At 70.0% G+C, this 57671-nt stretch carries 42 protein-coding genes and 3 pseudogenes (2 of these 45 only partly in view); 20 read left to right on the top strand and 25 right to left on the bottom strand.

The window, feature by feature from the left end:
- Nucleotides 1-160 carry the 5' end (the start) of an acyl-CoA thioesterase gene (locus ACFU9P_RS23420; RefSeq protein WP_384083969.1) on the bottom strand. 725 nt of this gene lie to the left of the window's left edge, so only the first 160 of its 885 coding nucleotides appear in the window; it begins with the start codon at nt 158-160; its stop codon lies beyond the left edge, outside the window.
- Nucleotides 161-223: 63 nt separating this feature from the next.
- Nucleotides 224-2737 carry a DEAD/DEAH box helicase gene (locus tag ACFU9P_RS23415; RefSeq protein WP_376380402.1) on the bottom strand — a complete coding sequence of 838 codons (2514 nt, stop codon included), beginning with the start codon at nt 2735-2737 and terminating at the stop codon, nt 224-226.
- A gap of 150 nt (nt 2738-2887) precedes the next feature.
- Between ACFU9P_RS23415 and ACFU9P_RS23410 the strand changes: the two genes are divergently transcribed.
- The gene (locus ACFU9P_RS23410; protein WP_376380405.1) at nt 2888-3679 is read left to right on the top strand and encodes a metal-dependent hydrolase; all 792 of its coding nucleotides are present in this window, start codon (nt 2888-2890) and stop codon (nt 3677-3679) included.
- Nucleotides 3680-3759: 80 nt separating this feature from the next.
- On the opposite strand, the gene ACFU9P_RS23405 is transcribed toward ACFU9P_RS23410, so the two are convergent.
- The 3 genes from ACFU9P_RS23405 to ACFU9P_RS23395 all read right to left on the bottom strand — a co-directional run bounded on the left by ACFU9P_RS23405 (nt 3760) and on the right by ACFU9P_RS23395 (nt 8062).
- Nucleotides 3760-5541 (bottom strand): ABC transporter ATP-binding protein, encoded by a 1782-nt coding sequence (locus ACFU9P_RS23405; RefSeq protein ID WP_384083966.1) that lies wholly within the window; start codon nt 5539-5541, stop codon nt 3760-3762.
- Nucleotides 5538-7403 (bottom strand): ABC transporter transmembrane domain-containing protein, encoded by a 1866-nt coding sequence (locus ACFU9P_RS23400; protein WP_384083963.1) that lies wholly within the window; start codon nt 7401-7403, stop codon nt 5538-5540. Before ACFU9P_RS23400 ends, ACFU9P_RS23405 begins: the two co-directional genes overlap by 4 nt.
- 215 nt (nt 7404-7618) lie before the next feature.
- A complete protein-coding gene (locus tag ACFU9P_RS23395; protein WP_046494697.1) occupies nt 7619-8062 on the bottom strand; it encodes a MarR family winged helix-turn-helix transcriptional regulator in 444 nt (147 codons plus the stop codon).
- Between the two features lie 199 nt (nt 8063-8261).
- Between ACFU9P_RS23395 and ACFU9P_RS23390 the strand changes: the two genes are divergently transcribed.
- Nucleotides 8262-10112, top strand: a complete 1851-nt coding sequence (locus tag ACFU9P_RS23390; RefSeq protein WP_384083960.1) for an ABC transporter ATP-binding protein — start codon at nt 8262-8264, stop codon at nt 10110-10112.
- A 185-nt stretch (nt 10113-10297) separates the two neighbouring features.
- A complete protein-coding gene (mltG, locus tag ACFU9P_RS23385) occupies nt 10298-11173 on the top strand; it encodes an endolytic transglycosylase MltG (RefSeq protein ID WP_376380417.1) in 876 nt (291 codons plus the stop codon).
- A 28-nt stretch (nt 11174-11201) separates the two neighbouring features.
- On the opposite strand, the gene ACFU9P_RS23380 is transcribed toward mltG, so the two are convergent.
- The 6 genes from ACFU9P_RS23380 to ACFU9P_RS23355 all read right to left on the bottom strand — a co-directional run bounded on the left by ACFU9P_RS23380 (nt 11202) and on the right by ACFU9P_RS23355 (nt 16837).
- Complete coding sequence (locus ACFU9P_RS23380; RefSeq protein ID WP_384083957.1) at nt 11202-12305, bottom strand: NAD(P)-binding domain-containing protein; 1104 nt, start codon at nt 12303-12305, stop codon at nt 11202-11204.
- A 119-nt stretch (nt 12306-12424) separates the two neighbouring features.
- Entirely contained in the window at nt 12425-13633 is a 1209-nt protein-coding gene (locus tag ACFU9P_RS23375) for an LLM class flavin-dependent oxidoreductase (RefSeq protein WP_384083954.1), read from the bottom strand.
- Nucleotides 13630-14670 carry an ABC transporter substrate-binding protein gene (locus ACFU9P_RS23370; protein WP_384083952.1) on the bottom strand — a complete coding sequence of 347 codons (1041 nt, stop codon included), beginning with the start codon at nt 14668-14670 and terminating at the stop codon, nt 13630-13632. Before ACFU9P_RS23370 ends, ACFU9P_RS23375 begins: the two co-directional genes overlap by 4 nt.
- Nucleotides 14671-14849: 179 nt before the next feature.
- A complete protein-coding gene (locus ACFU9P_RS23365) occupies nt 14850-15665 on the bottom strand; it encodes an ABC transporter ATP-binding protein (RefSeq protein WP_376380428.1) in 816 nt (271 codons plus the stop codon).
- The gene (locus ACFU9P_RS23360) at nt 15638-16549 is read right to left on the bottom strand and encodes an ABC transporter permease (RefSeq protein ID WP_384083948.1); all 912 of its coding nucleotides are present in this window, start codon (nt 16547-16549) and stop codon (nt 15638-15640) included. The genes ACFU9P_RS23365 and ACFU9P_RS23360 overlap by 28 nt, the downstream gene beginning before the upstream one ends.
- 204 nt (nt 16550-16753) lie before the next feature.
- The gene (locus tag ACFU9P_RS23355) at nt 16754-16837 is read right to left on the bottom strand and encodes a putative leader peptide (RefSeq protein ID WP_329223698.1); all 84 of its coding nucleotides are present in this window, start codon (nt 16835-16837) and stop codon (nt 16754-16756) included.
- A gap of 92 nt (nt 16838-16929) precedes the next feature.
- On the opposite strand from ACFU9P_RS23355, the gene ACFU9P_RS23350 reads away from it, so the two are divergent.
- Nucleotides 16930-17352, top strand: coding sequence for a YjbQ family protein (locus tag ACFU9P_RS23350; protein WP_376380434.1), 423 nt, complete (start codon nt 16930-16932; stop codon nt 17350-17352).
- Here the strand turns inward: ACFU9P_RS23350 and ACFU9P_RS23345 are convergent.
- Complete coding sequence (locus ACFU9P_RS23345) at nt 17330-17713, bottom strand: hypothetical protein (protein WP_384083943.1); 384 nt, start codon at nt 17711-17713, stop codon at nt 17330-17332. The genes ACFU9P_RS23350 and ACFU9P_RS23345 overlap by 23 nt on opposite strands.
- A 63-nt stretch (nt 17714-17776) precedes the next feature.
- On the bottom strand, nt 17777-18043 hold the full coding sequence (locus ACFU9P_RS23340; RefSeq protein WP_384083941.1) for a DUF317 domain-containing protein: 267 nt from the start codon (nt 18041-18043) through the stop codon (nt 17777-17779).
- An 893-nt stretch (nt 18044-18936) separates the two neighbouring features.
- Between ACFU9P_RS23340 and ACFU9P_RS23335 the strand changes: the two genes are divergently transcribed.
- On the top strand, nt 18937-22323 hold the full coding sequence (locus tag ACFU9P_RS23335) for a hypothetical protein (protein WP_384083938.1): 3387 nt from the start codon (nt 18937-18939) through the stop codon (nt 22321-22323).
- On the top strand, nt 22320-23210 hold the full coding sequence (locus ACFU9P_RS23330) for a serine peptidase (RefSeq protein ID WP_384083934.1): 891 nt from the start codon (nt 22320-22322) through the stop codon (nt 23208-23210). The genes ACFU9P_RS23335 and ACFU9P_RS23330 overlap by 4 nt, the downstream gene beginning before the upstream one ends.
- An 891-nt stretch (nt 23211-24101) precedes the next feature.
- Here ACFU9P_RS23330 and ACFU9P_RS23325 read toward each other — a convergent pair.
- The 3 genes and pseudogenes from ACFU9P_RS23325 to ACFU9P_RS23315 form a co-directional block, all read right to left on the bottom strand.
- A complete protein-coding gene (locus ACFU9P_RS23325; protein ID WP_384084241.1) occupies nt 24102-24992 on the bottom strand; it encodes a DNA cytosine methyltransferase in 891 nt (296 codons plus the stop codon).
- Nucleotides 24993-25113: 121 nt separating this feature from the next.
- Nucleotides 25114-25296 (bottom strand): annotated as a pseudogene (locus ACFU9P_RS23320) (DNA methyltransferase); the annotation flags it as partial.
- Nucleotides 25297-25506: 210 nt separating this feature from the next.
- Complete coding sequence (locus ACFU9P_RS23315; RefSeq protein ID WP_384083932.1) at nt 25507-25767, bottom strand: hypothetical protein; 261 nt, start codon at nt 25765-25767, stop codon at nt 25507-25509.
- 606 nt (nt 25768-26373) lie between these two features.
- Between ACFU9P_RS23315 and ACFU9P_RS23310 the strand changes: the two genes are divergently transcribed.
- The 7 genes from ACFU9P_RS23310 to ACFU9P_RS23280 all read left to right on the top strand — a co-directional run bounded on the left by ACFU9P_RS23310 (nt 26374) and on the right by ACFU9P_RS23280 (nt 37012).
- Nucleotides 26374-27993 carry an Hsp70 family protein gene (locus tag ACFU9P_RS23310; RefSeq protein WP_384083929.1) on the top strand — a complete coding sequence of 540 codons (1620 nt, stop codon included), beginning with the start codon at nt 26374-26376 and terminating at the stop codon, nt 27991-27993.
- A 30-nt stretch (nt 27994-28023) separates the two neighbouring features.
- A complete protein-coding gene (locus ACFU9P_RS23305) occupies nt 28024-29154 on the top strand; it encodes a tetratricopeptide repeat protein (RefSeq protein ID WP_376380440.1) in 1131 nt (376 codons plus the stop codon).
- Nucleotides 29151-29729, top strand: coding sequence for a nucleotide exchange factor GrpE (locus ACFU9P_RS23300; RefSeq protein ID WP_376380443.1), 579 nt, complete (start codon nt 29151-29153; stop codon nt 29727-29729). The genes ACFU9P_RS23305 and ACFU9P_RS23300 overlap by 4 nt, the downstream gene beginning before the upstream one ends.
- An 11-nt stretch (nt 29730-29740) precedes the next feature.
- A complete protein-coding gene (locus ACFU9P_RS23295; protein ID WP_384083925.1) occupies nt 29741-31684 on the top strand; it encodes a caspase family protein in 1944 nt (647 codons plus the stop codon).
- Nucleotides 31685-31693: 9 nt separating this feature from the next.
- Nucleotides 31694-34636 (top strand): CHAT domain-containing protein, encoded by a 2943-nt coding sequence (locus tag ACFU9P_RS23290; RefSeq protein ID WP_384083922.1) that lies wholly within the window; start codon nt 31694-31696, stop codon nt 34634-34636.
- Between the two features lie 608 nt (nt 34637-35244).
- Nucleotides 35245-35697: a hypothetical protein gene (locus ACFU9P_RS23285; protein WP_384083919.1), complete on the top strand. Its 453-nt coding sequence runs from the start codon at nt 35245-35247 to the stop codon at nt 35695-35697.
- Nucleotides 35698-36178: 481 nt separating this feature from the next.
- Complete coding sequence (locus ACFU9P_RS23280; protein ID WP_384083915.1) at nt 36179-37012, top strand: hypothetical protein; 834 nt, start codon at nt 36179-36181, stop codon at nt 37010-37012.
- Nucleotides 37013-37376: 364 nt separating this feature from the next.
- Here ACFU9P_RS23280 and ACFU9P_RS23275 read toward each other — a convergent pair whose 3' ends face one another.
- Nucleotides 37377-37940 carry a dihydrofolate reductase family protein gene (locus tag ACFU9P_RS23275; protein WP_384083912.1) on the bottom strand — a complete coding sequence of 188 codons (564 nt, stop codon included), beginning with the start codon at nt 37938-37940 and terminating at the stop codon, nt 37377-37379.
- Nucleotides 37941-38206: 266 nt separating this feature from the next.
- On the opposite strand from ACFU9P_RS23275, the pseudogene ACFU9P_RS23270 reads away from it, so the two are divergent.
- The 5 genes and pseudogenes from ACFU9P_RS23270 to ACFU9P_RS23250 all read left to right on the top strand — a co-directional run.
- Nucleotides 38207-38305: pseudogene (locus ACFU9P_RS23270) on the top strand (site-specific DNA-methyltransferase); the annotation flags it as partial.
- A 125-nt stretch (nt 38306-38430) separates the two neighbouring features.
- A complete protein-coding gene (locus ACFU9P_RS23265; RefSeq protein ID WP_384083909.1) occupies nt 38431-39486 on the top strand; it encodes a pentapeptide repeat-containing protein in 1056 nt (351 codons plus the stop codon).
- 110 nt (nt 39487-39596) lie between these two features.
- Nucleotides 39597-40388, top strand: a pseudogene (locus ACFU9P_RS23260) (serine/threonine-protein kinase); the annotation flags it as partial.
- A gap of 30 nt (nt 40389-40418) precedes the next feature.
- Nucleotides 40419-40688 (top strand): hypothetical protein, encoded by a 270-nt coding sequence (locus tag ACFU9P_RS23255; protein WP_384084263.1) that lies wholly within the window; start codon nt 40419-40421, stop codon nt 40686-40688.
- Nucleotides 40689-40733: 45 nt separating this feature from the next.
- On the top strand, nt 40734-41156 hold the full coding sequence (locus ACFU9P_RS23250; RefSeq protein ID WP_384083906.1) for a hypothetical protein: 423 nt from the start codon (nt 40734-40736) through the stop codon (nt 41154-41156).
- A 159-nt stretch (nt 41157-41315) separates the two neighbouring features.
- On the opposite strand, the gene ACFU9P_RS23245 is transcribed toward ACFU9P_RS23250, so the two are convergent.
- The 6 genes from ACFU9P_RS23245 to ACFU9P_RS23220 all read right to left on the bottom strand — a co-directional run bounded on the left by ACFU9P_RS23245 (nt 41316) and on the right by ACFU9P_RS23220 (nt 50120).
- On the bottom strand, nt 41316-44435 hold the full coding sequence (locus ACFU9P_RS23245; protein WP_384083903.1) for a ThuA domain-containing protein: 3120 nt from the start codon (nt 44433-44435) through the stop codon (nt 41316-41318).
- 61 nt (nt 44436-44496) lie between these two features.
- On the bottom strand, nt 44497-45369 hold the full coding sequence (locus tag ACFU9P_RS23240; RefSeq protein WP_384083901.1) for a sugar phosphate isomerase/epimerase family protein: 873 nt from the start codon (nt 45367-45369) through the stop codon (nt 44497-44499).
- The gene (locus ACFU9P_RS23235; protein ID WP_384083898.1) at nt 45366-46610 is read right to left on the bottom strand and encodes an ABC transporter substrate-binding protein; all 1245 of its coding nucleotides are present in this window, start codon (nt 46608-46610) and stop codon (nt 45366-45368) included. Before ACFU9P_RS23235 ends, ACFU9P_RS23240 begins: the two co-directional genes overlap by 4 nt.
- Entirely contained in the window at nt 46607-47614 is a 1008-nt protein-coding gene (locus tag ACFU9P_RS23230) for an ABC transporter permease (RefSeq protein ID WP_384083895.1), read from the bottom strand. Before ACFU9P_RS23230 ends, ACFU9P_RS23235 begins: the two co-directional genes overlap by 4 nt.
- Complete coding sequence (locus ACFU9P_RS23225) at nt 47611-48648, bottom strand: ABC transporter permease (RefSeq protein WP_384083892.1); 1038 nt, start codon at nt 48646-48648, stop codon at nt 47611-47613. The genes ACFU9P_RS23230 and ACFU9P_RS23225 overlap by 4 nt, the downstream gene beginning before the upstream one ends.
- Nucleotides 48630-50120, bottom strand: coding sequence for a sugar ABC transporter ATP-binding protein (locus ACFU9P_RS23220; protein ID WP_384083889.1), 1491 nt, complete (start codon nt 50118-50120; stop codon nt 48630-48632). The genes ACFU9P_RS23225 and ACFU9P_RS23220 overlap by 19 nt, the downstream gene beginning before the upstream one ends.
- Nucleotides 50121-50285: 165 nt before the next feature.
- Between ACFU9P_RS23220 and ACFU9P_RS23215 the strand changes: the two genes are divergently transcribed.
- Nucleotides 50286-51485, top strand: coding sequence for an ROK family protein (locus tag ACFU9P_RS23215; protein WP_376380479.1), 1200 nt, complete (start codon nt 50286-50288; stop codon nt 51483-51485).
- Between the two features lie 87 nt (nt 51486-51572).
- Here the strand turns inward: ACFU9P_RS23215 and ACFU9P_RS23210 are convergent, their stop codons facing one another.
- Together ACFU9P_RS23210 and ACFU9P_RS23205 are read right to left on the bottom strand one after the other, a co-directional pair.
- On the bottom strand, nt 51573-54647 hold the full coding sequence (locus ACFU9P_RS23210; protein WP_384083886.1) for a family 16 glycoside hydrolase: 3075 nt from the start codon (nt 54645-54647) through the stop codon (nt 51573-51575).
- Nucleotides 54648-54976: 329 nt separating this feature from the next.
- The gene (locus ACFU9P_RS23205; RefSeq protein WP_376380486.1) at nt 54977-56074 is read right to left on the bottom strand and encodes a GntR family transcriptional regulator; all 1098 of its coding nucleotides are present in this window, start codon (nt 56072-56074) and stop codon (nt 54977-54979) included.
- Nucleotides 56075-56324: 250 nt separating this feature from the next.
- On the opposite strand from ACFU9P_RS23205, the gene ACFU9P_RS23200 reads away from it, so the two are divergent.
- Nucleotides 56325-57671, top strand: the 5' portion of a protein-coding gene (locus ACFU9P_RS23200; RefSeq protein WP_384083882.1) for a choice-of-anchor Q domain-containing protein. Its footprint extends 51 nt past the window's final position; only the first 1347 of its 1398 coding nucleotides appear in the window; its start codon is at nt 56325-56327; the stop codon falls past the right edge of the window.

The raw sequence follows: 57671 nt of genomic DNA, 5'->3' as shown, positions 1-57671 counted from the left end.
CCCCGTCGGTGGTACGGCCCGCCGCGACCAGCGCCTGGCCGGCCACCTGGCCGCCGAAGACCCGCTGCAGGGACTCCTGAGGGCTGCGCCCGCGGAAGATGTCGACCTCGATCCGCTCCAGATCGAGCAGATCGACCAGCCGCTCGGCGGGATTTGTCATGGTGCGCTGTACTCCCGTTCTCCTCTTGCCGCTCTCGTCCCCATTCTCAGTGCTGCACGCGTCTCAGAGCTGCCCGACGGCCGTGACACGCACCACTGCCAGGCCCTCCTCGTCGGAGGCCGCGAGATCGACCTCCGCGCTGATGCCCCAGTCGTGGTCGCCGTTGGGGTCGGCGAAGGTCTGGCGCACCCGCCACAGCCCGTGCGCCGGATCCTCCTCGATGGCCAGCAGCTTGGGCCCGCGGGCGTCGGGCCCGGTGCCCAGGTCCTCGTACTCGTCCCAGTACGCGTCCATCGCCTCGCCCCAGGCGTCCGCGTCCCACCCCGACTCGCCGTCCAGCTCGCCCAGTTCACCGATCCGGTCCAGGGCGGCCAGCTCGACCCGGCGGAACATCGCGTTGCGCACGAGCACCCGGAAGGCCCGGGCATTGGCCGTGACCGGCCTGACCTGGTCGGCCTTCTCCTGCGCCTGCTCGGCCGTCTCCACCTCGGGATTGGCGAGCTGCTCCCACTCGTCCAGCAGACTGGAGTCCACCTGCCGGACCATCTCGCCGAGCCACGCGGTGAGATCCTCCAGATCCTCCGACTTGAGATCGTCCGGAATGGTGTGTTCCAGCGCCTTGTACGCGCCCGCCAGATAGCGCAGCACAATGCCCTCGGTCCTGGCCAGCTCGTAGAACGAGGTGAACTCCGTGAAGGACAGCGCCCGTTCGTACATGTCCCGGATCACCGACTTGGGCGACACGGGATGGTCACCCACCCAGGGGTGGCTCTTGCGATAGGTGTTGTACGCGTGCACCAGCAGCTCTTCGAGCGGCTTGGGGTACGAGACCTCCTGGAGCCGCTCCATCCGCTCCTCGTACTCGACACCGTCCGACTTCATCGCGGCGACCGCCTCGCCGCGCGCCTTGTTCTGCTGCGCCGCGAGGATCTGCCGCGGATCGTCGAGCGTCGACTCGACGACGGAGACCATGTCCAGCGCGTACGAAGGGGATTCGGGGTCCAGCAGCTCGAACGAGGCCAGCGCGAAGGTCGACAGCGGCTGGTTCAGCGCGAAGTCCTGCTGGAGATCGACGGTCAGCCGGACGATACGGCCCTCCGCGTCCGGTGTCGCCAGTTGCTCCACCACCCCGCCGTCCAGCAGCGAACGGTAGATGGCGATGGCCCGCCGGATGTGCCGGAGCTGCTGCCTGCGCGGCTCGTGGTTGTCCTCCAGCAGCCGGCGCATCGCCTCGAAGGCATTGCCCGGCCGTGCGATCACCGACAGCAGCATGGTGTGAGTGACCCGGAAACGGGAGGTCAGCGGCTCGGGATCGGAGCCGATGAGCTTCTCGAAGGTCGTCTCCGACCAGGCCACAAAGCCTTCGGGCGCCTTCTTGCGCACCACCTTGCGGCGCTTCTTCGGATCGTCGCCCGCCTTGGCCAGCGCCTTCTCGTTCTCCACCACATGCTCCGGCGCCTGCGCGACGACCAGACCCGCCGTATCGAATCCGGCGCGCCCCGCCCGGCCCGCGATCTGGTGGAACTCCCGCGCGCGCAGCGTACGGACGCGATTGCCGTCGTACTTGGTGAGCGCGGTGAACAGCACCGTACGGATGGGGACATTGACGCCGACGCCGAGCGTGTCCGTACCGCAGATCACCTTCAGCAGACCGGCCTGCGCCAGCTTCTCCACCAGCCTGCGGTACTTGGGCAGCATCCCCGCGTGGTGCACACCGATGCCATGGCGCACGTACCGCGACAGATTCCGCCCGAACCGGGTGGTGAAGCGGAAGTTGCCGATCAGCTCGGCGATACGGTCCTTCTCCTCCCGCGAGCACATATTGATGCTCATCAGCGACTGCGCCCGCTCCACGGCCGCGGCCTGGGTGAAGTGCACGATGTAGACCGGCGCCTGCCGGGTCTCCAGCAGCTCCGTCAGCGTCTCGGTGATCGGGGTGAGACGGTACTCGTACGACAGCGGGACCGGCCGGGTCGCCGACCGTACGACGGAGGTCGGCCGGCCCGTACGCCGGGTCAGGTCCTCCTCGAAGCGCGAGACATCGCCGAGGGTCGCCGACATCAGGATGAACTGCGCCTGCGGCAGCTCCAGGATGGGGATCTGCCAGGCCCAGCCACGGTCCGGCTCCGCGTAGAAGTGGAACTCGTCCATCACGACCTGGCCGATGTCCGCGTACTTGCCGTCGCGCAGCGCGATCGAGGCCAGCACCTCGGCGGTGCAGCAGATCACCGGCGCGTCCGCGTTGACGGACGCGTCGCCGGTCAGCATGCCGACATTCTCCGTACCGAACAGCTTGCACAGGTCGAAGAACTTCTCCGAGACCAGTGCCTTGATCGGCGCGGTGTAGAAGGTGACCTTGTCCTGGGCCAGCGCCGTGAAGTGCGCACCCGCCGCGACCAGGCTCTTTCCCGAGCCGGTGGGGGTGGACAGGATGACATTGGCCCCGGACACCACCTCGATCAGCGCCTCCTCCTGAGCCGGGTAGAGCGTGATGCCCTGGCCCTCCGCCCAGGAGGAGAAGGCCTCGAACAGGGCATCGGGGTCGGCGTCCGGCGGGAGCTGATCGATAAGGGTCACGCCCCCATCTTGCCTGCCTTTCCCCCGGATCCGGGAACCGGCGGGGGAAGCGAAGATCGCGGACGGTACGCTGGCCTGTCAACTGAGCCCGGCCACGCGGGGTTTCTCCGTGCGGGGCTCCACCACAACTGCATTGGGGCGGGTACGAGCATGATGGGACCGGCACACTCCCTGTCAGGGGCGGCGGCCTGGCTGGGGGTGGGTGCCGCGGCGGCCGCCGCCGGGCACGGGATGCCCTGGCCGGTCCTGGTGGCCGGCGCGCTGATCTGCGCGGGCGCCGCGCTCGCGCCCGACCTGGACCACAAGGCCGCCACGATCTCCCGTGCGTTCGGACCGGTGTCCAAGGGGCTCTGCGAGATCGTCGACAAACTGTCGTACGCCGTCTACAAGGCGACCAGGAAGCCGGGCGACCCCCGCAGGAGCGGCGGCCACCGCACGCTGACCCACACCTGGCTCTGGGCGGTCCTGATCGGCGCGGGCGCCTCTGCCCTGGCATACGTCGGCGGGCGCTGGGCGGTGCTCGCGATCCTCTTCGTCCATGTCGTACTGGCCGTGGAGGGGCTGCTGTGGCGGGCCGCGCGGGTCTCCAGCGATGTGCTCGTCTGGCTGCTCGGCGCGGCCGGCGCCTGGATCCTGACGGGCGTGCTGGACGAGCCGGGCAATGGCGCGGACTGGCTGTTCACGGCCCCGGGGCAGGAGTACCTCTGGCTGGGCCTGCCGATCGTCCTGGGCGCGCTGGTGCATGACATCGGGGACGCGCTGACGGTGTCGGGCTGCCCGATCCTGTGGCCCATACCCCTGGGCCGCAAGCGCTGGTACCCGATAGGACCGCCGAAGGGCATGCGCTTCCGGGCCGGCAGCTGGGTGGAGCTGAAGGTGCTGATGCCGGCGTTCATGGTCCTGGGCGGAGTCGGCGGCGCGGCGGCACTGAACGTCATATAGGCGCTGAACGTCATATGGCGGCGGTACGGAGGGGCCGGGGCTCACCCGTCGTACGGGGTAGGCCCCGGCCCCTGCCGCGATCACCCGTGCCAGGACCGCCACAGTGCCGCGTACGCGCCGTCCGCCGCCACCAGTTCGTCATGGCTGCCCAGCTCGCTGATCCGGCCCTCCTCGACCACCGCGATCACATCCGCGTCATGCGCGGTGTGCAGCCGGTGCGCGATCGCCACGACCGTACGCCCGTCCAGCACCCGGGCCAGTGAGCGCTCCAGATGCCGGGCGGCCCGGGGGTCGAGCAGCGAGGTCGCCTCGTCGAGGACCAGGGTGTGCGGATCCGCCAGGACCAGCCTGGCCAGCGCGATCTGCTGGGCCTGCGCCGGCGTCAGGGCCGTACCGCCGGAGCCGACCCCGGTGTCCAGACCTTCCTCCAGCGCCCGCGCCCAGGTGTCCGCGTCGACCGCCCCCAGGGCCGCCCACAGCTCGGCGTCCGTCGCGCCCGTACGGGCCAGCAGCAGATTGTCGCGGAGCGAGCCCACGAACACGTGGTGTTCCTGGTTGACCAGCGCGACATGCTCCCGGACCCGCTCGGCGGGCATCCGGGACAGCTCCGCGCCACCCAGGGCGATACGGCCCTGCCGCGGCCCGTATATGCCCGCGAGCAGCCGGCCCAGGGTCGACTTCCCGGCGCCCGACGGGCCGACCAGCGCGAGCCGGGTGCCGGGGCTGACATCCAGGGTGACCTTGTGCAGTACGTCGACGCCCTCGCGGTAGCCGAAGTGCACCCGGTCCGCGCTGACATCCCGGCCGTCCGGCACGACCGAGGCGTCGCCTGCGTCCGGCTCGATGTCCCGTACCCCGACGAGCCGGGCGATGGACACCTGGGCGACCTGGAGTTCGTCGTACCAGCGCAGGATGAGCCCCACCGGCTCCACCAGCATCTGGGCGAACAGCGCACCCGTCGTGAGCTGGCCGACCGTGATCCAGCCCTGGAGGACGAAGGAACCGCCCAGCACCAGCACGGCCAGGAAGATCGTCGTATGGGTGAGGTTGATGGTCGGGAACAGCACCGACCGCAGCCACAGCGTGTACCGCTCCCAGGCGGTCCACTCCTTGATCCGCCGCTCCGACAGCGCCACCCGGCGCCCGCCGAGGCGGTGCGCCTCCACCGTCCGGCCGGCGTCGACCGTCTCGGCGAGCATGGCGGCCACCGCCGCGTACCCGGCGGCCTCCGAGCGGTACGCCGAGGGCGCGCGCCGGAAGTACCAGCGGCATCCGAGGACCAGCAGCGGCAGCGCCACCAGCACCGCCAGCGCCAGCGGCGGCGCGGTGACCGTCAGCGCGCCGATCAGCAGCGCCGCCCACACCACGCCGATGGCGAGCTGCGGCACGGCCTCGCGCATGGCGTTGGCCAGCCGGTCGATGTCGGTGGTGATACGGGAGAGCAGATCGCCGGTGCCCGCCCGCTCCAGCACACCGGGGGGCAGCGCCACGGACCGTACGAGGAAGTCCTCACGCAGATCCGCGAGCATCTCCTCGCCCAGCATCGCCCCACGCAGCCGTACCAGCCGTACGAATACGGTCTGGACGATCAGCGCGAGTGCGAAGACGGCCGCCGTGCGCGCCAGGGGCAGTTCGCGCGCCCCCTCGGAGAGGTCCTCGACGATGCCGCCGAGCAGATAGGGGCCCACCATCGAGGCGATCACCGAGACCGCGTTGACGGCGATCAGCAGGATGAACGCCGTGCGGTGCCGGCTGAGCAGTTCCTTCACATAGGACCGTACGGTCGCGGGGGTCCCGACCGGCAGGGTCGTCGCCGACTCCGGGGCCGCCGGGTCGTACGCCGGTGGCGCCACGCCGATCATGCTGATTCCTCGATCTCTTCCCGGGCCCGCGAGGCGGCGGGCTCCATGATGTGGTCCCGTTTCGCGCGCTGTTCCTGTTCCTGTTCCTGTTCCTGTCTCTGTGCCTGTTCTTGTTCGGCCTCGGTCTCGCGGGTGACGACCGCCCGGTAGCCGGGCTCGTCCCGCAGCAGCTCGCGGTGGGCACCCACGGCCGCGACCTCGCCCTCATGGACGAACACCACCCGGTCCGCGTGGTCCAGCAGCAACGGCGAGGAGGCGAACACCACGGTCGTACGGCCGGCCCGCAGCTCCTTCACACTCCGGGCGATCCGCGCCTCGGTGTGCGAGTCGACCGCGGAGGTCGGCTCGTCGAGCACCAGCACCTCCGGGTCGGTGACCAGCGAGCGGGCCAGGGCCAGCCGCTGGCGCTGGCCGCCGGAGAGCGAACGGCCGCGCTCGGTGATCCGTGACCGCATCGGATCGCCGCTGCCGTCCACCGACGCCTGGACGAGCGCGTCGAGCACATCCCCGCACTGGGCGGCGGCGAGCGCCTTCTCCGGGTCGACCGCGCCGGAGGCCGGGATGTCCAGCAGCTCCGTGAGGGTGCCGGACAGCAGCACCGGGTCCTTGTCCTGGACGAGGACGCTGGCGCGCGCCGCGTCCAGCGGCAGATCGTCCAGCGCCACCCCGCCGAGCAGCACGGAAGGGCTCTTCTCCTCCTCGGCCGCGTGGCCGCCCAGCCGCTCGGCGAGCCGCCCCGCCGCGTCCGGGTCGCCGCAGACCACGGCGGTCAGCAGTCCGGCGGGGGCGAGCAGTCCGGTCGCGGGGTCGTACAGGTCCCCGGTCGGCCGGGCGTCGTCGAGGCCGCCGCGCTCGTCCTCGTACGCGGTCCGCTCCAGCGACAGCACCCGCGCCGCGCGCCGCGCGGAGGGCCGGGAGAACGAGTACGCCATCGCGATCTCCTCGAAGTGGCGCAGCGGGAAGAGCATCAGGGTCACCGCGCTGTAGACGGTCACCAGCCCGCCGACCTCGATACGCCCGTCCAGGGCGAGGCGCGCCCCGTACGTGATGACGGCCAGCAGCAGGGTCCCCGGGAGCAGCACCTGGACCGCCGAGATCAGCGACCACATCCGGGCGCTGCGGACGGCGGCCTTGCGGACCTCCTGCGAGGCGGCGCGATAGCGCCCGAGGAACAGCTCCTCGCCGCCGATGCCGCGCAGTACCCGCAGTCCGGCGACGGTGTCCGAGGCCAGCTCGGTGGCCTTCCCGGCCTTCTCGCGCTGGATGTCGGCGCGCTGGGTGGCGCGGGGGAGCAGCGGCAGGACGGCCAGGGCGAGCACCGGCACCGAGAGGGCGACCAGAATGCCCAGCGCCGGCAGATAGATCACCAGACCCACGCAGACCACCACGATCGCGAGGGCGGCGGCCAGGAAGCGCGAGACCGCCTCCACGAACCAGCCGATCTTCTCGACATCGCCGGTGGAGACGGCGACGACCTCACCGGCGGCGACCCGGCGCGTCAGCGCCGAGCCCAGCTCGGCGGTCTTACGGGCGAGGAGCTGCTGGACGCGGGCGGCGGCGGTGATCCAGTTGGTGACGGCGGTGCGGTGCAGCATGGTGTCGCCGATCGCGATGGCGGCACCGAACAGCGCGATCAGCCCGCCGGCGAGCGCGAGCCGGCCGCCCGAGCGGTCGACCACGGCCTGGACGGCCAGCCCGGCGCCCAGCGAGAGCCCCCCGATACCGGTGAAGTGCAGGAGGCCCCAGGCGAGGGCCTTGAGCTGCCCGCCCAACTGGTTGCGTCCGAGCCACAGCAGGAACCGGGGGCCCGACCGGACGTCGGGGATCCCCGGATCGGGATACGGAAGGTCGCGAATCTGCATGATGTCCCATGACTCGTGGAGTGGACCGGGCGGAGTGGCTCAAACCGTGCAAGGTTCGCGTCATCCGGCAGCTCACGGCAATGGGTTTTCCGCGCGGAGAGCCAGATCGAGCCAGCGGACGCGGCGTGAAACGCCCGGTCGTACGGGGTCACGAGGGTCTGGTGCGACGGTACGGCGGGGTCCGGCGCGGCCGTACGGGCGGGCCCGGTGGCGGCTCAGCAGGGGCGGTGGTGGCCTCCGTCGACCAGCGTCGACAGCAGTCCGCCGAGCACTTCGCGCTGGTCGGGGGTGAGCGGCGCGAGTATGTCCTCCGCCGCGGCCCGCCGCGCGCCGCGCAGCGCCCGCAGGGTGGCCCGGCCGGTGTCCGTCAGCTCGACCCGGACAACCCGGCGATTGGTCCGATCGGGTGCTCTCCGCACCCAGCCGCTCGCCTCAAGACCGTCCACCAGGCTGGTCACGGCACGGGGCACGACTTCGAGCCGCTCGGCCAGATCGGCCATCCGCGGCGGCTGTTCGTAATACGCGAGCGTGCGCAGCAGCCGGGCCTGCGCGGGGGTGATCCCGATCGGCTCCATCTGGCGCTTCTGGATGCGCTGGAGCCGACGGGTCAGCCGCAGCAACTGCTCGGCCAGCATGCCGTCCGCGTCGGGAGTGCTCATGGCGGGAACAATATCAGGAGCCCGTTCATTGTGTACATAGGTAACAGTGAGCTAGGCTCTGAAAAGCCGAGCGCGGCCGAGCTGGGAAGGCCAAGCCCGGAAAGAGCCGAGCCCGACCGAGCGCGGTGGGACTCGCCTGTCCCGCCGCTTCCACCGTCCACCGCTTCCACCGAAGCCGTTCCGCCCGTCGAAGGAGCCCATGAAACCCGAGGAATCCACCTGGTCACCCCCGCCCCGCACCGACCGTCCGGGGCAGCCGGAGCCACCCGCACAGCTCCGGCGCATCTTCGGTCTCTTCCGTCCGTACCGCGGCCGGCTCGCGATCGTGGGACTGCTCGTCGGCGCCTCGTCGCTGGTCTCGGTCGCCTCGCCGTTCCTGCTCCGCGAGATCCTCGACACCGCGATCCCGCAGGGCCGTACCGGACTGCTCAGCCTGCTCGCCCTCGGCATGATCGCCACCTCGGTGGTCAACGGCGTCTTCGGCGTGCTCCAGACGCTGATCTCGACGACGGTCGGCCAGCGGGTCATGCACGACCTGCGCACCGGTGTCTACGCCCAGCTCCAGCGGATGCCGCTCGCCTTCTTCACCAGGACCAGGACCGGCGAGGTCCAGTCCCGTATCGCCAACGACATCGGCGGTATGCAGGCGACCGTCACCTCGACCGCGACGTCCCTGGTCTCCAACCTCACGGCCGTCGTGGCCTCGGTGGTCGCGATGGTCGCCCTGGACTGGCGGCTCACCGTCGTCTCGCTGCTCCTGCTGCCGCTGTTCGTCTGGATCAGCCGTCTCGTCGGCAACGAGCGCAAGAAGATCACCACGGACCGCCAGCGCCAGATGGCCACCATGGCCGCCACCGTCACCGAATCCCTCTCGGTGAGCGGTATCCTCCTCGGCCGCACGATGGGGCGGGCGGACTCGCTGACCAGGTCCTTCGCCGACGAGTCCGAGCGGCTGGTCGACCTGGAGGTACGGGCCAATCTGGCGGGCCGCTGGCGGATGTCCACGATCGGCATCGTCATGGCCGCCATGCCCGCCGTCATCTACTGGGCCGCAGGCATAGCACTGGGCGCCGGGGGCACCACCGTCTCCATCGGCACGCTCGTCGCCTTCGTCTCGCTTCAGCAGGGACTCTTCCGGCCCGCCGTGAGCCTGCTCTCCACCGGAGTGCAGATGCAGACCTCACTCGCCCTGTTCCAGCGCATCTTCGAGTATCTCGACCTGCCCGTCGACATCACCGAGGCCGAGCACCCGGTCGGGATCGAGAAGGTCCGCGGTGAAGTGCGGTTCGACGGAGTCGACTTCAGCTACGACGACAAGGGCGGGCAGCCGACACTGAAGGGGATCGAGCTGACCGTTCCGGCCGGCGGCAGCCTCGCTGTCGTCGGACCTACCGGCTCCGGCAAATCGACCCTGAGCTATCTCGTGCCCCGGCTGTACGACGTGACCGGCGGCCGGGTCCTGCTCGACGGGGTCGATGTGCGCGACCTGGACTTCGACACCCTGTCCCGGGCCGTCGGAGTGGTCTCCCAGGAGACCTATCTCTTCCATGCCTCCGTTGCCGAGAATCTCCGCTTCGCCAGACCCGAAGCCACCGACGAGGAGATAGAGAAGGCCGCCAGGGCGGCCCAGATCCACGACCACATCGCCTCGCTCCCCGACGGTTACGACACCCTGGTGGGCGAGCGGGGATACCGGTTCTCCGGAGGTGAGAAGCAGCGGCTCGCCATCGCCCGCACGATCCTGCGCGACCCGCCCGTGCTGATCCTCGACGAGGCGACCAGCGCGCTGGACACCCGTACCGAACACGCCGTACAGGAAGCCATCGACGCGCTCTCGCGGGGGCGCACCACGATCACCATCGCGCACCGGCTCTCCACCGTCAGGGACGCGGACCAGATCGTGGTCCTGGACGCGGGCCGGGTCGTGGAGCAGGGCACCCATGGCGAACTGCTCCAGCGGGACGGGCGCTATGCGGCCCTGGTCCGCAGGGACAGCCTGCCGGGCCACACCGATGAGGCCGACGAGGAACTGGCCCCGGTCGCCCCCTGAGTACGGCAGTGCCGCCGCTCCCCTGAACCAGGAACCGGCGGCACCGCATCCGGGGGCAGCCGCGTGTCCATGGCACGGTCGCCATGCGTACACGGACTGGCGGAATATCCGTCCGTATGTATACGAACCGTGTCGCCGCACCGCAGGTGCCGGGATCGGTGATCACTCCGGGTTACCGTGCCCATATGATGAACGAGCTTCCGGATGCGAGACCCGGTGGCAGGCCCCGTCTGACCCGCCGTGGCCGACTGGTCCTGCTGGTGGCCGCCACCCTTGCCGTCGGAGCGGCGGTGCTGCTGCCCGTACTTCTCATGACCGAGGAGAGCGGTGGCGAGAAGTCCTCGACGCTGGTCATCACGGAGGGGCGACGCGCCACCGATGTGTACGCCGCCGTCGACAAGGCCCTGGAACTGCCGACGGGCACCACCAGGAACGCGGCGGCCACGGCCCGGCTCAAGCTGCCGGAGGAGGCCAAGGGCAACCCCGAGGGCTATCTCTTCCCGGCCACCTATCCGATCGATTCCTCGACCACCGCGGCCGGTCTGCTGAGCTATATGGTCAACACCGCCAACAAGAAGTTCACCGGCGATCACATCACCGCCGGAGCCCAGCGCAATGGAATGACGACCTATGAGTCGGTCACCATCGCCAGCATCGTCGAGGCCGAAGCCGAGTCCGCGGCCGATATGCCCAAGGTCTCCAGGGTCGTGCACAACCGGCTCGCCCTGGGCATGCCGCTCCAGATGGACTCGACCCTCAACTACGCGCTCAACCGCAACACACTCGACACCACCCATGCCGACACGAGGATCGACAGCCCCTACAACACCTATCAGCACAAGGGTCTGACGCCGACACCGATCGGGAACCCGGGGGAGCAGGCGATGGACGCGGCGCTCAACCCGTCGCGCGGGGAGTGGCTGTACTTCGTCACCGTGGCGAAGGGGGACACCCGCTTCACCAACAACTACTCCGAACACCTGCAGAACGTCGAGGAGTTCAACGAGAACCGCGCCAAGGCAAAGGGCAGCGCGTCCGCCGACACGAATACCGAAGGCTGACAGTGGGCGACGGCTTCGCAAGCGCCGCTCAGGCCGCCGCCGCGGGCTCGCGTTCCAGCAGCCGCTTGATCTCCCGTACCGCGGCCCGCCCGGCACGGTTGGCGCCGATGGTGGAGGCGGACGGCCCGTACCCGACCAGATGGACGCGCTCGTCCCGTACCGCGCGCGTCCCCTCGACGCGGATGCCGCCGCCGCGCTCGCGCAGGCCCATCGGCGCGAGATGGTCGATGGCCGCGCGGAACCCGGTCGCCCAGAGGATCACATCGGCCCGCACCGTTCGCCCGTCGTCCCAGGCCACCCCGGACGGGGTGATCCGGTCGAACATCGGCAGCCGGTCCAGTACGCCTTCCTCCCGCGCCCGGACGATCGCCTCGTTCAGCGGAAGACCGGTCACCGAGACCACGCTCCCCGGCGGCAGGCCCTGGCGTACCCGTTCGTCGACGAGCGCGACGGCCGCCCGCCCCTGTTCCTCGCCGAACGGTCCCTCGCGGAAGACGGGCGGCCGGCGCGTCACCCAGGTGGTGTCCGCCGCGACCTTCGCGATCTCGATCAGATGCTGGGTCCCCGAGGCGCCGCCGCCCACCACGACCACCCGCAGTCCGGCGAACTCCTCCGGTCCCGGATAGTCCGCCGTGTGCAACTGGCGGCCACGGAAGGTCTCCTGGCCCGGATAGCGCGGCCAGAAGGGGCGGTCCCAGGTGCCGGTGGCGTTGATCAGCGCCCGCGCCGACCAGTTCCCCTCGGAGGTCTCCACCAGCAGCCGACCGCCGGTTCCCTCCCGTACCGCCTTCACATCGACCGGCCGGTGGACCCGCAGGCCGAAGCGCCGCTCGTACGCCGTGAAGTAGCCGCCGATCACTTCCGACGAGGGCCGGTCGTCATCGGCCGGCCCGGTGATCAGCTCCATACCGGGGAGCGCGTGCATGCCATGGACCTTGCCGTACGTCAGCGAGGGCCAGCGGAACTGCCAGGCGCCGCCGGGGTGCGGGGCGTGGTCCAGTACGACGAAGTCCTTGTCCGGTACGAGCCCGGACCGCCGCAGATGGTAAGCGCCGGACAGACCTGCCTGTCCGGCGCCCACGACGACCACATCGATGTCCCGTGCCCCGTCCCGTACCCCGAAGTCGTTCACGTTTCTACGAACAGCCCCGGAACCGGGAATCTTCCCGCTTCCCGCGCATGCGAAGGCGGCGTGCCCGAAGGCGATGCCCCCGAAGACGGTGCACCCGAAACGCAGGTATCTCGCTCAGCTCAGCGGCCCCCGGCGAACAGCAGCGGAGCGCCACCGGGCGCGGACGCCGGCCGCCCGTTGGCCGCGGGCACGCCCAGCAGCGGAGCGGGCGGCACCTGCGCCAGCAGCCCGCGCGCCGCCAGCTCGGGGGTCACGCCCTCGCCGAACCAGTACGCCTCCTCAAGGTGCGGATAGCCGGAGAGCACGAAGTGCTCGATGCCCAGCTCGTGGTACTCCTCGATCCGGTCGGCCACATCGGCGTGGCTGCCCACCAGCGCGGTGCCCGCGCCGCCGCGTACCAGACCCACCCCCGCCCAGAGGTTGGGCGAGATCTCCAGCCCCTCGCGCGAGCCGCCGTGCAGGGCGAGCATCCGCTGCTGCCCCACCGACTCGCTCCTGCCGAGCGCCTGCTGGGCCGCGGCGACCGTCTCGGGGTCGAGATCCTCCAGCAGCCGGTCCGCCGTGGCCCAGGCCTCCTTCGCGGAGTCCCGCGAGATGGTGTGCAGCCGGATGCCGAAGCGGACCGTACGGCCGCGCTCCTCCGCCAGACCGCGGATCCAGTCAATCTTCTCCTTCACCTGGGCCGGCGGCTCGCCCCAGGTCAGATAGACATCCACATGCTCGGCGGCGACCGGGCCCGCCGCCGCGGACGAGCCGCCGAAGAAGATCTCCGGCAGCGGGTCCGGCGGCAGCGCGGTGAGCCCGCCCTCCACCTGGAAGTGCTCCCCGTCGAAGTCATAGGGACGCCCGCCCCAGACCCCCCGGATCACCGACAGGAACTCCGCCGTCCGCGCATAGCGCCGGTCGTGGTCGAGATGGTCGCCGAAGCGCCGCTGCTCGGTCGAGTCGCCGCCGGTCACCACATTGAGCAGCAGCCGGCCCCGGGTGACACGCTGGTACGTGGCCGCCATCTGCGCGGCCAGCACCGGCGAGATCAGCCCCGGGCGGAAGGCCACCAGGAACTTCAGCCGCTCGGTCTGCTGCGCGAGCGCCACCGTCGTCAGCCAGGCGTCCTCGCACCAGGTGCCCGTCGGTGTCAGTACCGCTTCGAACCCGAGCTGCTCGGCCGCCTTGGCGATCTGTGCCAGATACTCGATGTCGGGCGCCCTGACCCCGCTCACCGGAGTGATCCTGGAGCGTTTGATCCCGCCGTCGGTGTACGCGTGGCGGTCCACGAGCGTCCGTCCGTCGCCCCCGGTCGGCAGGAACCAGTGCAGATGAATGCTCATCGGGAAGAGGCCTTTCCGAAGCTGCGTGCCGGGGAGGTCGACGGCGGCAGGTCCTTGTTGAAGCGGTCGTCCACGTAGTCGGCGATGTCGAACCGGCGCGGGATGAGTTCCAGATCGGCGAAGGTGTCGGCGATGGCCTGCTCGGAGTCGACGGCGGCCTGGTCGAGGGCGACCGGCACCCGGGTGCCGTGCGTCAGCTTCGCCGCGGCCAGGGCCACTTCGTACGGCAGTCCTGTGTCCTTCGCCCAGACCTTCGCCCACTCCTCGGGATGGTCGAAGACCCAGTCCTGGGCCCGGCGCAGCCGTTCGACATAGTCGCCGATGGCCTCGGCCTTCGCCTTGTCCGCGAGGGCGGAAGGCGCGGCGACCTGGAAGTTCAGACCGTTGACGACGCCCTCGCCGTCGGCCAGGACCCGCCCCTGTCCGGCCTGTAGCACCTGTGAGGTGTACGGGTCCCAGACCGCCCACGCGTCCACCTTGCCGCTGGTGAACGCGGCGAGTGCGTCTGCCGGCTGCAACAGCGTGACCTTGATGTCGTCCAGTGTGAGACCGGCCTCCTTGAGCGAGGCGATGAGCTGGTAGTGCGCCGAACTGCCCTGGGCGACGGCGACCGACTTCCCTCGGAGATCGGTGGTCCTGGTGAGCGGCGAGTCTTTGCGTACGAGAATGGCCTCGCCCCGGGAGGAGCCGTGGGTCGCGGCCACGATCGTGATCTTCGATCCGGCTCCGGCGGCGAAGACCGGTGGAGTGTTGCCGACGGAACCGACGTCCACGGCCTTGGCGTTGACGGCTTCGAGCATGGGTGGACCGGAGGTGAAGGTCGACCACTTGATCTTGTAGGGGAGATCGTCGAGTTCACCGGCGGCGCGCAGGACGGCCTCGGCACCGCCCTTCTGGTCACCGACGTTGAGAGTCACGGAACCTTTGCCGTCGGTGTTGCCGCCGGCGCCGCCCGAGTCGTCGGCGGAGGAGGCACCGGAGCAGGCGGTGAGCAGCAGGGTGAGGGGGAGGAGTACGGCGGGCAGGAAGCGTTTCATGGGGAAGAGGGCTTTCTGGGGAGGGGGCCGGGCTGGGGGCCGGTTCCGTACGGGCTGACCGGGGGCTCTCTACGGGGCGGTCGGGCGGCGGGGAAGCCCGCCGGGAGGGATGGCGGATGTGTGCGAGAGGGCTCAGGCGGCGGCGTACGACAGGTCTCAGGGACGGTGCACGAGAGGGCTCAGGCGGCGGCGTCCGCGGCCGGTTCGTCGACACCGAGTTCGGTGAGCAGCCGGGAGCGCAGCGCGGCGAAACCCGGATCGCCCACGGAGCGCGGACGGTCCAGCGCGACCTCCGTCTCGTACGCGATGACGCCGTCGCGCATCACCAGCGCCCGGTCCGCGAGCAGCAGCGCCTCCTCCACGTCATGCGTGACCAGCAGGACCGCGCAGCCGCGCCGCTGCCACAACTCGGCCACCAGACGCTGCGCGTTGAGCCGGGTCAGCGCGTCCAGCGCGCCGAACGGCTCGTCGAGCAGCAGCAGATCGGGTTCCCGTACGAGCGCCCGCGCGAGTGAGGCACGCTGGGCCTCGCCGCCCGAGAGCGTCTTGGGCCAGGCACCGGAGCGGTGGCTCAGCCCGACCTCCTCCAACGCGCTCTCGGCGACGGCCCGTTGGGGCTTGCCGTCCAGACCGAGCAGCACATTGCGCCAGACCCGTTTCCACGGCATCAGCCGGGGCGCCTGGAACGCGACCGCGCGCCGTTTCGGTACGAGCACCGTGCCCTCGATATCGCGGTCGAGGCCCGCGAGCACCCGCAGCAGGGTCGACTTGCCGCAGCCGCTGCGGCCGAGCAGGACCGTGAACTCCCCGGGCCGCAGCGTCAGATCGAGCTTGTCGATCACCGGACGTCCGTCGAAGGCCCTGGTCAGCCCTTCGACCCGTACCGCGGCTGCGTGTCCGCCGACTTTGCTGTCCTTGCCGTTTTTGCTGTCTTTGCTGCCGTCGCCGGAGGCGGCGGGGCGCGGGCTCACTGGCCCGTGAAGGTCGGTCGCCATTGCAGCAGCAGCCTTTCGAGAGTGCGGACGACGGCATCGGCGAGCAGCCCGAGAAAGGCGTAGACGACCAGGCAGACGACGATCACATCGGTACGGAAGAACTCCCGGGCCTGGTTCATCAGAAAGCCGATACCGGCGTCGGCGTTGATGGACTCGCCGAAGACCAGCGCGAGCCAGGCGGTGGCGAGCGAGTACCGCAGACCGGTCATCGCGCCGGGCAGCGCGCCCGGCAGCACGACATGCCGGATCAGCCCCCACCGGCCGAGTCCCAACGACTGCCCGGCCTCGATGAGTTGCTCGTCCACCCCGCGGATGCCCGCGTACACATTGAGATAGAGGTGAAAGGCGACACCGAGAGCGATGAGCGCGATCTTGGGCGCCTCGCCGATGCCCAGCCAGATGATGAAGAGCGGGATCAGCCCGACCCAGGGCACGGTGCGCAGCATCTGTACGGTCGCGTCGACCAGGTCCTCGCCGAGCCGGGAGAGCCCCGAGACCAGGGCGAGCGAGATACCGATGACCCCGCCGAGCAGCAGCCCGACCGCGACACGCTGGAGCGAGACACCCATGGCGGCGGGCAGGGTGCCGTCCGCGATCAGATCGCCGGCGGCGCGTGCGATGGTGCCGGGCGAGGCGAGGATGTCCTCGTGCAGCACCCCGGTCGCGCTGAGCACCTGCCAGGCGAGGAGAAGCAGCAACGGTCCCACGGTGCGGCGCAGCCACCGGGGTACGGAACGCCGCCGCGAGCCGGGTACGGAGGCGGGGGTGATCGGCTCCAGATCGGGCGTCGGACTCCTGGCCGTCGAGTCCTTGGATGTCGGGTCCTTGGACAGCGGATTCCTGGGCAAGGGGGAAATGTCCGGCGGGGCGTGGCCGAGGGTCATAACAGCTCCACGGGGGCGAAAGAGCGCGGAAACGAAGAAGGGCGCGCCTCGACGGCCGTGTGCGGCGGTGCTGTGACGTCACACGGTCAGGGGCTTACGGCACTCATCCGAGAAGGAAGCCGGGGCGCCACCGGCGGAAAGAACGGCGCGGACGCGCGGACGCGAGGACACGCGAACACGTGGACGCGCGGGCGCCGGAAAGGATCAGCGGCCGCGACAACACGCGGCGGACGCCACCCGCAGCAGGTCGATATGACCGCGCGTGGTGAGCAGAGCTGAACGCAACATGGCGCTGAACGTAGCGAGCGTTTCCGGATCCGGTCAATGGTGTCTCGGCACGCGGACGGGCGATCCCGAGGGCCGGGCGGGAGGATGTCCGTATGTCCGACGCGTTCACCACCAGAATCCTGAACATCACCACCGGCACGCATGAGGCCGTGACCGATCTGACCCACGCCTGCGAGGAATTCCTCCAGCAGACGGCCGCGGGCCGCGACGGCCTGCTCAACATCTTCGTCCCGCACGCCACCGCCGGCCTGGCCCTCATCGAAACCGGCGCGGGCAGCGACCACGACCTGCTCACCGCCCTCCAGTCCCTCCTCCCGCCCACCACCCCCTGGCAACACCGCCACGGCACCCCGGGCCACGGCAGAGACCACGTACTCCCGGCCCTGCTACCCCCACACGCCACACTCCCGGTCATCGGAGGCGGGCTGTCCCTGGGCACATGGCAGTCGGTATGCCTGGTGGACACGAACAGGGACAACCCGGACCGCCAGGTCAGACTGAGCTTTCTGGGCTGAGCAAGATCGGCCTGGGGTAGGACCGCATCGGGAGCGTTTCGTTCTCCGTCTCCAGCACCACCAGGCCGTCCTTGACCAGGTGGGTGAGAGATCTGCCGACTGCCCGGTCGCGCAGTTCCAGGGCGCGGGCTATCTGGCGCGTACGGGCACCAGGGGTCTTGGCGAGGTGGGCGACGATCCGTGCGTCGCGGCGCAGGGAGTCCTCCCGTACGTCGTCGAGGGTGAGGAGTCTGCCGCTGGCGGCGACCGCGAGGCCGAGCACGAAGGTGAGGGTGTTCGGCGCGGTGTTGACCGCGCTGATGAGGCCGAGGCCCGCGATGGCGGAACCGGGAAGCCTGTTGGGGTCGAACGCGAGCTTCACGGGATCCTTCCGGAAGGCGGTGAGGAACATCGGTCCGGCAGGGAGCCGGGCCGCTGGGGGATGTCAGCGAAGAGGCATGGCGACAAGGGCGGCGAGGAATCCAGCGACGGCCTCGGAAGGGGTGTCGGGGCCGAACTCCTGGACCCAGGGCTCTCCTTCGGCGGGGGTGACCCTGATCTGCCAGATGATGTCGCGCTTCCACGCGGCCGGGTCCTCGGGGAGCCAGCCGACGTAGACGCGCCGGTCCGGGCTGGTGCAGTGCACATCGGCCTCCGGGGTGTCGACAACGGCCCAGCCGAGCCCGCCGAGCATCAAGGACGGGGCCCGCACAGTGGTCGCCGGAGAGCCACGCGCGGTCCTCCACGGCAGGGCGGACGACGTCAGGCAGGAGGGTGCTGTAGGTGTTCACGGTGGGACGGTCCCTTCGTTGACCTGCGGGTTTTCCCGACGTCCGTACGTTGACATGCGATGCGCCGAAGTACGTAGTCGTTTCCTGGGGAAGGGTGTCTGCCGTGGGCGAACTGGCCGTCGAAGGGGTTGTTTGACAGGGACGGGGAACGGATCGGCGCCGCCGGTTGTCTTACGCGTGGCCGAGCTGAGCGGGCATCGGGACGGTGCAGGGCTGGAGCGCAAGGTCTGCGCGGTTGAGCAGCCGTGGATGCCGGGCGGCTGAGTGGTCGTGTTCCGAAGGGGGGCGTGATTTGGTGCTTTCTTCGTGGCTGGCGCGGCAACTCGGTTCAGCTTGTTGGCAAGGGGGCGCCGACCTGGGTTCGGCAAGGGGTGGCGCAGCTCCAGGGCGATCTGCCGGTCGGCGAGTGCATGCCGGTCCGGCGGGCCGTCGTCGGGCTGGGCGGCCCGACCATGGCGCGGCGGAGTTCCAGGCTCGCCTTAATTGTTGTTGCCTGGGCCGCCGGTGGGGTGGGGTATCAGATGATGGTCCGCATTTCAATGTCGGAGACGTGCCGACCGGGATGGTTCGGTACGCCTATCTTCAGTGCTTGGGCGTCGGGATGGGCCGGTGAAGGGGCGGGGCGATGCGGGGTTCAGCGGGGGATGTGCCGTCCTCGGGGAAAGTGAGCGGGGTGCGGTATGCGGTGTTGTCTTTGGGTATCGCGTTGGCGCCTACCGAGGATGGCGATTCGCCAAGGCTGGGCCTGGACCTTTTGGAGAGGGCTCCCGATCACGCCCGGAAGGTCGCGGAGACTCTGCGGCAGTTTCGGTACGTGCAGCAGCCGGTCGTGGTGCCGGACGGATCGGCTGACTACGGCGATGTGGTCGAGCGGGCGCTGGTCGCAGAGGACGTGGATGTGCTGGTGGTGCACATCGTCGGGCATGGTGAGGTGGCCGAGGGCAGCAGTGAGAAGTTGTATGTCCTGGACAGTAATGGGGAACGCCTGAGCCGGCCGGTGGGTTCGTGGATCGACCGGATCGAGGACCATCCGGAGCGGCATCGGCCGGTGACGCTGTTCGTTCTCGACGTCTGTTATGCCGGGGAGGTCGCTGTGACGTCCTGGCACGCGCGGATGGACGTCGCTGAGCGCAGGGCGTGGGTGCTGGCGGCCACCGGTCCCAAGGACCAGGCGTTCGGCTACCGGCTGAGCCGGGCCCTGGTGAGCGTCCTCGGGAAGTACCGGGACCGGGAAGTTCGCTTTGATCCCTCCGTGCGGTACATCCCGCCGAGCACCGTGTGGCAGGAGATCGAACGTACGGTCAATGATCTGACCGCGCAGGACGGAGGTCTGCCGCAGACGGTCCTCACCAGTCTTGTTCCCGGCCACGCGGACCTTTCCCATCTCCCGTTCTTCCCCAACCCCTGCTTTGATCCGGGCCACAGCGCGGGCGGCGGCGCGGTTGCTGGGCTGCCCGGCGAGATCGCCCGGCTGGCGGACTGGGCCGGGGACCCGCAGCACTTCATGCGGCGCGCCGGCGGTGCCGAGCCGGTGGACCGTGACTGGGACGAGGGCTACTTCTCCGGCCGCACCGAGGAACTGCGTGACCTGTCCAGTTGGCTCGACGACGAAGCAGCCGGACCGGGCTTGCGTGTCGTCACTGGTAAGCCCGGTGCTGGGAAGTCAGCCCTGCTGGGCATCCTCGTCTGCGCCGCACACCCGGCACTGCGCCAGCACACCAAGCATTTGTGGCGCGGGCTGGGCGATCGGGCTCCGGGGGAGAACGACCGGACCGTGGTGGTCCACGCGCGCCGTCTGGGAGTCGAGCAGATTGTTGCCTCGCTCGCCCGCCAGCTACGACACATTGATGATCCCCACAGCCGGTTGTCCGGGACTGACGAGGTGCGTGAAGCGTCCGTCACGAACCCGGTGGATCATCTGCTGGGTCTGCTGCCCGGTGACGGACGCCCGGTCACCGTGATCGTCGACGCACTTGACGAGGCGGTGCGGCCCCAGGACATCACCGCCGCGCTTATGCTCCCGCTCGCGCAGCGTGCGCAGGCGCCGGGAAGTGGGCTGCGGCTGCTCGTCGGCACACGTGATGACGAGCGGTTCCACGGCCTCCTGGCTCTCGCCCGTGACGGTGACGCGTGCACGGATCTCAGCGACGTCCCGCCGGAATCGGTCTGCCGGGACGTCACCGAGTACGTCAGCCGGCTCCTCGCGGCTGACGGCCCCTACACCCTCGGTGTCAGGCGAGCGGCCCGCTATGCGCTGGCGCGGACCATCGCCGGGAGGCTCACTGGACCAGGCCGCAGGGAGCGCTCGGCCGGAGACACCGAGGCCCTCCAGTGGGGCGAGTTTTTGACCGCAGGTCTCTACGTGCACTACCTCCTGGCTGCCGAAGAGCCCCGTAACACCCCAGAAGAGGCCGCTGAACTGGGCCGGGCGGTCCCTCGCAGCTTGCCCGCACTCATGGAACTGGACCTTCGACGCCACACCGGCCAGCCGCTCCTGCACGCCGTGCTGACTGCTCTGGCCTTCGCTCAGGGCCGGGGGATGCCTGAACGCGTCCTGGCCCACACTGCCGCGGCCTTCACCACCGTCCTCATGGACGACGGCCCCCTTCCCCTCCAGGAGATCTACACGCTCTTGGACCAGGAGGCGCGCTTCTACCTGCGCCGCGACGTGGACGAGGACGGCACCACCCTCTATCGGCTCTTCCATGAAGGTCTCGCCGAATGGCTCCGGCACAACCCGCCAAACAGCCGGCCACCACGACAGGACCCCGTCATTGGCGGGGAGGAACTCCGTCCTGCGGAAAGGCGGATCGTGAACGGTGGTGTGCCCGGTGATGGTGCCGATCAGAAGCTATGGCATCTCCGTACCGCGGAACGACTGTACGAGCAGCTCCTGAACGGTGTGCCCCGTGACGGGGCGGGCCGGAGGCTCTGGCATCTGGCCGCCCCCTACCTTTGGCGGCACACCGCCCAGCACGCTGTGGATGCCGGGCGCCTGGACGACCTCCTCCAGGACAGTGGCTTCCTCGTGCACGCGGACCCGCGCGCCCTGGCGGACGCCCTGCCCCACGCCGGATCGGAGCAGGCCAGGCTCAACGCCGCTGTGTACCGGGCGTCCTGGGGCATACACCATGCTCTGCCGCCCGCCGCGCGCCGCCAGCTCCTGGCTCTGGACGCGGCACGCTACCGCAACCAGCACCTGCAGGCCGATCTGCCCGGCGACGCCGACTGGCACGTGCGATGGGCGACCGGAAGCCAGGTCTCGACAGCACTGGTCCGTACCCTCATCGGCCACACCGGCGAAGTCTTTTCGGTGGCGGTGGCGGGGCTGGAGGGCCGTCCGCACGCTGTCACCGCCGACAGCGGTGGGTCGGTGCGGGTGTGGGACCTGACCACCGGAGACCAGACCGGCCAGCTCACCGGCCACACCAGCCGGGTCCGTTCGGTGGCGGTGGTGGAGCTGGAGGGCCGCCCGCACGCTGTCACCGCCGACAGCGGTGGGTCGGTGCGGGTGTGGGACCTGACCACCGGAGACCAGACCGGCGAGCTCACCGGCCACACCAGCCGGGTCCATTCGGTGGCGGTGGTGGAGCTGGAGGGCCGCCCGCACGCCCTCACCACCGCCGCCGACGGCGGGTCGGTGCGGGTGTGGGACCTGACCACCGGGCACCAGACCGGCGAGCTCACCGGCCACACCAGCCGGGTCCATTCGGTGGCGGTGGCGGAGCTGGAGGGCCGCCCCCACGCCCTCACCACCGCCGCTGCCGACGGGTCGGTGCGGGTGTGGGACCTGACCACCGGAGACCAGACCGGCCAGCTCACCGGCCACACCGGCACGGTCCATTCGGTGGGGGTGGTGGAGCTGGAGGGCCGTCCGCACGCCGTCACCGCAGGCGACGACCGGTCGGTGCGGGTGTGGGACCTGACCACCGGGCACCAGACCGGCCAGCTCACCGGCCACACCAGCCGGGTTCGTTCGGTGGGGGTGGTGGAGCTGGAGGGCCGTCCGCACGCCGTCACCGCAGGCGACGACCGGTCGGTGCGGGTATGGGACCTGACCACCGCATCCTGTCTCACCACGTATCACCTCCCTGACGTAGCGAGGGCCGTAACCGTCACCGCCGACGGCACCGTCGTTCTCGGTGTCGGCCATGACGTGGTCGCCCTCAGCCTCGCACCCCTCGCCCGGAGGCTTCTATGACCAGCCCCGTCGCTGTCCCCCTTCGAATCGTCGCCGTACACGGCGTGGGCAACAGCTTCGGCCCCGAGGTGTCCGGCACGCGCCTCGAAGAGTTGCGCACGCTCAAGGCCCGCGCCTGGACACGGCAACTGACCGACCCTCTCCACGTCGCCCCGAATCGGCTCGATCTCGACTTCGCCTACTATGCGGACAAGCTGGTCACCGGTCCGGTAGCCCAGGGGACAGGAAACCCCGACCTCCTGGACGACCCACTGGCACAGGAGATGCTCGCAGCATGGGCGCGGACATTGGGGGTTCCCGAGGAGGTGTCGCAGGGCCACGCGACGGTGCCCTTGCGGGGACTGTCGTCCTGGGTGGCCCGGAGGTTCGACCTCGCCGAAGGACCGCTGCGCGTCTTCATCCGGCTGCTGTTCCGTGAGGTAGCCGCCTACCTGCGAGCCGAGGATGCCCCAGAACGCGTGGCGGCGCGCGACGAAGTGGCCCTGCGGATCGCCCGGCACAGGCCGCGCGTCGTCATCGCGCACTCGCTGGGCTCCGTCGTTGCCTACGAAGCCCTGCACGCCCACCCGGAACTGAAACCCGAGCTGTTCATCACCCTGGGCTCTCCCCTGGCACTGCCCCGTGCCGTTTTCGAGCGCCTCATCCCCGCGCCACAGGGCGCCGGCTGGGCACGGCGGGGAACGCGACCGCCCGGTGGAACGCGATGGGTCAACATCGCCGACCCCGGTGACCCCGTGGCCATCCCGCCCCAACTAGGCAGATATTTCGACGGGATCGCCCTGGACCACACCACCGTCATCAGCCCCCTGTTCGGCTTCCACCACGCCGAGAACTACCTGCGGTCCGCGACCACCGCCGCCACCATCGCCCCCTACCTCGAACTATGAGATCTGCGGCGCTTTCCCCACCGCGACCAGTCTGACCGACAAAGAGAGCGGCAGCAGCGCGGAGGCGGGAGAGGGTCCTGTGGGGAGATGGCTGGCGGATGGGCGCTGCGTCGAGCTGGCGGTGGAGGAGCCGGTCTGCGAGGTGGGCTCCTGCTTTCGGGAGACCCACCGCGACGAAGACGGGGACCGACGGGGTTACTGACGTGGCCCGGTCGCGGCCACGGTTGGGCGGCAGCGGCCGAAGGGGCTGGCTGGTCGGGTGGCTGGCCCGGGGCGCCCGGTGCGTGTGCCGAACGGGCGGAAGCGGCCTGCGCCAGGCGGGCCCCCGGCGTTCGCTGCGCGGTCGTGGTGGCTTCGCGGTCCTCGATCACGCGGCTGACCGCCTGGCGGGCTGTGCGGCTTTCGGCATGTGCGACCCGCAAGTCCGTTGCTGAGCTGGTGATCCGTTCCAGGTCGTAGAAGGCCGGCACGTGGCCGGGCCGGGTGAGCATGTGCAGACGCTGTTGGTGGACGGCGATCGTGGTGTCCAGGACGAGGAGAGCCGAGCGGATGTGCATCGCCGAGCGCAGCAGCGCGTCTTCGACCGGACTGTTGATGGCGTGGGTTTCCAGCGCGTCGATGGGACGGCCTCAGGCTATCTCGATCAGCGAGGTGGCCTGGCCGAGGGCGCTGGTGTCGGACACAGGTGGCTCCGGGAGGCGTGCGAGGGGTGGTGGTCAGCGGATGTGCCCCGGGCGTGGGACCTGTGGAGCCGAGGGAATGTGTGGCATCGGGGTGGCGGGTCGCGCCCTGGCGGGCGGGGCAGTGCTCCATCGGTTCGAAGGCGGCATGGGGAAGAGGATCCGCAGGTTCCGGGATTTGGCCCGGCCGGAAGAGGGTGGTAGGGGGCCGCTACGGCGTGGTGCAGCGTGGGCAGCGTGGGAACGGCGGTGCCAGCAACTCCACGGCGCGGGTGGCTTGTTGGGGGATGACGCCGTTGCCGAGGGCGGTGAGCTGGGCTGGCCGGCCGAGCCCCTCGGTGGCGGTGACCCAGCCCGGTGGAAGTCCTTGCATCCACTCGACGAACGACGCACGCAGACGTCCGCCCGCGTCGATGGGCGGTGGTGCGGGGCGGGTGAGCGTCTCCCATCGGGTGACGGCGGCGCCGTAAGGTCCCCATCGCCCGTCAGATCCTCCGTCGCCGGGCCTGTTTCGGACCACAGCGGCAGGACGTCCGCCGACAGCCGAGGACGTCGGTTGCTCCCCGGGCTGCGGCCGGTTGTGCCCGTGCGGTCCCGATGGGGTGTCGGCAGCGAGGCTGCTGCTGAGGGGAGTGTCATGTCCCCGTTGCCGTGGCGCTGGTTCGGTGAGCCTTTGATCCCGTCCGATGCTTTCGGGGTGGGCAGAAGCCACTCCACCTCGTCCGCGAGACTCGGACCGTGGCCGCCGCTCTTGCGTTTGGCGGGGTGCTGGGAGCCGCCGTTCTTGGCGATGTTGCTGGTCGGGGTCTTGAGGAGTGTGTCCGGCGGGCCAGGCGGTGAGGAAGGTCCGCTCACGGCGGTGCGGGGCTCCGATGTCGGAGGCGCGTAGCACGAGCCAGCGTGTGTCGTACCGGAGGTCGGCCAGGGATCCGAGTACGGCACCAAGTGCCCGCAGAGGAGGCTGATCTGGGGTGTCTCCCAGACACCACGGGCAGAATTCCACGTCGCCAGGGGAACCGGCGGGCGCGGTGAGGAGTCCTCGGACATTCTCGATCACCACCAGGCAGGGACGGAGGGCCTCGACCGCACGGGCGACATGCAGCCACAGCCCCGAGCGGGTAAGGGAGTTGAGTCCGGCCCGGCGGCCGGCGGCCGAGACGTCTTTGACACGGGAAACCCGCCGTCAGGACACACACCCGCTCGACATCGGCCCAGTCCACGGCGCTGATGTCACCCAGGTTCGGCACGCGAGGCCAGTGCCGGGCCAGGATCCGGGCAGCGTCGGGATTGGTTTCGGCCTGCCAGGCGACCCGGCCGCCGAGGGCGGCCTGCACACCGAGGTCCAGGCCGCCGTACCCGGAGCACAACGATCCGATCAGCGGACCGTGCGAGGCATTCGTCTCCATGTCATCGGCCCCGTACGGACGCCGGGAGGCCCGCTGTTGTAGAGGCTGCTTTCGTAGCGGACGCCGGTGGCGGTGTTGTGCTGGCGGCGGTGTGGGACCGGCTGAGGGCGGCCCGGAGCCGTACGGACGGGGGCGAGTGTGTTGTCGCGGCGGCGTGGAGCCAGGTGGCCGCGTCGTGCAGTGCGTTGTTTGCGGTGGCGAGCGCGTCTTCTATGACGTGGACGGCCGCTTCGCGGGCGTCGCGTATCCAGGGGTGGTTGTGTGACGGTTCGGTCTGGCCAGGAAGGCGAGCTGGTGGTTCACGGCGCCCAGGGCGGTGACGGCCTCGCCGACGGGCTCGACGGCGGAGGCGTCGTCGTTGAGTTCCACGGAGGTGGTGTTGCGGATTGCGCAGTGCCAGGTGAGCTGCCAAGACGGGGTGTGCCCGGTCTGCGCTTTCCGCAGAGCCAGCGGCTCGTTGGCTTTGTTCACGAGTGATGCGATCAGGCACCAATTCCGTGACGACGATCAGCGGGTTTCGGTCTCAGTGACGTAGCGTCATCTGAGCGGGTGGTTCGCAAGGGCATGTCTGTTTCTTCGTATGGCTGGGGATGCTCCTATGCTTGTCAAGCGGCAGGAGGTCATCCCGGTGGGAGATCGTTGAGGTGCCGACCGGCGACTTTCAGCATCTTCGGGTGGGGCCGGGGCGGCCTACTGGCAGGCTCGCGGTGACTGCAAGGCCCTCGCCGCCCCGGGCTGGCAAGACACCAGCGCCTCGCGTTCACAATGACTTTGGCCAAGTTGCGCGGGGAACACACCTACGGCACGAAGCTGATTGTGGCGCCCCGCGGGACAGTCGCCCGGCACGGTCGGCTTGTGTGGTCGAACCGTCGTTGTCCCTGCCGTGCGCGCACGGCAGCACACGGTGCTTTCGGTGATATGCCTTTTGACGACCGGTCGGTAACGCAACGGGGCTTGGCTGGACCGGGGGCCGTGCCGAAGCGTCGAAGGGTTCTCGCTGAAATGACGGTCAACTGGCCCTGGAATGGGCATGATTGTGGCTGTCGGCAGTTCCGCACGCGTAAAGGGGAATCAGCGGTGACGCGAGTGGTGGGCATCGACCTCGGGACGACGTACTGCGCCGTGGCGGTCGCCGACCGGTCGGGCAGCCCGTCCATCGTCCGCAACCGGGAGGGGGAGAACATTACCCCGTCCGTGGTGATGTTCCAGGGCGACACAGTCGTCGTGGGATCCCAGGCGAAGCGGTCTGCGGCCACGGCTCCCGACCACGTGGTGCAGTTCGTCAAACGCTATATGGGGGAGGCCAACCCCATCTACCACTCGGAGTCCGGCACTCCGTACCGGCCTGAGGAGATCTCCGCTCTGCTGCTCAAACGCCTCAAGGAGGATGCCGAGATGATGCTCGGCGAGCCCGTCGAGCAGGCGGTCATCACCGTACCCGCGTACTTCGACGACGTCCGGCGCAAGGCGACACAGGACGCCGGGCGGCTCGCCGGGCTCGAGGTGCTGCGTATCGTCAACGAGCCCACCGCGGCTGCGCTCGCCTACGGCCTCGACCGGTCCTCCGCGGATGGCGAGGAAGACGGGGAGGGTGGTACGAGGATCGGCACCGTGCTCGTCTACGACCTGGGCGGCGGCACCTTCGACGTCACCGTCATGCGGGTCGAGGACGGCGACTACACGGTGATCGCCACCGACGGGGACCGCAACCTCGGCGGCTTCGACTGGGACGGCGCGTTGATGAACTACCTCAACGGCGCGTTCATGGCCTCGGGCGGTCCCGACCTCAATGAGGACAGCGCCCTGCAGGCCGAACTGCGCGACAAGGCGGAGATCGCCAAGCGGACCCTCTCCAACGCCCCGCAGGCCGTCGTGATGCTCTCCGCGGGCGGCCGCCATGAACAGATCCGGGTGACCCGCGAGAAGTTGGAGGAGATCACCGCAGAGCTTCTCGACCGCACCCGCATCATCACCGAGGGCGTGCTGGAGGAGGCCGGGCTCGGCTGGGACGGCATCGACCGGGTACTGCTGGTGGGCGGCTCCACCCGGATGCCCATGGTGCAGGAGCTGATCCGGCGGCTCTCCGGCAGGGAGCCGGAGCGCGGCATCGCCCAGGACGAGGTGGTCGCGCTCGGCGCCGCGCTGGTGGCGCTGGACGCTGCGGTGCGCGCCGAGGAGGCGAAGGAGAAGCGGAAGTACGTCGGCAGTGGGGCGAGCGTCGAGTCCGCCCCCGGCGACGGCCTGGCCCGCCTCACCAAGGGGAAGGTGAAGTCCATCAAGGACGTCACCTCGCAGTCTCTCGGCATGGTCGCGGTCCGCGAGGAGGACCACGAGCTCGAATACAACGCGGTGATCATCCCGCACAACACGCCCGTGCCGGCCAAGAAGAGCGACACCTTCCACACGATCCGCAACCGGCAGCGGCGGCTCAGGGTACAGGTGACGGAGGGTGACGACGAGGACCTGGCGTACGTGAAGACGGTCGGGGAGAGCGTCATCGACATCCCGCAGTACCCGATGGGCGCGCCGTTCGAGGTGTTCTACTCCTACGACGTCGACGGCATCATCCACGTCGAAGTGAAGGACGGCACGACGGGCGAGTGGCTCGGCGAGTTCGAGCTCGAGCGCCCCGACAACCTGGGCCCCGCCGAGCTGGCCGAGCTCAGTGACCGCGTCGCCCGTATCCCGACCCTCTAGGTCCCGATCCTCCAGCCGGAGCCGGCAGCGATGACGACCGATGACATCCCCGACTACTACGCGGAGTTCGACATCGACCGGTCCGCGACCGCGGACCAGGTCTCCGGGCAGCTCGACCGGGCTTTCCGCACCTGGTCGAGCCGGGCCAGCCGGGCCCCCGACGCCAAAAGGCGCCGGGAGGCCGAGGACAAGGTCGACCTGATCTCCCAGGCACGGAAGGAACTGCTCGACCGCGCCCGGCGCCACGCCTACGACCGCAAGCTGGACCAGCCGCGGCAGCGCCCCGGCTCACCGGAGCCGGCCCCCGGGCCACAGCCGCAGTCCACCCAGGGCGGCCGCGACTGGGTGGGGCACGCCCGCAGGCTGATCGGCCAGGGCAACGAGGAGGGCGCGCTTTACGAGCTGCGGCAGGCCGTGCACCACGACGACGGCAACGGCGATGCCTGGCGGCTGCTCGGTGCCATCCATGCCGGCCAAGGTCGGCTGAGCGACGCGTTGCAGGAGTTCCAGCGGGCCCTCGCGCTGTACCCCGATGACGCGCTCACCCACAACCTGATCGCCCGGGTGTACGAGCATCTCGGCGACCAGTTCACCGCCGCCAACTGGCATCTGAAGACGGTCCGGCTCGTGCCCGACGACGTCGACTTCCGGGTCACCGCCGCCAACAGCCTGTACCAGGCCAGGCGCTTCGACGAGGCGTTGAGCAACTACGAGCAGGCCTTGGCGAAGCGGCCCAGCGACGCGGACATCCGCGACCAGATCGGCCGGATCTGGTCGCTTCGCGCCGAGGGCGCCATGACCTGGCACCCGATCAGACAACGGTACGTCGTCGCCTCGGAGTTCAGCGCCGCGATGGTGACGCACTGCGTGGACCAGGCGCTGGCCGTCGGCATCTCGGACGTCGGGCTCCTCAGCCGCCTGACGGCCTACCGAGCGGATGCGGGCAAGGCACTCGCCAAGACCTGGCGCTGGCAAAAGAGCATGGCCGGGGTCATGGCCGTCTGCTTCGTGCTCGTACTTGTGCTACCGCCGGCGCTCAGGCCGCTCTTGTTTGCCGGACTTTTCGGGCTGCTGATCGTGATTGGCATCAAGCCGCGCTGGCGGCACGCCTACAACGACCTGCCCTCACACCAGAAGCCGCAGACCGGGAGAGTCTCATGACCACTCCGCCGCCCGTGCCCCAGCCGGATGAGCCGCCCGTCCCACAACCCGCGGAGCAGGCCGGGCCGCCGCCGGGCCCGCGGCCCGGCCCGGCGCCGAATCCTGACCCGTTCGCCGTCGTGGCCGATGCGGTCGACGGCATGCGCGAGGAACTGGCCGCACTCGGTGACCAGTTCCGCCGCCGGCTGCTCAACGACCGGGAGGCCCGTCGCGGCCTCGACGGGCTGCTGACCGAGCTCGACCACGCGCGCAAGGCCGCCGAGGGCCGCATCGTGCAGCCGCTGCTCTACGACCTCGTACTCCTCGTCGACCGGGCCGAGCGGCAGGCCGCGCAGGACGACGCTTTCGCCGGCTCCGTCGCCGCGGAGCTGCTGGCTCTGCTGGAGAAGTACGGCATGACCCGCATCCCAGTTACCCGCGGCCCGTTCAACCCCGAGATCCAGGAGGCCGTCGGGGCGATCGCCGCGCTCTCCCCGGAGCAGAGCGGCGAGGTCGCCGAAGTGGCGCGGCACGGCTACCGGATGGACGAGCGCATCGTCCGCCCGCAGCAGGTCCGCGTCTATACCGACCGGTGAGCGGCGGCCCGATGGGCGCCGTCTACGCCCTGCTCACGGGCATCAACGCGTACCCCGTCGACCGTTGCACACCGCTCGAAGGGTGCCTCAACGACGTCGAGGCCGCCGAGGAGCTGCTGCTACGGCGCGTCGACGGGCGGCTCGAACTCAGGAGACTGCTGAACGGCGACGCCACCGTGACCGCTGTCGAGGCGGCGGTCCGAGGCCACCTGGGACAGGCCGGCCCTGGGGACACGGCGCTGTTCTGGTTCTCCGGCCACGGCTCCGAGATGTCGGCCACCGAGCGGGCGCACCTCGACGTCGAGGCCACCGGCCGCTACCAGGCGCTCGTCTGTGTGGACGGCCTGCTCATCGACAAGCGCCTCGGCGCCCTCCTCAACGAGGTGGCCGCGGGCGGCGCCCACACGGTCGCGGTCCTTGATTGCTGCTACGCCGGCGGTGCCACCCGCGGCCAGCACCTCACACCGCGCTTCGCGCCGCCCGACCCGGCCTGGCTCGCGGCAGCCGCCCGCGACGCCCGCATCCCCGAACAGTCGGCCAAGCACGTGCTGCTCGCCGCCAGTCGGCTCGATCAGCCCTCCTACGAGGGCCGGTTCGGCGGCCGGACGCAAGGCCTGTTCACCTATGCCCTGCTGGGCGCGCTGCGCGCGGCAGGTCCGGCCGCGACGTACCGCGAGCTGCACGCCGCCACGAGCTCCCGGTTGCAGGTCTCCTGCGAGTATCAGCGGCCGACGCTGGCGCCCACGGAACCCGGCGGGGTTGCCGACCAGCCGTTCCTGGGTGGCGCCGGGGCGCGCGAGCCCAGCCCGTATCTGCTGTGGGAGGACCGGCAGGACGGCTGGCAGGTCGACTGCGGCAGCGGCCATGGCCTGCCGCCAGGGCCCGGCACCGAGTTCCGGGTGACCCGGCCGGATACTCCCGGGCGGACTCCTGAACGGACGGGGGCCGCAGGCCGGGTGGTCAGGGCCGTGACAGTGGGCTCGGAGCACACACTCGTCGAGCCGGTGGGCTGGGCACCGGAGACGGCGCAGGTCTACCCGGTCGCCCTCTCCGCACTGGCCGTGCCGCCCGCCTCGGTCGCACTGTCCGCACCCGGCGACCCCGCCGCGGCACGGGCGCTGGGGCGGGCGGTCGCCGAAGCCGGCCCCGGCGGCGGACCCTCACCGCTGCTGCGCCTCGCCGGACGGCAGGAGGAGACTGGCGACCTGCTGTTCCGGGTCGAGGCCCGCGGGGGGCAGGCGCATGTGCTGCGGCGCGACGGCTCCCCGTTCGTCCACCCACTGCCGCTGGCCGGGCCCGAGGACGCGGATCGGGTCGCTGCCTGCCTCATCCACCTGACCCGCTGGCACCAGCTCCGCGACCTCGAGGCGCCGTTCTGCCCACTGACGGGACGGGTCCGGCTGGAGATCACACCATGGGGCAGCGATGTCCCGCTGGTGCCTGACGCCAACGGAGAGGTCGTCTGCCGGTACGGCCTCGGACCCACCGGACCCATACCGCCACTGGTCTCCGTACGGATCCGCCACAGGGCCGCCGCTGGCCGGCGGCTGTGGTGCCTCCTGCTCGACCTCACCGACAGCTACGCCTCGCATGCCGGGCTCTTCAACGACGGCCAGTTCGTCGGCCCCGGCCACACCGGGTACGCCTTGGACAACCGGCCCGTCCGACTGTCCCTGCCGCCGCACCGGCCGGTGCGGCCCGGCGCGTCCGTACGGGACTGGCTGAAGCTGATCGTCTGCGAGGGCGAGCTGAACACCGTGCCCTTCGGCCTCGACCGCTGGGACCCGCTCGCCCCCCTCGGCAGCCGGGACACCGTCCTCCGGCACTCAGCCGGGGTGCTGCGATTCGACGCGCCGGAACAGAGCAGCAGGGACGCCCGCCCGGCGGAGGCGGGCGGGCCGGGGCAGTGGGCCACCCAGACCATCCAGGTGCGCACCGTCGTGCCCCAGTGGTGAGGGGTCCGTATGGCTGATCGCTTCGACCTTGAGTCCCTGATGCGCTCCGTGAAGACGGTGACCGGTGACAGAGCGTGGAGCACGGCGACCGCCCGGCTCAGCGCGATGGTCGCGGAGCACGCAGGCACGCCTGATGCCGCAGCGGCTTTCGACCTCTATTACGCCCACTGGCGGAGGATGCCCGCCACCGACCCGCGCCACCCGGCCTTCGCCGGCTACCTGCTTCAGCTCGTACCGCTGATGCGGCAGAGCGGGCCGTGCTGCACCTACGAGCAGGCGAAGGAGCTGGCGGCGGCGGCGCGGACCGTGCGGGACCCGCATTGGCAGGCCGTCATCACGGGTGTCCTGGCACTGGTAGTGCTGCAGGATCCTACCGCCACCCTTACGGATCCGAGGCTGCTCGAAAAGGTGGTGAAGGACCTGGATTCGGCTTCCCGCCTGCTCCCGGCCGGGGATGACGCGACCACCGCCACCGCCATCGGCATCGGCCGCGCGGTGGCGCGGGCGGAGCACGCGCGGCTGCGGGGTGGCGAGGCTGAACTCGACGCGGCCATCGAGGAATTGACCGCGGCCCGGCAGGGCCTGGCCGACCGACCGGACGACCAGGCGTACCTCACCTGCCATATCGCCTGCCTCCGCGCCGGTCGGGCCTACCTCGGCATGGACGAGGACGCGATGGCCCGGTACGTCCGCGAGCAGGAGATCGCCTTGGCCCGGGTGCCACGCCGCCATCCGGGGCGGGACAGCGCCGAGTCGTGGCTGGCCATCGACCGGATCAAGCTCCGGAACCTGATCGCCGAGCGCACGGGCGAGCCCTGGCCGGGGCCGCGGCCCCGGCGCGGCGCCCACGAGCGGCCGGACCCGGCGGACCGCTACGCGCTGGTGCGGGCCGCAGTCGAGGTACTCGGCGGGGCCGCGTACGACGAGGACCAGGAAGCGATGGCCAAAGCCATCGGCCTGTTCCGCGAGGCGCTGGCGCAGTGCGGCGAGGGCGACGAGCACTGGGTGCGGTGCGCGACCCAGCTGGCCACCGCTCACCTGATGCAGTCCGGTCTCATCCCCTGGGAGCCGAAGCCGCTCAGCCACCTCTCTCGCGCGGGCCGACAGATCATTGCTCACATCGACCAGGCCATCTCCCTGCTGCGTCGGGCCCGGCGGGCGGCCGAGGGGCCCGCGCACCCTCTGTGGATCAGCATCGGCCGCCTCCTGGCGGACGCGCTGCGCTCGCGTTCGATGATGCTGCCGCAGATCCGGGGGGCACGGCTGCGGAAGGAGTCACGTGAGGTCGGCCTCGCCGCACTGTCCGGCCTCGCCTGGAGCGTCATCCTCCAATCCGGTACCAGTCACGCCATGGAGGCGGGCAACAAGGCGATGGAGGAGCACTGCCTCGACATCGCCCGCTGGTGCATCGCGGACGGCGAACTCGACGGCGCAGTACGGGCGCTGGACAGCGGCCGGGCACTGCTGCTGCACGCGGCGCAGGTCAGCGCCACCGTGCCGAGCATGCTGAATCAACTCGGCCAGGACGAGCTGGCCGAGGAGTGGCGTGCGGCCGGGCCGGTGCCGCTTGAGCCGGAGCCCGGCAGGCTCGGCGGTCTCGCCCCCATGGCGGCGCTACGCGCGACCGCCGGCCCCGATGTGCGGCTGCGGCGCCGGGTGCTGGAGGTGCTGGCTGCCTCGCCGTACCGCAGCAGGCTGCTCTCGCCGCCGACCCCTGCCGAGATCGCCGGGTCGCTGCGGACGCTCGGCGTCGACGCGCTCATCTACCTGGTGCCGGCGGGGGAAATAGCACTGCCGATGCGACTGGGCCGGACGGAGCCCGGCGCCGCGCTGATCGTAGGGGCGGACGGGGCGCCGCGCTCGGTCGAGCTGCCGCACTTGCACCTCGACGCCCCGGAGCTCACGGCGTACCAGGCCGCCGGCAGCGCGGGCTGGGACCCGCGCAGGCGCGGGAGCGGGGACCCGCGCAGGGATGCGGGTCCGGTGACAGCGCCCCAGAGCGGGGTGACACTGCAGGCGGCCGAGGCGCTGGACCGGCTGTGCGGCTGGGCCTGGAGATCCGTACTGGCGCCGCTGGCGGGGGAGTTCCGCGGGAGCGATGGCTTCTCCGGCGCCCAGTCCGGCGAATCCCGTATTCCGTGCGTCGTCCTCGTTCCCCTCGGCGCGCTCGGCGCCGTACCGTGGCACGCCGCCTGGCGCGCCGAGGGGCCGGGCCGACGCTACGCGCTGGAGGAGCTGCAGGTCTCGTACGCACCCTCGGCCCGGATGCTGTGCGAGGTCGCCGGGCGTACGCCCGCCGATGTCGGGGCATCAGGCAGCCCTGCGTTGGTGATCGGCAACCCCACCGGGGACCTGCGGTACGCGGGCGAGGAGGCCGAGGCCATCCACCGGGTGTTCTACCCGGACGGCACGTATCTCGACGCGGACACCGCTGATGCGACAGCGACGTCCGCCCGGCTGGCGGACCTGCGCGGCGGCGTGCTGCACCTGGCCTGCCACGCACGGGTCGATCCCGGCGAGCGCCACAGCGCGTACCTGGACCTGGCCGCGGGCAGCAGGCTGACCGCGGAGCAACTGACCGAGGGCACGGCCCGGCGGTGCGAGCCCGGCCTGGTGTGCCTCGCCGCCTGCTGGAGCAACGTCTCGAGCCGCGGCTACGACGAGGCGTACAGCCTGGCCACAGCCTTTCTGGCGGCCGGTGCGCACACGGTGCTCGGCTCGCTCTGGCCGGTGCCGGACGAGGCCACCTCCTTGCTGATGTACATGACCCATCACTACCTGCGGCGCGAGGCGCTGCCGTCAGGGCAGGCCCTGCGCCGGGCCCAGCTGTGGATGCTGGACCCGCGGCGAAGGACTCCACCCGAGATGCCGGCCCGCCTCGCAGTCCGGGCCCGCTACATCCGCCCCGACAACCTGGCTGGCTGGGCGGGCTTCACTCACCAGGGCTGGTGACCACCGGGGCTGCGCCCTGCGGCGAGGAGCGGCCTGCCGAGGAGGATCCACGCCCAGACTCCCACCAGCGACGACTTCGACACCGGGGACGCCGCCACGTGCCCCAAGTACGGCGACCGCGTCACCGTCCCGCCCCCGACGACCAGTGGGAGATCCACTCGGTGACCAGCGACGCCGTACGTGACCGGGAGGAACTGTGCCGCCAAACTCCTAGTGGTGTTGTCAAGCGGCAGCAGTGACGGAGACCGCTGTCCAAAATGACCGGCAGACGCTGTCCCTGGAAGTGAACGAAGCCAACTCGTCGAGCAGCCGCGCCAGGTCCGGCAGGGGTGACGGTGTCCCAGGCAGCCGGCACGGGTGACCAGGCGGTGTGCGAGTACGGGCGAAGCCGGGCTCGCTGCGGTGCAGTTCAGCGAGCAGATCGGTGGTGCTTTCGGTGCGCCGCACATGGCGGCGCAGGGGGGGATGCGGGCATGGGGATCCGTATCCGTGGCGGGGTGAGGGCGGGAGCCGGCGCGCCCCGCCGGGGCGGGGCACCGGGCGGTGTCAGAAGTGGGGGTTCTCGGTGGGCCGGTCGCGGTCGGTGCACGGGGGTTGTGGCGCCATCCGTGTTCTTCGAGGAACTGGCCGCCGAGGCGGGCGTCGTCGGCGGTGGCGGCGATGATGCCGAGCTGGGGATGTTCGGCGAAGGCGACGCCGGGCTCGACGCACACAGGCCGGTCGTGTTGGCGAGCGGGGCGGTGGTCCGTCAAGGGTTCGAACGCGGTGTCCGCGTCGACCCGGTATCCGGCCCTGCCCAGGTAGACGACGGCGCGTGTGGCGCGGTTTTGTCCCCAGTGGGCCTGGTCGTTGAGGGCGTAGAGGGTGGGGTGGCCGGGGATGGGGTGGAAGTCGAGGCGTTCGAGCATCCAGCGGCTGGCGGGCTGGTGTTGGGGGTTGGCGGCGGTGATGCCGTACTGGGGGTGGTGCCCGATGGCGATGTCGGGGAGGGGGTGGTGTTCGGTGGTGGGCATGGCGGATCCATCCGGGAAGGGCGGGAACGAGGGGGCGGTCAGAGGTGATCCCGGTTCTGTGGTTACGGGTCATGGGTGGGGCTCCGGGAGATGGTGGTCAGCGGCTGGGGGCGGACGAAGGGCACCTGGGCGGCGGGCCTGGTTGCGTGGCATGGTCGGCCGTGACCGTGTTGGCGGCGATGCCTTGGTCGTGGGGTGAGACGGATCAGGCTGCGGATACCCGGGCTGTCGTGGTCGGATCCGAGTCGGCGGCTGGCTGGCCCCGCGTGTACGGGCAGCGCCGTCGGTGGAGCTCCGTGCGGCGTTCGAGGGGGAGATCGGCGTTGCTCCCCCGGTGATGGCCGGTAGATCACCAGCGGGGACGATGCCCGCACCTGCCCGTGGTCCGAGGTCGCCGGCAGCGACTACCGGCTCGTCTTCGACCAGCCGCCCTAACCGCTCGCGGAGATCCCGCAGCAGCTCACTTGCGAGGGCTTCGTGTAACCAACGTCCCGAGACACCAACGCTAGGAAGGAGCGCTGATATGGGCTTGCGGGCCATCGCAACGTTCGATGCCGGTACCGACGGCGGGGTCGGAAACGGGCTCGCCTCCTGGTTCGGGGCCGCTCTGACGGGGCCCCTGGCGAGCCTGCTGGAGCGGGAAAGCCAGGGCAGCGCCTTCTTCTCGGCGCGTACGCGGGCTGATGAGCGGGCCCCGAGCCGGGAGTTCCATCCCCTGTCGACAGGCTGGGAGGCCATGCGTCAGGAACTGCTGCTTGAGCCCGAGACGGCGCATGTGCTCTACATGCGCGAGTATCTGGGGAGGGCGCTCGTCCATGTACGCAGCTCGACCATCAGGGTCCACCGCCCGAACGCGGAGGCGCAGCTGGTGTTCGGCGAGGAGTTCGGCGAGGAGTTCGGCGGGCTCGGCGATCCCGGCCTCTGCTCCCGTGCGGTGGAATTCCTCGTGGCCGCGCTGGACAACGTGAACCCGGCCTTCGCCTGGCTGGGGGCCGACGCACCGGCCACGGAGGAGACCAACCTCGACTGGGTCCTCAACCGCCGGGTGCGCAACTCCGTACGGGAGGCTAGAAAGCTGCTCCGGGGCTACTCCTGGACGACGGTGTGCCCCGGGGAACTGTCCGAGCGGCTGGGTGGCCCCGCTGCCCTCGCCGCGACGGGTGCGTTCCACAGGGTGTTCCCGCTCGCGGCGGGCGGGATCGTACTCCAGGCGACCAGGACGGTTGCGGAGTACTCGGACGACGCCGTGCGCAGGGTGTTCGAGGCCTTGCATCCTGTTCTGCCGCCCGGGATGCCGCAGTTCGACCCCGCCCACCCGGAGCTACGCTACTTTCCCGCTGACGCGTCCCGTTTCAGTGGATAGTCGATGCCTCAGCGGCGTACACGACGAAGTCGTCCGGGAGCCGAGGGAAAGGGCGAGCGTATTGCCTCGGCCTCCGCACGTTCTGAGCTGTCCGTCCCGGCATCCGGCGCGTTCGGCGGTCGATTCCTACGGCCCCCGCCTACGACGCGTTGGTCAGGGTGGCCGCGCCGCTTTCGGCGGAGTCAGACGGGCGCGGAAGCCGTCACCGATACCCGAACCTTCGCCTCGTGGGTATTGCGGGATTGCTTTAGCGGAGGTTGGCGGACACGAATGCCGACAACCCCGAACGTCAGGTGAGACTGAGCTTCCTGGGCTGAGCAGGACTGACTGGGCCGTTCTTTCCAGGGTCCGGTGGACGAGCCGGCTAACGCGTCACGCGGTGGCGGAGGTAGACGACTCTTGAGTTGAAGGTGCGGGTCTCGACCAGTTCGAGATCCACCTGGCGCTCGCGCTGGGGAAAGAACGGAATGCCACCGCCGACCAGCACCGGGTAGACCATGGCCCGGTACTCGTCGATCAGACCCGACGCGGCCGCCTCGGCGGCGAGAGTCGCGCCGCCGATCGCGATCTCGCCCTCTCCCGGCTCGGCCCGCAACCGCTCGATCTCCTCCGCGACGCCGCCGGAGGCCAGGCGGGCATTGCCCTGCACTGCCGACAGCGTGCTGGAGAACACCACCTTCGGGAGCGGCTTCCAGAGCGAGGTCCACTCGCGCATGGAGTCGTCGAGCGTTGGATCCTGGTCGGCGGTCTCCCAGTACAGCATCGTCTCGTACAGCCGCCGTCCCAGCAGGTGGACGCCGACGTCCCGGATCTCGTCGATCCAGAAGCGAAAGACGTCCTCGTCGGGCGCCGTCCAGTCGAAGCCGCCGTCCGGCCCGACGATGTAGCCGTCGAGTGAGACGCTCATCGAATAGGTCACGCTGCGCATCAGAAGTCCTCCTCGGTAACGGGTTTCACCGTATGACCGCCGGACGCCGCAGAACTCATCGCGGCTCGCGGGATCCCCTGGGCCGAGTCACCTCACGAGATCATTTCGTTGAGAAAAACTCACTGGCCTGGATGGTCCGGGCGTTGGGCGCCTGCTCGGCCGGAAAACGTGTCTATCCTCCGGCCTATCCCTCGTCGGCCGGTCGCCGTCAACCGCAGAGCGGAGCGGGTACCCTCCTGCCGCGCCCAGAACAAGCGGCACCGCGTATGAGCTGCACGCTGCACCGAGGCGATGCTCTCACTGTCCTGAAAACCCTCCCGGACGAGAGCGTCCACGCCGTCATCACCGACCCGCCTGCAACCAGCCCGGCGTCTGGACGGTCCTGGGGTGTGTGACCTCGAACCTGCCCCGACGCCGGGCCGTAGGGCGCGGCTTACGCCTTTGGCCCGTCGGTACCGTCCTGACTCTGACCTTCGCCACCGCTATCGCCGTGGCCGCCGTGGTGTTCATCGCCGGGTGGGACCTGCTCGGCGCCCAGGGACTGAAGCCCGAGCGGCAGCTCACGTCGTCGACGCTTTTCGATCTGGTGAAACTGTCTTTCGGCGTGGTCGCCGGGGCCGGTGCGCTCGTCGCCCTGGTCGTGGCCTACCGGCGTCAGCGGGTCGATGAGGACGGTGCCCACAGGGAGGCCACCCGGCTCCACACCGAGCGTTTCTCCCAGGCCGTCGAACAACTCGGTTCGGACTCCCCAGCCGTCCGGCTCGGCGGCGTGCACGCCCTGGCCGGCCTCGCCAATGACGCGCCCACCCGCGACCTGCGCCAGACCTGCATCGACGTCCTGTGCGCCCACCTCCGTCTGCCGTACACCGCCGAGGCCGACTTGCCATCGGGCGATACGGATGCCAGGCACATGTACCTGGCCCTGCGAGAGATCCGGCACACGGTCATCCGCCTCATCCGCGACCACCTCCGCCTCCCTCCAGAACACCCCCACTCCTGGCAAGGCCACGACCTCGATTTCACCGGCGTCGTCTTCGACGGCGGAGACTTTTCCGGTGCAACGTTCTCCGGCGGCACAGTCCGCTTCAGCTACGCGGCGTTCTCCGGCGGCAGGGTCAGCTTCGACGGCGCGGAGTTCTCCGGTGGCACGGTGGACTTCGGCGGCGTGGTGTTCTCCGACAGCATCGTGGACTTTGAAGGTGCGGCATTCTCGGGCGGCACAGTGCGCTTCACCAGCGCGGTGTTTTCCGGCGGTCTGGTCAGCTTCGGCACGGAGTTCTCAGGCGGCACGGTCGCCTTCGACTATGCGCAGTTCCTGGGCGGCACGGTCACCTTCGACGACGCCACGTTCTGGAACGGCACGGTCAACTTCAACCACGCGGCATTTCTGGGCAGTACGGTCAGCTTCAACCACGCGACGTTCCTGGACGGCACGGTCAACTTCGACCATGCGAACGGGTCCGCGTCGTCCGGGCTGGTGCCTTCGGGCGGACGTCTGCCGACCGGGCTGAGTTTGCCTCAGGTGTGGTACCCGCCGACGCCCTGAAGTGCGGATCCACGCGGTAGTGCCCGACAGGTCGTGCACACGGCGTGGGCGGCCTTCGCTCGCATTCACCCACGGAGCATGGGTATGCGGATGGCGAGACGGGGGGCTTGATGAGTCTTCAGGGGGTCGGCCCGGTGTTCCGGCCGCTGGTTGGCGGTGATCCGGCCACCGGCGCGGGGTACCGGATCATTGTCCGGCTGGGTGAAGGCGGCATGGGCACGGTGTACCTGTCCTGCACACCCGGTGGGCGGCCTGTGGTCATCAAGGTGATCCGCCCGGAACTGGCCGGGGATCCGGAGTTCCGCCGTCGGCTCGCACAGGAGGTACGGGCCGCGGCAGCAGGTGCAGGGCCTGTACATCGCGCCGGTCATCGACAGCGATACGGAGGGGGAGCGCCCCTGGCTTGCCACCGCCCATGTGGCGGGGCCCTTCCTGCATGCCGCGGTCAGCCGCCACGGGCCGCTGCCGGTTCCGGCTGTGGCGCCGGTCGCTGCCGGGGTCGCCGAGGCGCTGCGGGCCATCCACGGTGTCGGCATTGTTCACCGCGATCTCAAGCCGTCCAATGTCCTGCTGGCCGCCGACGCGCCGCGTGTCATCGACTTCGGTATGGCCCGTGCCGCCGACGCCACCTCGCTGACCCGTAGCGGCGCCATCGTCGGCAGGCCTGCCGCCGTCCATGCCGCCACTGGTCTGCCGGCCTTCGGCGAAGGCATCTCGCACGCCGTGCTCTACCGCATCGTCCACGAAGAGCCGAAGCCCGCCCCGTGCCCGCCGACGTCATCAACATGTGCCGGCAGGCTTCGCCGCGTGCCGAGTTGCGCCGCCCCGAGAGCTGGCTCCCACTCACCGTTGCCGCTGATATCGGTCGCCACACGGCCACGCCCGGCCCCCCGCGGCCGCCCGTCAAGCACAGGCGCGTCTGGCTCACGGGCGTGGCGGTCCTGGCCGCGGGTCTGGCGGGGGCCGGTGTCACCGCGCTCCTGGGGAATGACGGAACGACGGGGCAGGGCCTCGATCAGGACGTGGCCGAGCAGCCGGGCCGGAGCAGCAGCGGGAGCAGCGGCCAGAGCGCCCCACGGGAGACGGCCACGAGCAGCGGCCCCGAAACGACGACACCGGCGGCGGGCCCGGAACCCTCCCGCCACAAGGCGATCGGTATCGCCGACGGCCCGGGCCTGCTCCCGAACCTTCCCCGCCCGTAACCGTCGCTTTCATCGGGCCGGCGGGTTCCCTCCACAATGTGCCCCATGAGTGACCATTACGAGGTAGTCCTCTCGTGCCTCCTCCGCGACGACACCCCTGATCCCGTCCTTGCGGCGCTGCGCTGGCATCTGGGTACCGAGACCGAGGATCCTGAGGATCTCGACTTCGAGGAGCATCCTTACCCGCTGCTCGTGCAGAATCCGAACAGCCGTCTTCCCGGTGGGGACTTCGTCTCCCTGCGGCGCGAGGTGCAGGATTTTTCGGCTATCGGGGAGGTCTATGCGTGGGAACTGTTCACACGGACCTACTGGGTCGATGACCACATGCTTCATCTCACCGGGCTGCTCGACCTGATCGCGCCGTACGTCGCGGTATCCGGCTACGGGGGTCACTATCGCGAGGAGTTCGCGACCGCGATGACCCCCTTCAGGTTTCACGGGGGAACATACGATCCAGTGGGGTTCTAGGGAGAGCGGAGGTCCGGGCCGGGGCCGTAACGGCTCGCTCGGCCTGTAGGCGCGCGATGCCATCCGTCGGACGCTGCGCCGCGCGCCCGGTACACCAACCGGGCGCGCAGCGCATTTCCTTACCTCCGTACTTCCGTACCTCCCTAGTGCTGTTCCGGGTCAGGGGCTGCTGAACTCGATCGCGTCCACGTCGAATGAATTGTTCTGCGGGGACGTGAAGACCAGATACAGCTTGTGGGTGCCCGCCAAGGGCTGGACCGGGGTCGGCGGAGTGGGCCGGTAGGTGTCCCACCCGCCTGTGTTGGGGACCGGGGTGGTGGCGAGGAGTTGGCCGTCGGGGGCGTCCGCGCGGAGTTCGATGGCGCCGACGCCGTACGGGGACGACAGTGTGTAGCTGACCTCGTCGATGCCCTCGACGCTCATCGGGTCAAAGGCGATCCAGTCGCCGTTGCTGATGTCGCCGATGCGCTGCCCGTTCTCGGCGCCGGACTGTGCGACCACACGGGTGCCGGACTGCGCGTCGTAGTACTCGGCCTGCTTGTGACGGGGCTGCAGGACGGCGCGGCCGTAGCCGGTGAGGGCGGAGGTTCCCGGGGCTCCCTTGTCCGTGTACTTGGCGTTGAGTACGTACGTGAGATCCGCGCCCTCGGGGTGGCCGCCCAGGTCACCGGTGTCGACGGTGCCTTCGCAGCCCGGGATGTCGGTGGTCGGGTGCTCGTGGTCGTCATGGCCCAGGGCCGGGTTGACGGTGACCTGGGAGCAGTCGACCGGTCCGTCCTCCGGATCGGTGACCGTGACCTTGTAGGGGATCAGGTCCCCGAACGTGATGAGTTTGCCGCTGACCGGGAAGTCGATGGTCACCTTCGGCGCAGTGTTGCCCGCGGTGACCGGGATGTTGGCGTAACCCGACCTGCCGGTGGAGTCGGTGACCTTGAGCTGCGCGGTGAAGTCCCCCGCGGTGGTGTACGTGTGGGTGGGGGCCGCCTCGGCCGAGTCGTACGTACCGTCGCCGTCAAAGTCCCATGCGTAGGTCAGCGCGTCGCCGTCGGGGTCCGTGCTGCCCTCGCTGGAGAAGGCGACTTCGAGCGGCAGCGGCCCGTTCGTGGCGGAGGCCGTGGCCTTGGCGACCGGGATGCGCTGCCCCTGGGCGTAGTCGACGCGGTACAGGCCCGAGTCGTTGTTGCCGCCGCCGAACGAGCTGCCCCATTCGAGGACGTACAGCGAACCGTCCGGGCCGAAGGTCATGTCCATCGGCTTGTTGAACGTCACCGAGGACAGGAAGTCGTTGATCTTGAGGAGCTTCTCGTCGGCGTCGAACCGGATCTCCTTGACGTAGTTGCGCGACCACTCGTAGAAGAAGCTCGCTCCCTCGAAGTAGGCGGGGAACTTCGTCGTGGACGGGTTCGCGGGGTCGTAGTGGTAGACCGGGCCGCTCATCGGGGCTGAGCCGCCCGAGCCCATCTCGGGGAACTCCTCGGAGACGCCGTAGCCGTACCACAGCTCCGGCTGCGTCAGGTCCGGCAGGTCGGTGAGCCCGGTGTTGTTGGGCGAGGGGTTCGTCGGGTTCGCGCAGTCGAACTTGGCGCCGACTGCCCCGGTGTCCGGGTTGTACGGGGCGTACGCCTGGTTGTTGCCGTGGCAGAACGGCCAGCCGAAGTTGCCCGGCTTCTTGATGACGTTGTACTCGACGAGGCCCTCGGGCCCTCTGTCGGTGGCGGGGGCTCCGCGGTCGGGGCCGTAGTCGGACACATGGACGTATCCGGTCTTCGGGTCGACGGTGAAGCGGAACGGATTGCGGAAGCCCATCGCGTAGATCTCCGGGCGGGTCTTCTTGGTGCCCGGCTTGAAGAGGTTGCCCTTGGGGATGGTGTAGCCGCCGCTCCGGGTGGGCTTGATGCGCAGGATCTTGCCGCGCAGGTCATTGGTGTTGCCCGCGGTACGTGCGGCGTCGAGCATCTCCTTGCCCGGGCGCCAGTCGATCGGCGCGTACCCCTGCCAGTCGGGGTCGAGGTTGGGCGGTACGTCGTCGCCGACACCGAGATAGAGGCTGCCGTCCGGGCCGAACTCGACGGCGCCGCCGGTGTGTCCGGGTTCGGGGAAGGTGCGGTCGCGGTACGCCGGGACGTCAAGGAGTTTCTTCTCGCTCGCCGGATCGAGTGTGTTGCCCTTGATGGTGAAGCGGGAGAGACGGTTGACGTCCTGGGTGGCCCCGGCGGGGGAGTGGTACAGGTAGATCCAGCCGTTCCTGGCGAAGTCCGGGTCGAGTTCCATGCCGATCAGGCCGTCCTCGCCGCCGGTGTACACGTCGAGCGTGCCCGCGGTGACGGTGGAGTGGGCCTCGGGGTCGAAGATCTTCACTTCGCCGCTGCGCTGGATGTAGAAGACACGGCCGTCCTCGGCGACGTCCAGCTCCATCGGGTCGGCGGTGTTGTCGTCGAGGGTGACCTTCTCGTAGCCGCTCCAGACGGTGCCGCCGCAGTCGCCCGCCTCGTTGCCCGCGGCCCACTTCAGTCCGCCGATGACATGGTCCCGGAAGAAGGCTTCGCTGTACGCCGGGGTGTCGTGCCCCATCGCGGTGGCCCAGACCTTGCCGCCCTGGGTGTTGCGGCACCAGGAGATGGGATGGTCGGCGCCCATCGCGGAGCCGCCCGGGTCGTAAGTCGTCTCGTCCGCGGTGACCAGGACATGCACGTCGCCGCGGGGATTGCGGTCGAAGTTGTACCACTCCTCCGGGCGTTCCCAGCGCTCGGGCAGGCCCTTGGTGGAGGGGTGGACACGGTCGGCGACCTTGGCCGTTCCCTGGAGTACGCCGGGCGAGTGGGCCGGCATGTGTACGCCGCCGTTGATGGTCTCGTCCCACCACGGGAACTGTTCCTCGACGCCCATGTCGAGTGTGTTGTGAATGGCTACGACGCCCTTGCCACTGCGTACGTAGTTCTCCATCGCGTCGCGCTGTGCGTCGGTGTCCCACACCATGCCGGAGTTCTGCAGCATGACGACGGCGTCAAAGTCCTTCAGCTTCTCGTCGTCGAAGACGGCCGGGTCGGCGGTCTGGACGATCTCGAAGTTGTTCTCGGCAGCCTCTTCCTCGAACATCTTGATGCCCGCGGGGATGGAACCGTGGACGTATCCCACGGCGCGGGTGAAGAGCAGCGCACGGAAGGCGGGTTCGGCACTGCCGGCGGTGGCGGCGCCGGCGGGAATCGCGGCGAGCCCGAGCAGTAACGCGCTCGCCGAGGCGACGACCGCCCTTCGTATGCCGCGAGCATGACGGCTCATGACCGGTCCTCTCTGGAGGGGGTTCGGTGTGCGGGTGCGGTACTGATCAAGCGGGTACCGATCAGGGGGTGTCGAGGGCGAGGGCCCGGCGGAGGAAGGCGAGACCCTCGGTGGCGATCCCGTCCTGCGTGGGGGCGAGGGGCCGCCAGACGGACGCGGCGACCGCGATCGCGTCGTTGTGCGCGGTGAACGACTCGATGCACAGAGCGCCCCGGTAGCCGCTCCCGTCCAGCGCGGTGAGAAACCCGGCCCAGTCGAGATGGTCGGCACCGGGAGTGCCGCGGTCGTTGGCACACACCTGCACATGGATGATGCGGGAGCCGGCCTCGCGTACGGCACCGGGCAGACCGCGCTCCTCGATGTTCTGGTGGTACGTGTCGAGGGCGACCCCGATGACCGAGTCGTCGAGGCCGTCGAGCGCTGTGAGGGTCTGGCCGACGGTGTTGAGCAGGGCGGTCTCGTACCGGTTGAGCGGCTCGACCCCGATCCGTACGCCCGCGGCGCGCGCGTGACCGACGACGGGCGCGAGGTTCTCCCTCAACTCCTCGCAGGCGGCGGCCCGTTCCTCGGCCGTCATCCGCCACGTACGTCCGACAGCCGTGTACACCGGACCGGCGACGACAGGGGCCGCCACCGCGTGGGCCGCGTCGACACACCGCCGCAGATAGTCCTGAGTGGCCCGTACGGTGCCGGGATCCGTCCGTACGAGATTCCGGTCGGGCGGCATGACCGCGATCACGGCCGCCGGGGCGAGCCCGGTCGCGTCCAGCAGCTTGGTGGTGGCCGCGGGATCCCAGTCCGCGGCCTGCTCCAGCGGCAGTTCGACGCAGTCGAAACCCCAGCCCGCCAGCCTCGGAAGGACCTCGGCGAGGGCGGTGTTCCCGACGGGGGAGTGCCAGATCCACGGGTTGGCGCCGAGCGGGAACCGGCTCATCCCTTGCCTCCCCACCCCTCGGGGAACCCCGGCAGATCGGCGCAGCCGCACATCGCGTAGTGCAGCGGCGGCATGCCCGGCCGGAGATACTCGTCGAGGTTGTCCTCGGTGATGGAGGGCTGCGGGAGCTTCCACTCCTTGGGGACCTGCTGTCCCTGGAGGATCTTCAGAGCGGCGATGACCGGGGTACGCCATTGAAAGGTCGGGTACGCCGGGGCGATCGCGGTGAGGTTCTTGTCCTTCCACGCCTGGAGGAAGTCCTGCTGGTCCTCACCGGTGATGGGCGGTACGTCCTGACCCGCGTCCTCGAACGCCTCCACCGCGGCCACGGCGGTGGCGCCGGAGTCCATCCACACACCGTCGATGCTGCCGTGCCGGGTCAGCGCGTCGGTGACGACCGACTTGGTCCTGGCCGGGTCACCGTCGGTGAACTTCACATCGACGACGTCGAGTTCACTCTTGTCGAAGGCGACCTCCGCGGCCGACCAGCGGGTCTCCAGCACATCCACACCGGGCGAGATGCGCAGGGCGAGGATCTTGCCCCCGGGCTTGACCTTCTCGACCAGGAAATCGGCGGCGACCGCGCCGTACGCGTAGCCGCCCACCGGATTGATGAACGTGACCGCGCAGTCCGTCTCCACACCGCGGTCGAAGACGATGACCGGCACCTCGGCGCAGGCCTGCTCGACGGCGGGGGTGAGCGTGGCGGTGGTGTTCGGGGAGACGATCAGGGCGTCGCAGCCCTTGCCGGTGAGTTCCTGGATGTCGGAGATCTGCTTGTCGTCCTTGCCCTGCGCGTCGAGGACGGTGAACTCGGTGATCTCCTTGTGCAGTCCGGCTTCCGCCCTCATGTTCTTCAGGCCGACCTGCCGCCAGGGGTTGAAGACACCGGCATTGGAGAAGCAGAGGTGGACACCGCCCGCGGTCTCCTTCTTGTACTGCGCGGTGTCGGTGAACTCGGGCCGGAGCATCTGTTCCCACGGCTTGCCGGCGGGGCCCTGCGGCTCCTCCTTCATGAGGGCCAACTGACGCTCGTACTCGGCCTGTTCGAAGAACTCCGACCGTTCGCCGCTGCCCGCGTCGTCCGCCGTGGCGGAGGAACTGCCGGGGGCGGCGGGCGCGTCCGGTGGTGTGTCGCTCGTACAGGACGCGAGGAGACCCGTCGCGAGCAGTGCGGCGGTGGCCGGGATGAGGGCGCGCACGCGGAGCGGACGTCCGCGCAGGGGGCGGGGCGCTGTCATGAGGGTTGTCCTTCCGAGGGGTTCGTACGTCGGCGGCGCAGCCGGGACCAGTCGGCGGCTCCCAGCCCGACGGCGGCAATGACGATGCATCCTTGGACGGTGGACTCCAGTGCGCCGGAGACGCCCCGGAGGTTGAGCAGGGTGAACAGCGCCTGCAACGAGAAGGCGCCGGCCATGGCGGCGACGATGGAGCCCCGCCCGCCGCCGAGCACGACTCCGCCGAGGACCACGGCCGTGATGGCCTCGAACTCGTAGCCCCTGCCCGCCTGGGCGGAGACGCCCGAGAAGCCGCCGACCAGGACCGCGGCGGTCGCGGCGGCGACTCCGGAGAGGACGAAGGCGATGATCCGGGCCCGGGCGACCCGTACCCCGGCGAGGGCCGCGGCGCGTTCGCTGTCACCGGTGGCGACGAGCGTACGGCCGAAGTCCGAGCGCATCAGCAGCACGGCGGCTCCACCGGCGACAAGGCAGACGACCACCGCCCATGGCAGCCAGCCGAACGCCGAGCCGCGCCCGAGCTGGCGGAAGGCGGCCGGCAGGGCGCCGTGCGGGGAGCCGCCCGTCCAGAAGAAGACCGCGCCTTCGAGGATCAGCATCATGCCGAGGGTGGTGATGAACGACGGCACACGCAGGGCCGTGGTGATCAGCCCGTTGACGAGTCCGGCCACTCCGCCCGCGACGAGCAGCAGAGCGGTGACGAGCGGCCAGGGGGCGTCGGGGAACGAGCCGTACAACTCCGCGGCGACCACCACGCCCGCAGTGACGACCGCTCCCACGGAGAGGTCGAACTCGCCGCAGACGATGACCAGATACTGGCCGGCGGCGAGGATCACCAGGGGCGCGGCGCGTTTGACGAAGGAGAGGAGACGGTCGGGTTCGTAGAAGCCGGGATCGGTGAGCGCCAGCGCGGCGAGCAGCAACGCGAGGAGTACGAAGACGGGGGCGCCGGTGCCCAGCGCCCGTACTGCGCGCTTGCCGTGGCGGGTGACGGTTGCCGTGGTCATGCGGTCGGCCTTCCCTTCGCTCCACGGCGGGGCCGGGCGTAGACGGCGACGGCCGCGATGATGACGACACCGCGGAGCACGTTCTTGAAGAACGGGTCGACGGCGAGCTGGTTGAAGACGCTGTCGAGAACGGCGAGGACGAGGACACCGCCGAGGGTCCCCGCCACTCCGCCGCGGCCCCCGGCCAGCGCGGTGCCGCCGAGGACGACCGCGGCGATCGATTCGAGGTCGTAGCGGGCCTCCGTACCCGCCCAGGGCGCTCCCGCGCCGAGCCGCGCCGCGAGGAAGAGCGCGGCAGCGCCGACGCACAGCGAGCAGATGACATGCGCGACGACGACGGTACGGCGGGTACGGACGCCCGAGAGCCGCGCGGCGTGCTCGTCACCGCCGGTCGCGTACATGTGATGGCCGAGACGGGTACGGCGGGTGATGAACCACACCGCGCCGGCCACCGCCGCGAGGAGGAACACCGAGACGGGGACCGGACCGACACGGTCGTAGCCGAGGTGCTGGAAGGAGGCCGGGACCTTGCCGGCGGGGCCGGTGTAGTTGTCCTCGATCCAGCCGCGCAGGATGAACGCCGTGCCCAGTGTCGCAATGAACGCGTTGACCTTCAGGCCGGTGACGACGAGTCCGTTGGCGAGCCCGACCGCGGCCGACAGGGCGAGGACGGCGATCACGGCCGTCACGACGCCGCCGCTCGCCATGGTCTCCGCGGCGACGAGTGTGCCGAGGCTGATGAGATACGCGACCGACAGGTCCAGCGAGCCGGTGAGGATGACGGCGGACTGGCCGACGGCGACGAGGCCGAGCGCGACACTGTTCTGCAGGATTGTGACCACATTGGTGGTGGTGAGGAAGTCCCCGCCGCGGGCCGCGACCACGATCCAGCCGAGGACGGTGACGGACAGCGCCGCCAGCCAGACACCGGCGACGGGATCGCCGAGCCGTAATCCGCGCGTACGCGTACGGGCGGTGGCTCGGGGCGGGGCGAGCGGCCCCGGACCGGTCGCGGTCACGCGGCGTCCTCCCATCCGCCCCGGCGCCCGCTGGTGGCGAGCCGCATGATGCTCTCCTCGTCCGCGCCCGCGGGTAGTCCGCCCACGAGACGGCCCTCGGACATCACAAGGATCCGGTCGCTCATACCGATCAGCTCGGGGAGTTCCGAGGAGATGATCAGTACGGCGAGTCCTTCACGGGCGAGTTCCCGTACGAGGGTGTGGACGGCGGCCTTGGCGCCGACGTCGACGCCGCGCGTCGGCTCGTCGAACAGGAGCACCTGCGGCCGGGCCGCGAGCCACTTGGCGATGACGACCTTCTGCTGGTTGCCGCCCGAGAGATACAGCGCCTGCTGGTCCTCGCCACGCGCCTGGAGGCGCACGCGTTCGAGGAGCGCCGTGATCTCCCGGCCCGTCGGCGGTCCGCCGCGCGGGGGGACGGCCCGGGTGACGAGCAGCGCGTTGTCCCGCACCGACTGGTGCAGCGCCAGGCCCTCCGTCTTGCGGTCCTCGGTGACCAGCGCGATACCGGCGCGGATGGCCTGGCGCGGGCGGCGGGGCCGCAGCGGGCTGCCGCCGACGGTCATGGCGCCCGTGGTGAACGGGGCCGCGCCGAACAGGGCGCGCGCCAGTGACGTACGCCCGGATCCCTGGAGGCCGGCGACGCCGACGACCTCTCCCGCCCGCAGGGTCAGGTCGATGTCATGGATACGGTCGTTGCCGCCGCCGGAGACCGTGAGCCGCTCCGCTCCGATCTCCTCCGGGCGGGCACGCGGCGGGTAGTAGGCGGTCAGCTCGCGCCCGACCATGCTCCGTACGACCTCGTCGGCGTCGGTGTCGGCGGTACGCAGTGTCGTCACGCGGCGGCCGTCCTTGAGGACGGTGATGCGCCGGGACAGGCCGAAGACCTCCGGCAGGCGGTGCGAGATGTAGAGAATGCCGAGGCCGCGCGCGGTGAGCCTGCGGACGAGCGCCGCGAGGAGTTCGCTCTCGTGGTCGGCGAGGGGCGCGGTGGGTTCGTCCATGACCAGGACCCGGACGTCGGAGGCGAGTGCCTTGGCGATCTCGACGATCTGCTGGCGTGCGACTGACAGGTCCCTGACAAGCATATGTGGGGTGATGCCGGTGACGTCGATCTCGGCGAGGAGTTCGGCGGTGCGGCGCTCCATGGCCCCGCGGTCCACGAGTCCGCGGCGGACCGGTTCACGGCCGAGAAAGACGTTCTCGGCGACCGTGCGGTGGGGAAGGAGCGCGAACTCCTGGTGGATGATGCCGATTCCGGCGTCCCGCGCCTGCGCCGGGTGCGTGAAGGCGTGCGCGGCGCCGTCGATCGTGATGGTGCCGGTGTCGGGGATGTGCTCGCCGGCGAGGATCTTCATCAGGGTGGACTTGCCGGCGCCGTTCTCGCCCACCAGAGCGTGCACTTCACCCGGTTCGAGGTCGAGCGTCACGTCATGGAGCACCCGTACCCCCATGAAGCTCTTGGACACGCCTTGCATGGTCAGCATCAGCCGGCTCCTCGGTCAGCGGTCTGCAGTGCAGAGTCGTGACTCACCTTTGACCTGTCAAGAGTCCAAGGGGCATTGTTTTCCGGGGAGTTGGCGGGAACTTAGGACGACAGGCGAACAGGGAATGCCTTGTGAGCAGCGGAAGTCGTCCCTAGGGTGACTCTCATGCCTGCGCCGTCGGACCACAGTGTTTCCGCCGCACACTCGCCCGGCGAGGTGCTGGCGCTGATCAGTTCCGGAGCCGTGACGACGCGCGCGGACATCGCGCGGATCACCGGACTGGCCCGCTCCACGGTCTCCCAGCGCGTCGACGCGCTGATCGCGCACGGCCTCGTCGACGAATCGGCCCCCGCCCCCGGCGACTCGACCGGAGGCCGCCCGCCGCGCCGGCTCCAACTGCGCACCGCGGGACACCTGGTGGCCGGTGTGGACCTCGGCGCCTCGCACTGCGCGGTGGCCCTGACGGACATCGCGGGAACGATGCTGGCCACGCACAACGAGCCGCTGTCGATCGCGGACGGTCCGGAATCGGTGCTGCGCCGGGTCGAGCGAACGCTTCAGGCGCTGCTGAAGGAGACGGAACGGGATCCGCGGACGCTGCGTTCGATCGGGATCGGGGTGCCGGGACCTGTCGAGTTCTCGACCGGCCGACCCATCGATCCGCCGATCATGCCGGGCTGGCACCAGTATCCGATCCCGGAGTTCTTCGCCTCGCGCTTCGGCGTGCGGGCGCTGGTCGACAACGATGTGAACGTGATGGCGCTGGCCGAGCAGCGCCGCGCGTTTCCCGACACCCGCTACCTCCTCTACATCAAGGTCGGTACGGGCATCGGCTGCGGCATCGTGGCGGACGGCCGGCTCCACCGCGGCGCCCAGGGCAGCGCCGGCGACATCGGGCACATCCAGGTCGGGGACCAGGCGGAGCCGTGCCGCTGCGGCAACACCGGCTGTCTGGAGGCGGTGGCGGGCGGGGCGGCTCTCGCGGCGAAACTGGCCGGTCTGGGGCTGGACGCGGCCTCGGGGAGCGATGTGGTGCGGCTGGTGGCCTCCGGCAACCGGGACGCCGTACGCATGGTGCGTGAAGCGGGCCGGGCGGTCGGCGAGGTCCTGGCGGGACTGGTGAACTTCTTCAACCCGGACACGGTGGTGCTCGGCGGCGCGCTGGCCGCGGTGCACGACCAGCTCCTCGCCGGGGTACGGGAGGCGGTGTACCGGCGCTCGCATCCGCTGGCCACCCGTGTGCTGCGGATCGAGCCGAGCCGTACGGGCGAGAACGCCGCGGTCATCGGGGCGGGGATTCTCGCGGCCGAGCAGGCCATGTCGCCGTCCCAGGTGGACCGCAGGCTGGCGCGGGCGATGGCCTGACCGGGCTCGATGACTCTTCCCCCGGTCGTCTCCGGCCGGGGGAAGCGTCGACGTACCGCAGCAGCACCGCGCCGCGGTCGGTCCAGGTCAGTCCAGCGGTTCGACCCACAGGTTCCTGAAGCGGACCTTGTTGCCGTGGTCCTGGAGCCGGATCGCCCCCGTCGCGGCCGATTCCGCGTCGCCGCTACCGGTGGGACCGTCCACAGCCACGTTGTCGTGGACCTTTGTGCCGTTCCACACCACGGTGACTCTGGCGTCCTCCGTCTTGTTCCCCGCGGCGTCGAAACGGGCCGCGCGGAAGACGATGTCGTACGTCTGCCAGGTCTCGGGCGCGGTGGCGGCGTTCACGTCCGCGGCCTTCTTGTTGTAGATCGACGCGGCCTCGTTCGCGGCGAGTTTCTCCACCCCGAACGAGTCCAGGATCTGGATCTCGTACCGCTCCTGGAGATAGACACCGCTGTTGCCGCGATCCTGGCCGGTCACGTCCGGCGGCAGCTTCGGCACCCGGAACTCCGCGTGCAGCCTGAAGTCACCGAAGGACTGCTTGGTGCGGATGTCGCCGCAGCACACTTCGACGGAGTTCTCGGCGGTGCGCGGCCATTCGACACTGCGGCCGTCGGTGTGCTGCCAGGCGGAGGAGATGCTCCCGCCGGAGAACAGATCGATACGGCTGCCGCGTGCACGTACCTCGATCATGTCGAGGTTGACATGGCCGGTGTCCTCGGGCCGGTAGGTGTACGAGACGGTGTTACGGCCCTTGCGCAGCTCGAACCGCTCGGTCCGGGTGGACCAGCGGTTCCAGGCGCCGGTGGAGGGGAGGCTGATCTGCCGTGTCTGTCCGCCGTTGACACCGGCGCCGATGGTCTTGGTGCCGGTGAAGGGGTGCGGGCCGTTGGCGTAACGCAGGCTCACGTCGTACGTGCCCTTGGCGGGGACCTCGATCTCGAAGGTGGCGGTGGCGCCCTGGGTGCCGAAGCCGTCGACGAACCCGCCGCCCGTGTAGCCGGCGTGCTCGGTGTCGATGTCCGCGCCGCCGGAGAGCCGCGCGGACTCGGCGTCGTACGACGTGACGGGCGCCTCGGGGCCCGGCCGCGCGTTCAGGGTGTACCAGGCCTCGGTGGACCACAGCTGCTCGCCGTCGGCCGACGCGAACGGGCGCGGCGAGCGCACATGCACGACCCGGTCGGTCTTCAGCCCGGGGATGCTGAGCCGGACCGTGCGGCGGTCCTCGGAAATCCGGGCGGCCGCGACGGGCAGGCGCTCCTCGTCCACCTTGGGACCGCCGTACGCCGGCGTGGGAACGTACCGCCACTGCTCCACCGAGTAGCCGCTCGCCAGTGCGGCGGCGGTCTCCTCCGACAGGGGCTTCGTGTAGGTGAGTTCGAAGCCGTCGCGGGTGGCGCGCATGGTCTTGATGTCGAAGACGTTCGTGCCGTTCGGGGCGAGTTTCTGGAGACCGAAGCGGAGCTTCCCCTCCTGGCCCCAGTTCCCGTCCGCGCCGAGGCCGCCGGCGTAGATCGCGCCGTCCGGTCCCGTGCTGATACGGGTGATGCCGGCCTCCAGGCCCTGCGTATGGCGGAACACCGCGCCCTGGTACTCGCCGTCCACCTTCTCCAGATCGGCCCGCTGGAGGCCACCGTAGGTGACGTCACCGAAGAGCAACTGACCGGCGAAGGTGCCCTGCTTGACCACCATCGGTGTGCTCGGCGAGTTCGCGATCTCGTTCTGCGGCAGCCAGAGCACCGGCTTGGTGACCGTACGGTCGTCGAACGGGCCGTCCGGGTTGGTGTAGTGGTTGAAGAACCGGTCCTGCTTCACCTGGACGAGCTTCGAGGCGGGCAGCCAGCCGCCCTGGTTGTCGGTGACGAAGAGTTCGCCCTCCGGGCCCCAGCCGATCCCGTTCGGGGTGCGGAGGCCGCCCGCGACGTAACTGACCTTTCCGGTCTCCTTGTTCACCTTGACGGTGGTGCCGCGGTTCGCCGCAGGCTGCGGATCGGTCGTCGCGCCACCGTGATTGATGGCGACCGAGAGATTCAGATAGAAGTCCCCGTCCTTGTAGAGCAGTCCGAAGGCGAATTCGTGGAAGTTGCCTCCGAACGGCCAGGCCGCGACCTTGCGGGTCGTATCGGTCACGTCGTCGCCATCGGTGTCGGACAACTCGGTGAGCTGGTGTTTCTCCGACACGTACAGCTTTCCGTCGACGTACTTGATGCCCATCGGCTCTTTCAGCCCGCCGGTGATCTTCTTGTACGTGACCTTCTCCGGGCCGGTGTCACCCGTGACACCGTCGAGGAGGTACACCTCTCCGACGGTGTTGTCGCTGCCGCCCCAGGTGGTCACGGCGAGCCGGCCGTCCGGCAGCCAGTCCATGGCGGAGACCTGCGGCTCGAAACCCTCGGGGCGCAGGTCGGTGAGGGTGTAGCCGGGATTGACCGAGGTCAGCGGGAGGCCGTCGCCGGGGGTGTCGTAGCTGCCCTCGCACTCCTTGCGGCCGGGGGCGGTGACGCGTACGACACCGGCGTCGGTGCTGAGCACGGAGTTCGGGACGAGTGTGAATTCGGTGGCGCCCGGCGGCTTCCACTGGAGGGTCACCTGCTGCTCGCCGCCACGGTCGAAGTGGTCGATGTGGAGCGCGTGGTAGCCGGGGGTGAGGGTGATCTCGCCGTCCTTGGGCTCGGCGCCGTGCAGTCCGTCGTGGTCGATGACCTGCTGGTCGCCGATGAAGAGACGGGAGCCGTCATCGCTGATCAGACGGAAGGCGTACGTTCCGTCGGCCGGGACACTGACGTTGCCGATGATCTGCGACATGAAGTTGTCGCTGAAGCCGAAGCCCTCGGTGGAGGACCAGTCGACCGTGGGGATCAGCTTGTCGACGTTGGGGGTCTGGGCCGGCTTCAGGTCGCAGAGCTTGCTGAGCGGGGACTGGACGTCGAAGACGCGGAGGGTGACGCCGGGCTCCTGGGGCGGCAGTTCCGCGGGGGCCCTGGTGTCCCGGGGGCCCGGTGTCTCCGCCGGGGCTTTCGTCTCCGCGGGGGCTCTTGTCTCCGCACCGGCCGCGGGCGCCGCGAGACCTCCGGTGACGAGGGCGGCGAGGAGTAAACCGATGATGGTCCGTGGTCCGCGTCGACTGTGGCGGGCGCTCTGGTATGCGTGTGGCTGCACTCGTCCTCCTGCTGGGGGCTGCGAGTGGGCGGGGGCCCGGCGGCCCGCGCCCGCGGAGTGGAGTTCGTACACGTACCGGCGGTGCGGTGGCGGAGTTCCGCCGCGCTCCACGCGGACTTCTGCGCGAGAACGACGCCCAGAGTATGGACGGGCGTCGTATCGGTCCATACTTTGTCCACAACAAGGAGAAACGGATCGGGTGTTGGGGGGAGACGGGCGGCGGGCATGGTTTGCGGCAGCTTCCGCTGAACCGCGGGCGGGCCGGAGCGCGGGTGGGCCGGGAGCGCGGGCGGGCCGGAGCGCGGGTGGCTGGGAAGCGTCGGCGTTCTTCAGCGCTGCCGGGGCGCCGGGCCCGTGGACTCCCGTACGACAAGGTGCGGCACAAACGCTTCCTGCCGCCGGGGGGCGTCCGGGTCGGCGATACGGGCTCTGAGGATGTCCGCGGCCCGTTGCCCGATGTCCGTCTTCGCCGGGGACACGGCGGTCAGCGGCACCTCGCACAGGTCGGCCACTTCGTTGTCGTAGCCGATCACGGAAAGCTCTTCGGGAACGCGCAGTCCGCGCCGCCGCGCCGCGCCGACCAGCAAGGACGCCTCACGGTCCGCGAAGCAGAGCGCGGCCGTCGCCCCCTCGTCCACCAGACGGCCGAGGAAGCGGTCCGCGTCCTCCGCGGTCCAGCGGGGCAGCGAGTCCGCGACCACCGGAGCGGGGTCCAGCCCGGCGTGCTCCAGTCCGACGGCGAGGCCCGACCGGATCTGCGGGGCCGTGTGCGGACTGGTCCTTTCCATGTAGCCGATCCGGGTGTGCCCGAGCCGCAGCAGATGCTCAACAGCCGTACGCGCCCCGGCCGCGTGATGGGAACAGACGAACTCGTGCGAGGTCGCCGGCAGATCCATTCCGCGCTCGACGAGCACCGCGGGTACGCCGAGTTCCCCTGCGTCCCCGAGCCAGTGCCGCGGGCCGTCCTCGCCGAGCGTGGGTACCAGTATCAGCCCGGCGGAGCCTGACCGGATCAGTTCCTCGACGGCCCCGTGCTCCATACCGGGGTCCCAGTCGGTGCAGCGCAGCAGCATCCGCGAGCCGTGGCGGGAGAGTTCGCGTTCGATGCCGGCGATGACGCGCGGGTAGTAGTACGTCAACGAGGGCACGACGACGCCGACCGCGTATCCGGTATCCGGTGTCCGGGAGGCCGAGATGTACGTGCCGGATCCCTGGCGGCGGTAGACAAGGCCCTCCTGGACCAGCAGATCGACAGCCCGCCGTACGGTGTTGAGGCTCACCCCCTGGTCACGGGCCAACTGCTGTTCGGTCGGCAGCTTGCCGGCCGGCCAGCGCAGTTCGGCGATGGCCCGGCGCAGTTCGTCCGCGAGATGGCGTGTCTTGTGTCCCCGTACGGCGGTGCCGGCAGGAGCGCGTGACGAACTCACCGCATCCCCCTTCGGTCTGTCTCGACACCGGCCCGCCCGATGTGACGAGCTACGACCCTACCCGTCGTGGAGCGGCCCGTCCTGGAGCCGCCGTTGACAGGACATCAACTGCTATTCATTCCAATGAATCTGTTGACGCGTGGCATGACTTGACCCAAACTCCTCACCAGGCGCAGCGCGAGTCACCGCGAGTCACCGCGGTTCCCCCACACCCCTCCCGAGAAGCCGAGGTTTCCTCGTGGCCGTCACCATGTCCGTAAGCAGAACGAGCAGGCGCACCGCACTCTTCACCTGCGCAGTACTGGTTCTCGGGTTCCAGGCCGACCGTACGGCGTTCGGAACCGGAACCTCACCCGCGGCGGCAGCGGCCGCGGTCTACTACGTGGACCCCGCCGTGGGTTCGGCGAGCAATCCCGGTACGGCGGACCGGCCGTGGCGGACGTTGCAGGAGGTCTTCGCGTCGGGGAAGACCTTCGCCGCCGGAGACATCATTTACCTGCGCAACGGAAACCACGGAAGCCCGGTCATCACCGGCGGCGTCGCGTCGGGTGTGCGGACCATCAAGGCGGCGCCCGGTGCGACACCCCGGATGAAGACGCTGAGGTTCGCGTCCGGGGCCACACGCTGGACGGTCGACGGGGTGCTCGTCTCACCCCAGGAGGCGGACGGTACGTACACCACGGGCAACCTTGTGCAGTTCGACGCCGGTGCCACCTATGACGTCCTGCAGAACTCGCAGGTACGGGCCGCGAGCGACGCCTCGGCGGACACCTGGTACAACAACGACTGGGTCGGCCGCAGTGGTACGGCGGTCCTGGTCATCGGCGCCAACAACCAGGTCCTCGACAACCGGATCCGGAACGTCCGCAACGGTGTGATGCTGGAACGCACGTCCCAGGCCGGCGCCGGCGCGACCGGTGCGGTGGTCAGGGGAAACAGCGTCAACCACTTCTGGGAGGACGCCTTCCGCTGCAAGATCAGCGGCTGCCTCGTCGAGTACAACTCGGCGGTGAACAGCTACGCGGTCGTCCCGGCGGGCACCGAGGCCGACCCGCCGCACCGGGACATGTTCCAGAGCTACCGCGGCGACGGCAGCTTCACCCCGGTCACCGATGTCGTGCTGCGCGGAAACGTCTTCATCAGCCGCACGGGCACCCGCTACGCCAAGATCCCGTTCCAGTACAACGGCAAGTACACGATCCAGGGCATCGGCGCCTTCGACGGCCCGTACCGCAACTGGACCATCGAGAACAACGTGGTCCAGGTGGAGGTCGGTCTCGCCATGGGCCTGTACGGCATGAACGACAGCAGGATCGTCAACAACACCGTGGTCCCGCGTTATCCGGCCACGGACAGCGAGATCCGGCTCACCAACCAGAAGGACGGAACGCCGTCGAGCGGCGACATCATCCGCAACAACCTGGCACGCACCTTCAACACCGGCGCCGCCACCAACACCCAGCATTCCAACAACATCACGGTGGGCACGGCCTACTCCACATACTTCACGGACTACCCGGCAGGCAACCTCCACCTCAAGCCGGGCTCCCCCGCCATCAACGCGGGCACAAACAGGGAAGCCCCCACCCTCGACGCC

Origin of the sequence: Streptomyces sp. NPDC057617 (assembly GCF_042800555.1) — a bacterium.
In the GTDB taxonomy this organism is placed as follows: domain Bacteria; phylum Actinomycetota; class Actinomycetes; order Streptomycetales; family Streptomycetaceae; genus Streptomyces.
This window is presented reverse-complemented; position numbering and strand designations above follow the sequence as displayed.

Bases quoted from the DNA above. Each gene is read 5' to 3' on its own strand.
- ACFU9P_RS23230 (WP_384083895.1), bottom strand. From the start codon at position 47,614: ATGACCACGGCAACCGTCACCCGCCACGGCAAGCGCGCAGTACGGGCG.
- ACFU9P_RS23410 (WP_376380405.1), top strand. From the start codon at position 2,888: ATGATGGGACCGGCACACTCCCTGTCAGGGGCGGCGGCCTGGCTGGGG.
- ACFU9P_RS23375 (WP_384083954.1), bottom strand. From the start codon at position 13,633: ATGAGCATTCATCTGCACTGGTTCCTGCCGACCGGGGGCGACGGACGG.
- ACFU9P_RS23330 (WP_384083934.1), top strand. From the start codon at position 22,320: ATGACCAGCCCCGTCGCTGTCCCCCTTCGAATCGTCGCCGTACACGGC.
- mltG (WP_376380417.1), top strand. From the start codon at position 10,298: ATGATGAACGAGCTTCCGGATGCGAGACCCGGTGGCAGGCCCCGTCTG.
- ACFU9P_RS23215 (WP_376380479.1), top strand. From the start codon at position 50,286: ATGCCTGCGCCGTCGGACCACAGTGTTTCCGCCGCACACTCGCCCGGC.
- ACFU9P_RS23400 (WP_384083963.1), bottom strand. From the start codon at position 7,403: ATGCAGATTCGCGACCTTCCGTATCCCGATCCGGGGATCCCCGACGTC.
- ACFU9P_RS23365 (WP_376380428.1), bottom strand. From the start codon at position 15,665: ATGGCGACCGACCTTCACGGGCCAGTGAGCCCGCGCCCCGCCGCCTCC.
- ACFU9P_RS23350 (WP_376380434.1), top strand. From the start codon at position 16,930: ATGTCCGACGCGTTCACCACCAGAATCCTGAACATCACCACCGGCACG.
- ACFU9P_RS23235 (WP_384083898.1), bottom strand. From the start codon at position 46,610: ATGACAGCGCCCCGCCCCCTGCGCGGACGTCCGCTCCGCGTGCGCGCC.
- ACFU9P_RS23305 (WP_376380440.1), top strand. From the start codon at position 28,024: ATGACGACCGATGACATCCCCGACTACTACGCGGAGTTCGACATCGAC.
- ACFU9P_RS23300 (WP_376380443.1), top strand. From the start codon at position 29,151: ATGACCACTCCGCCGCCCGTGCCCCAGCCGGATGAGCCGCCCGTCCCA.
- ACFU9P_RS23295 (WP_384083925.1), top strand. From the start codon at position 29,741: ATGGGCGCCGTCTACGCCCTGCTCACGGGCATCAACGCGTACCCCGTC.
- ACFU9P_RS23240 (WP_384083901.1), bottom strand. From the start codon at position 45,369: ATGAGCCGGTTCCCGCTCGGCGCCAACCCGTGGATCTGGCACTCCCCC.
- ACFU9P_RS23250 (WP_384083906.1), top strand. From the start codon at position 40,734: ATGAGTGACCATTACGAGGTAGTCCTCTCGTGCCTCCTCCGCGACGAC.
- ACFU9P_RS23220 (WP_384083889.1), bottom strand. From the start codon at position 50,120: ATGCTGACCATGCAAGGCGTGTCCAAGAGCTTCATGGGGGTACGGGTG.
- ACFU9P_RS23370 (WP_384083952.1), bottom strand. From the start codon at position 14,670: ATGAAACGCTTCCTGCCCGCCGTACTCCTCCCCCTCACCCTGCTGCTC.
- ACFU9P_RS23390 (WP_384083960.1), top strand. From the start codon at position 8,262: ATGAAACCCGAGGAATCCACCTGGTCACCCCCGCCCCGCACCGACCGT.
- ACFU9P_RS23225 (WP_384083892.1), bottom strand. From the start codon at position 48,648: ATGGGAGGACGCCGCGTGACCGCGACCGGTCCGGGGCCGCTCGCCCCG.
- ACFU9P_RS23290 (WP_384083922.1), top strand. From the start codon at position 31,694: ATGGCTGATCGCTTCGACCTTGAGTCCCTGATGCGCTCCGTGAAGACG.
- ACFU9P_RS23355 (WP_329223698.1), bottom strand. From the start codon at position 16,837: ATGTTGCGTTCAGCTCTGCTCACCACGCGCGGTCATATCGACCTGCTG.
- ACFU9P_RS23395 (WP_046494697.1), bottom strand. From the start codon at position 8,062: ATGAGCACTCCCGACGCGGACGGCATGCTGGCCGAGCAGTTGCTGCGG.
- ACFU9P_RS23405 (WP_384083966.1), bottom strand. From the start codon at position 5,541: ATGATCGGCGTGGCGCCACCGGCGTACGACCCGGCGGCCCCGGAGTCG.
- ACFU9P_RS23275 (WP_384083912.1), bottom strand. From the start codon at position 37,940: ATGCGCAGCGTGACCTATTCGATGAGCGTCTCACTCGACGGCTACATC.
- ACFU9P_RS23245 (WP_384083903.1), bottom strand. From the start codon at position 44,435: ATGAGCCGTCATGCTCGCGGCATACGAAGGGCGGTCGTCGCCTCGGCG.
- ACFU9P_RS23360 (WP_384083948.1), bottom strand. From the start codon at position 16,549: ATGACCCTCGGCCACGCCCCGCCGGACATTTCCCCCTTGCCCAGGAAT.